The following is a 56,311-nucleotide window of genomic DNA, read 5'->3' as shown; positions in this document are numbered from 1 at the left end:
GGCCACCGCTTCGGAAATATGCGGATGCTGAAGCAGCAGATTTTCGACCTCGGTGGTCGAGACGTTCTCGCCCTTCCAGCGATAGGTGTCGCCGAGGCGGTCGACAAACTGTGCGTGACCGAAACCGATATTGCGCAGCAGATCGCCGGTGTTGAAGAAGCGATCGCCCTTGGTGAACACGTCCTGCAGCACGACCTTGGCGGTTTTCTGCGGATCGGTGTAGCCGTCCAGCGGCGCCTTGTCGTCGATCCGCGCCAGCAACAGGCCTCGCTCGCCCCGGCCGACCTTGCGCATGAACCCGTCAGCGCCGCGAATCGGTTCGCCGCTGTCCTGGTCATAGGCGACCAGCTCCCAGGCCATCAGCGAGAAACCGATAGTGTTGTCGAAATTGAGGATGTTGGTGAAGCCGATATTGCCGTCGCTGGCGGCGTACAGCTCGCAGATGTGATCCACGCCGAAGCGGGTCTTGAACTCGGCCCACGCACCGGGCCGCAAACCATTGCCGATCATCTTGCGCACGTCATGACGACTGTCGTCGGCGCTGAGCGGCTGATCCACCAGATACCGGCACAACTCGCCGACGTAGCCGATGGTGGTTGCGCGGTAGCGGCGCACGTCGCTCCAGAACTGCCGGGCGCTGAACTTGCGGCGTATCGCGAAACCCGACGCGCCATTGACCGCCGAACCCCAGCACACGCAAAGCCCGGTGGCGTGGTACAGCGGCAAGGTGCAATAGACGATGTCGTCGGGGCGCATGTCGAGGGCGATCATGCCGAAGCTCGCCGAACTGCGCATCCAGCGTCCGTGCTTGAACACCCCGGCCTTGGGCAAACCGGTGGTGCCGGAAGTGTAGATATAGAAACAGGGATCATCGAAGAAAATCTGCCGGCTGCTGGCCGGGTTGTCGCCCGAAGCGTCGGCACTGGCGCTGATCAGGTTGATATAGCCCTCAGGCGCGATGCCCGGATGGGTGAAGGTATCCTGATCGGCGACGAACCAGGCGCGCGCTGTCGGGATCGACACTTGCTCGCGTACCGCCGCAAATGCCGGCAGCAATTCTTCACCGACGACAATCGCCGCCGGTGTCACCAGATTGATGCTGTGGATCAGCGTATCGCGGGTCTGCGAGGTATTGAGCAGCGCACTGACGGCGCCCACTTTGGCCAGGGCCAGAATCGTCACCAGCAATTCCGGGCGGTTCTCGATGAACACCGCCACCACATCGCCTTTGCCGATGCCCTGCCCGATCAGATAGTGGGCGATGCGGTTGGCCCACTGGTTGACCTGTGAATAACTCAGCACCACCTCGCCCGACAGCAGCGCGGGGCCCTCGGGATTGCGCAGGGTCGCTTGCTCGAATGTCCAGCCCAGGCCACAGGTTTGGGTCGGATCCTTGACGTTGGCCACCTTCATGCCTTTCACCACCCGGGGGATGGCTTTGGCAATCATCGGTAGTTTGCGGAGCATCATGCCCCAGGTAATTGTGTCGCTCGGCGCGTGGCGCATGGCAGCTCCCGTTCGACCTTGACGTGCAGGCCGGATTTTTATTGTCGGGCAATCGGGTGACGCAACCGGCGCTTCTTGCGCGAGGGTCGAGGCCGAAAATACGTCAGGGCTTCGCGGGCTGTACACGCGGTTTTTGCAATGTTTTGTATCCGCCAGCGTTACTAGACGAAGCGGGATTGCAGCCGGCTCGATTGGTTCCATCGGATCGACAGCGATCCCGCAAAATGCAGGATGCACGATGGCTATTCATGCAGATTGCACGACAGATGAAATAAGCCATGTTTTTAAGTTATTGATTTATAACGATTTTTAAAAAAATAAATACTGGCACAATCGCTGCAACTCCCTACGCATGCTTGCCATTCAAGTGCATACGGAGCTGAAAGACATGAGCCTGATCCAAGAAAAATTTACCTCCCTGTTCTCCAACTTCGCCGTCACCACCGCACCACGTCCCGATGGCGGGATTTTGCTGACGCTGAAGAGTGCCGACGGCAAAGTGTTCAAACGCGCGCTGACCTATCAGCAATTGCACGCCGCCGACCAACTGTCGTGGGCGATCAGCGCGATCCGTCGTGATCTGGCGGAACAAGCCAGCGAACTGCCGCAAATCGGCATGCTGCAAAGTCAGCAGCGTTTTGCCCTGCCGACCTATCACTCGATGTAATTTCATACCCGCACAAACGTGTGGGAGCCAGCCTGCTGGCGATAGCGGTGTACCAGGCAAAATCTATTTGACTGAACTACCGCCATCGCCAGCAGGCTGGCTCCCACATTTGTTTTCCTGAAAAGAAGGTTCAGAACGCTTCCGGTTCGATCCCGGTGAAGCTGTCAACGGTCACATGCCCTGCCAGTTCCCCGCCTTCACGGGCCAGCCCGCAGGTTTGCAGGCCGGCGGCCTGGGCGGCATCGAGTTCCTGCACGATATCGGACAGGAACAGGATCTCCTGCGGTTCGACACCGATGACCTGCTGGATGTTGCTGTACGACTGCGCTTCGCGCTTCGGGCCGGACGTGGTGTCGAAATAACCGCTGAACAGCGGCGTCAAATCCCCTGCTTCCGAGCAACCAAAAATCAGCTTCTGCGCCTGAATCGAACCGGACGAATAAACAAACAGTTGATAACCGGCCTGATGCCAGCGCTGGAGCGCTTCAACAGCGTCCGGATAAACATGGCCTTTCAACTGCCCGGCCTGATAACCCTGTTCCCAGACCATACCCTGCAACGCTTTCAGCGGCGTGGCTTTGCGGTCTTCGGCGATCCAGGCCAGCAGAATGTCCACGACCCGCTCGACGTCAGCCTGCGGTTCGCTGCTGTCGCGGCGCACGGCGTCCAGTTGCTCGGCAACGTCAGCGCGCCGGGCGTTCTGGCGAACGAAGTCCGGCAGATGTTTCGCTGCGTACGGGAACAGCACGTCGAACACAAAACTCACCGCGCTGGTGGTGCCTTCGATGTCGGTGAGAATGACCTTGATCGACATCGGCTCAGTCCTCCAGACGCGGGAAGCGGCCGGCAATGTCTTCGCCGGTGAAATTGGCGACCCAGCCTTCAGGGTTGTTGAACAGACGGATCGCCACAAAATGTGGGTTCTCACCCATGTCGAACCAGTGTTTGGTGCCGGCTGGCACCGAAATCAGGTCGTTCTTTTCGCACAGCACCGCGTATACGTAATCGTCGATGTGCAGGGTAAACAGGCCACGACCGGCGACGAAAAAGCGTACTTCGTCTTCGCCATGGCGATGCTCTTCAAGGAACTTGGCGCGCAATTCGGCTTTTTGCGGGTGATCGCTGTTGAGGCTGATCACATCGACCGTGATGTAACCGCGCTCGGTCATCAGTTTGTCGATCTGTTCTTTATAGGCACCGATCACTTCTTCCTGGCTGGCGCCGGGCTGGATCTTCGCGGCGGCTTGCCAGCGGTCGAAGCGCACGCCCTGCTCAGCCAGGGTCGAGGCGATGTCTTCGAAATGGGTCAGCACCTTGTTCGGAATCTCGGGGCTGGAAACGTGATAGACGGACAGGCTGCTCATGGGGCATTCCTCGGTATCGGCCTTGCCGTCCGGTTCTTTCAGACCGGTCGGGCACTGCATTCATCAGGCAAATGGGCTGGTTCTGGTGAAGTCAGCCTTGGCGGTTCATGACGCTGCGGGTCTTCAACTCGCATTCAAACAGGAATTCAAAGGCCTCGATCTGGCGCAGCGCATCGCTCATCTGCGCGCCCCAGGTGTAGAGGCCGTGGCCGCGAATCAGATAACCGACGCAATCGGGATGGGCGTCGAGCCAAGGCTGCACCTTGGCGGCGAGGCGCGCAATGTTCTGATCGTTGTCGAAGATCGGCACCCGCACCCGGGATTCGTGGGTCGAGATGCCGCTGAAGGCTTTTTGCAGTTCGTAGTCTTCGAACTCGATGAAGTCTTGCGGTGTCAGGCGCGACAGCACCGTGGCGTTCACCGAGTGGGTGTGTAACACGGCGCCGATTTCCGGACGCCAGCTGTAGAGCTGGGTGTGCAACAGGGTTTCGGCGGACGGTTTTTTGCCCGGTTCCAGGCTGTTGCCGGACAGGTCGGTGGCGAGCACGTCGTCCAGGCCCAGCTGGCCCTTGTGCTTGCCGGACACGGTCAGCAGCGCTTCGCTCGGCGACAGGCGCGTCGAGTAATTGCTGCTGGTGGCCGGCGACCAGCCGCGACCATAAAGAAAACGCCCGGCGTCGACAATTTGCTGGGCAAGCTGTTCACGGGTAAGGCTCATGGCCTGTCCTCTGCATTCGAATGGCAATGATAACGGCAGCGGCGAGCGCTGCGAGACTGGCAATACTAAAGGTCAATGTCGCGCCGAGGGCATTCCAGCTGTATCCGGAATACAACGCGCCGAGCGCACCGCCGGTGCCGGCCAGCGCGGCATACAACGCCTGGCCCTGCCCTTGCTGGCGCGCGCCGAAGCTACGTTGCACGAACGCGATGGCAGCCGCATGAAAGCTGCCAAACGTCGCCGCGTGCAGCACCTGGGCAAACAACAGGACCCACAGGAACTCGGCGAACGAACCTAGCAGCAACCAGCGCAGCGCCGCCAGCAGAAAACTCGCCATCAGCACCCGCCGCAGGGAAAAACGCGCGAGGATCCGGCTCATGGCCATGAACATCAGCACTTCCGCCACCACGCCGACCGCCCAGAGCATGCCGATCACGCCACGGCTGTAGCCAAGTAGCTCAAGGTGCAGGGTCAAAAACGTGTAATACGGGCCGTGGCTCATCTGCATCAGCGCCACGCAACCGTAGAACGCCAGCACCCCGGGATTGCGCAATTGCTTTAGAAAGCCATCCCCCGTCGGACGGTTGCCCTGAGGCGGCTGCGCGTTCGGCACCCACAAGCTGCTGAGCACGATGCCGGCCATGATCAACACCAGCGCCGCCGGGTAGATGTCGAGGCTGAGCCATTCGAACAGGCGACCGAGGGCGACCACGGTGATGATGAAACCGATCGAGCCCCAGAGCCGAATCTGACTATAGCGGGAGGTCTGGCCCTGCAAATGCGCCAGGGTGATGACTTCGAACTGCGGCAACACCGCGTGCCAGAAGAACGCATGCAAGGCCATGACCATCGCCAGCCAGGTGTAGGTCTTGCTGACGAAAATCAGCGAGAACGTCAGCAGCGTACACACCGCGCCAAAGCGCACGATGGCCAGGCGTCTGCCGGTGTAATCGCCGAGCCAGCCCCAGATGTTCGGCGCTACACAGCGCATCAGCATCGGAATCGCCACCAGCTCACCGATGCGCGCCGCACTGAATCCGAGATGATCGAAGTACAGCGCCAGAAACGGCGCCGTCGGACCGAGCAAGGCGAAATAGAACAGATAGAAACTGGACAGCCGCCAGTACGGGAGCGCCGCCACGGTCAGACCGCGGCGGCTTTGAGATCACCCATCAAAGCTGACCCAGCACCGGGGTGCTGACGCGCACGTCGGCGTTCTGACCACGGTGACGCAGCAGGTGATCCATCAGCACGATGGCCATCATCGCCTCGGCAATCGGCGTGGCGCGGATGCCGACGCACGGATCGTGACGGCCCTTGGTAATCACTTCGACCGGATTGCCGTCGATGTCGATCGAGCGGCCCGGGGTGGTGATACTCGAGGTCGGTTTCAACGCCAGGTGCGCGACGATCGGCTGACCCGAAGAGATCCCGCCGAGGATGCCGCCGGCGTTGTTGCTGAGGAAACCTTCCGGGGTCAGTTCGTCACGGTGTTCGGTGCCGCGCTGGGCGACGCAGGCGAAACCGGCGCCGATTTCCACGCCTTTGACCGCGTTGATGCTCATCAGCGCGTGGGCCAGTTCAGCGTCGAGACGGTCGAAGATCGGCTCACCCAAGCCCGGCATCACGCCTTCGGCAACCACGGTGATCTTCGCCCCGACGGAGTCTTGATCGCGTCGCAACTGGTCCATGTAGGCTTCCAGCTCCGGCACTTTGTCCGGGTCTGGGCTGAAGAAGGCATTCTTCTCGACCGATTCCCAGGTCTTGAACGGGATTTCGATCGGACCGAGCTGACTCATGTAGCCACGAATGACGATGCCCTGGCTGGCCAGGTACTTCTTGGCGATGGCGCCGGCCGCGACGCGCATGGCGGTTTCCCGCGCGGAGCTGCGACCGCCGCCACGATAATCGCGCTCGCCGTATTTGTGGTGGTAGGTGTAGTCGGCGTGGGCCGGGCGGAACAGGTCCTTGATCGCCGAGTAGTCCTTGGACTTCTGGTCGGTATTGCGGATCAGCAGGCCGATGGAGCAGCCGGTGGTGCGACCTTCAAACACGCCAGAAAGGATTTCGACTTCGTCGGCTTCCTGGCGCTGGGTGGTGTGGCGGCTGGTGCCCGGCTTGCGACGGTCGAGATCGCGTTGCAGGTCCTCAAGGGAAATCTCCAGGCCCGGCGGGCAGCCGTCGACAATGGCGACCAACGCCGGACCATGGCTTTCGCCCGCGGTGGTGACAGTGAACAGCTTGCCGTAGGTATTGCCGGACATGCAGGACGCTCCGTGAAATCGAACCCAAATTCGTGATGCGCGCCAGTATACGCAGGCTAACCGAGTAGTTCATCCTCGAACCTTAGCGGTGTGGGTGAGTCCAACCGGCACCTTGGCAAATGATGGCGTGATGATGCTGCGAGTTTTGATCTTGAGCCTTTCCCTGTTTACCGGCTTCGTCCAGGCGACTGTCCTGCAACGACCGGTCACATTGACCACCGACAACGGCGAACTTTTCGGCTCGCTGTTGCTGCCGAAATCCGACAACCCCGTGCCGGTTGTCCTGATCCTTTCTGGCTCGGGTCCTACGGATCGTGACGGAAACAACCCCGATGGCGGGCGCAATGACAGCCTCAAGCGACTGGCCTGGGTGCTGGCCAAACACAATGTCGCCAGTGTGCGTTTCGACAAGCGCGGTGTGGCTGCCAGCCTGGCGGCAACTCCGGACGAGCGAAACCTGTCGGTGGAAGCCTACGTGGCGGATGCCGTGGCCTGGGGTCAGAAGCTGAAAGCCGATCCGCGCTTCGGCCCGTTGATCCTGCTCGGCCACAGCGAAGGCGCGCTGATTGCCAGCCTGGCGGCGCCAAAGGTCGGCGCGGCGGCGGTCATTTCGCTGTCCGGCACGGCCCGACCGATCGATCAGGTGCTGCGTCGGCAACTGGCCCGCAGCCTCCCTCCTCCGCTGATGCTGCGCAGCAACGAACTGCTCGACAGCCTCAAGGCCGGGCGCACCGACGATAATGTGCCCGCGCCGTTGCAGGTGATTTTCCGCCCAAGTGTGCAGCCGTACCTGATTTCGTTGTTCCGTCAGGATCCGGCAGCGGCCTTCGCCCGGCTGAAAATGCCGGCGCTGATCGTGCAAGGCAGCAACGACATTCAGGTCCAGGTCGATGATGCGAAATTGCTCAAGGCCGCCAAACCAGACGCGCAACTGGCGCTGATCGAGGGCATGAACCACGTGTTGCGCATCGTGCCCAACGACGTGAAGCGGCAACTGGCCTCCTACAAGGACCCGAATTTGCCACTGGCGGCTGAGTTGGGGACACGTGTCCTTGAATTTATTGACGGACTTCGCATCCGTTAAGGTCTTTTTACCCTCTAGTCCTATGAAAAACGGCCGATAAGCCTTTGTCGCCAGCGTACTGGCTGGCGACAAGCAGCTTGGACAGGATCTCGCCGTTATGACTGATACCCAGACTTCACCCGACACCACCGCTGAAAAAGACGCACCGCCAGCGGTCGAGCTGCCATGGGCGGATGTCCACGTCGAGCACCACAAGATGCTCCGCCTGGCGCCGTTGCAGACCGACCGTAACACCGGCGGACGGCCGCTGCGCTTCGTTGAATTCGGTTACGCCGAACGCAACGGCAAAGAACACAGCCTGATGCGCATGGCGATCAAGTTGCCCGCGCAGCGGGTGCGCAAAGAGCAGAATCATCTGGACGTGTGGGTCGATCACACGACCAAACGCGTGCATTTCGGCCCGGACAGCGGTTTGCAGATCGAACCGATGAACCGTGGCATCGGCCGTTTCATGGCCGCCCAAGGCATCAACTGGGCGAAAAAACGCTGGCCCACCTACACCGTCGACGGCATGGACTTGAACAACAAGGACGCGCTGAACGAAGACACTCGCCTGCGCCGCGATCACTTTCTGCGGGTGCATGGCTTTGATGTGGTTTACGCCGATGCTCAGCATTTGAAGGGCAGCGTCAAGGAAGTGAAGGTCGGTGACCTGCTGGGTGACTGGAACAGCGAAAAGCTGCAGATCGTCGAGATTCTCGAAGCCGCGCAGATGTTGCAGCAGGCTGAGCAGAATCTGGCCGAGCAGGAAGTGAAGCTGAAGAAGCAGGAGGACAAGGTCAGCAAGTTCAAGCGGGAAGACGCCGGACTGCGTTTCACCATTACTTGTCTGGTGGCGTTTGCGGTGTTTCAGGCTGGGTTGCTGATCTGGATTGCAACCCACCGGTAAAGACTTCAGACCGAGGCGCCCCCGTCGCGGGCAAGCCACGCTCCCACAGGTTTTGTGTCGTATCCGGGTGTTGCGGTACACACGGAAACTGTGGGAGCGGGCTTGCCCCGGGCGGCGTTCCGACGATGCTTTTGACGGTCAGACGCGGGAAGAGAACAGTGCCTGATGGGCGCGGCACTGTTCGGCGGTCAGCATGAACACGCCGTGCCCGCCGCGCTCGAACTCCAGCCAGGCGAAATCGACTTCCGGGTACAGCGCCTCGACGTGTACCTGGCTGTTGCCCACCTCGACAATCAGCAAACCCTTCTCGGTCAGGTGATCCGCCGCTTCGGCGAGCATCCGGCGAACCAGGTTCAAACCGTCATCGCCGCAGGCCAGGCCCAGCTCTGGCTCGTGCTGGTATTCGTCCGGCATGTCGGCGAAATCTTCCGCATCGACGTAAGGCGGATTCGACACAATCAGGTCGAAACGTTGACCCGGCAAACCATCAAAACCATCGCCCTGCACGGTGAACACACGCTCATCGACACCATGACGCTCGATGTTCTGGTTCGCCACTTCCAGCGCTTCGAACGACAGGTCCGCCAGCACCACTTCGGCGTTCTGGAACTCGTACGCGCACGCGATGCCGATGCAGCCAGAGCCGGTGCACAGGTCGAGAATCCGCGCTGGTTCGTCACCGATCCATGGGGCAAAGCGGTTTTCGATCAGCTCGCCAATCGGCGAGCGCGGGATCAGCACGCGCTCATCGACAATGAACGACATGCCGCAGAACCAGGCTTCGCCCAGCAGGTAAGCGGTCGGAATGCGTTCTTCGATGCGACGCTTGAGCAGGCGCTGAAGATTGACCAGTTCGTCGTCTTCCAGCGCGCAATCCAGATAGCTGTCGGCGATTTCCCATGGCAGGTGCAAGGCACCGAGCACTAGCTGCCGGGCTTCGTCCCAGGCATTGTCGGTGCCATGGCCGAAAAACAGATCCTCCCCATGGAAGCGGCTGACGGCCCAACGAATGTGGTCGCGCAGGGTACGAAGTCGGGAAGTGATCACGGGGCAGAACTCCAGAAAAAACGACTGGCGATTCTACCAGCCAAAACGCGCCACGACGACGCAGGAAAAACTCCGGGCCGACGGTAGGACTCTTCCGATTTTCCCCTCGGCTATTGAACAGATCGTGTAACTTGACAAGGCTGCAGGCCAGCAACGACGGTGCCTACGATGGTAGCGATTCACAGAACCGCTCAGCCAGAGGACAATGTCGCAAAAGCCCCACCCGAAGGAGCCCCAGAATGTCCGTTCCAAAAACGATGTTTCAACTCAGCGGTCGCGGTTACGCAGCGGCCACGTTGAGCCATGCCACCGTGGTCATCATCGATGCCCAGAAAGAGTACCTCAGTGGCCCGCTGGCCCTGAGCGGCATGGACGCAGCTGTTGCGAACATCAAACAACTGGTCACAGCTGCCCGCGCAGCCGGTCGGCCGATCGTGCATGTGCGTCACCTCGGCACCGTCGGCGGTCTGTTCGACCCGCAGGGCGAACGCGGCGAGTTCATCCCCGGCCTGGAACCCCAGGGCGATGAAACCATCATCGGCAAACTGCTGCCGAGCGCCTTTCACGGCACCGAACTCTACGATCGTCTGCAAACCATTGGCTCGCTGGACCTGATCGTCTGCGGTTTCATGAGCCACTCCAGCGTCAGCACCACCGTGCGCGCGGCGAAGAACCTGGGTTTCCGCTGCACCCTGGTCGAAGACGCCTGCGCCACCCGCGATCTGCCGTTCAAGGGCCGCGTGCTTAGCGCCGAACAGGTGCAGGAAGCGGAAATGGCGATCATGGCCGACAACTTCGCCACCCTCGCGCTGACTCAGGATCTGATCTGATCGACCGTAAATGAGCGGCTCAGCCCGCCGCTCATCTGCAAAAACCTCGCATTTGCTTCAATTACCCTAGCCTCAGGAACAACCCGGTCAACTCCCGGTCGAAGGGCCGATACCCATTGAGGAAGGTCGGAATGAAGTTATCCGATGGATTTGACGCACGCCGCTTGCGGCCCAAAGGCCAAAGCAACTGGCGATTTCGATTCGGCGCGGCGATCGCGGCCATACTGGCGACGTTCGGCGTGCTGCTGGCGATGGCCGGGGCCGCCAGCCTGCTGGGGCGCCCGCCGGCGCTCGGCGACCTGAACGCAACACCGCTCGGCTCGGCGATCATTCTCGCGGTCGGCCTGCTGTTCCTGTATTTCGGCGTGGCCCTGTGGCGTCGTTGCCGACGTCGCGCACGGCAATCGCGGGAATTGAACATGTCCCCGCACCTGATGAAAAAACACGATTGATCGACGGCCTGGCTTTTTGCCGGGCCGTTTTGTGTCTGTTTGGGTAAACTGGCCGCCCTTCGCGGAGGCTGACATGCAAGACGACGATTTTTCCCTGTTCAAAAGTGCGATACAAGGCGTCAAGCCGATCAAGCACGACCGCGCCGACACCGGCAAACCCAAGGCTGACCGTGCGCAGATCGCCAAGCTGCGCCAGTCCGCCACCGTGCGCACCGACACCACCACCGTTGACGGCTTGTCCGATCAGTTCGTGATCGACGTCGGTCCTGAAGACGAGTTGATGTGGGCCCGCGACGGGGTGCAGGAAAGCCAGATGCGCAAGCTCAAGGTCGGGCAGATCCCGTTCGAAGGCAGCCTCGATCTGCACGGCATGAGCGTGGAAAAGGCTCGCGAAACCCTTTGGGCCTTTCTCGCCGAAGCGACCAAATTCGAAATCCGCTGCGTGCGCGTCACCCACGGCAAGGCTGTGCGTCTGGACGGCAAGCGGCCGATGATCAAAAGCCACGTCAACACCTGGCTGCGCCAGCATGCGCAAGTGCTGGGTTTTTGCTCGTGCCAGGCGAAACACGGCGGCGCCGGCGCGGTTTACGTGATGCTCAAACGCACCATGATGGAAGGCCGCGACGAATAATCCCGTTACACCGAACTTGCAGGGTCGTGTCCGCCACCGTACCCTTGCCCTTTGCGAAAATCCCCACAGGTAGTTTCATGTCCCTGGAACAGAATTACACCGCCATGTTTAGGGAGTGGGAGTAGGTTCTCAGTGGCAATGAAATCAGGGGCTTAGCACCGAGAAAAACTCAGACTTTCGTGCTAAAACGCAGTCATTGGTACAGAAATTGGTACGGGATTTATATCCCAAATACATCGTAAAAGCCCCGCATCGCTCGAAACGATACGGGGCTTTTTTATTGTTGAATGATGCCTTCGCCGTAAATTAAATAACGGCTGTCGGCCAAAAGCGGGCTATCGTGAAAGGCAACGATTTTACAGACCTGTCGAATTTATAGGCTCACTGCAAAACGTTTCGTTTGATCCCTAGTCGTGCATTGAAAAATTGACTGCCGACACGAACCACAGTACGCGCCGGCGGTGTACATCTCAATTGATGTGGTCGCCCACCACTTCAACAATTCGCTGAGCGATATGTTCGACGTGGGTCTCCAGCGCAAAGTGCCCCGTATCCAGCAACTCCACCACCGCATTCGGGTTATCGCGCTTGTAAGCCTCAGCCCCTGGCGGGATGAAAAATGGGTCACCCTTGCCCCAGATCGCCAGTGTCGGGACCTCCGTATCGCGGAAGAATTGCTGGAACGCCGGATACAGCTTCAGGTTGTTCTGGTAGTCGTAAAACAGGTCCAGTTGAATGTCCTTATTACCCGGCCGCTCCAGCAGCAGCGCATCCAGATAGTAAGCCTCGGGGGCAATGAGATCTGGATTGCTCACCCCTTCCACATACTGCCAGCGAGTGCCTTCCAGATGCAGGATGGCATCGTTAATCACCTGCCGATTTGCCGGCGACGGGTCTGCCCAGTATTGGCGGATCGGCGCCCAAGCTTCCCCCAGACCTTCGAGATAGGCATTGCCGTTCTGCGAAATGATCGCGCTCACCCGCTCCGGATAGGCCAGCGCCAAGCGCAGGCCGGTGGGCGCGCCGTAGTCAAAAAAGTACATTGCATAACGCTTGAGCTCTAGCACATCGACAAACTGGCGAATTGTCTCGCCGATGGCATCGAAGGTGTAACGGTAATTGCGTTGCGCCGGAACCTCGGTGAAGCCGAAACCCGGCAGATCCGGCGCGATCAGCCGGTATTTGTCCGCCAGCAGCGGGATAAGGTCACGGAACTGATGCGACGAGCTGGGGAATCCGTGCAACAGCAACAGCACCGGTGCGTCCGGAGAACCCGCTTCGCGATAGAAAACCTTAACGCCATCAGCTTCGACGGTCTTGAAAGCAACCTGGAAATTTTGAGACGTGGTCATGGCCTAGCCCTCATGTAACTTGTTAAAGTGATTTTTACTGGTTACTGGAATCTATTCTGCACATGATTTGTAACTAGTCAAATCTTTTTTATAGGTTACACTCGACGTATCGACTTCCTGGGAAACTGTAATGACCACCTCCCCCATCGAACTGCCCACACCACTGATACTTGCCGACCACCCGGCGCTGGATCTGTTGAACACTCAAATGATGGTCGACGGCCAGCGCCGTGATCTGTTGACCAGTGATGCCGATGCGGCACAGTGGCTGCAGCAGATCGGATTCGGGCCGGCGGATGAAATGGTGGTGGGTAACGGGAAATTGCTCGTCCAACTGCGCGAGTTGCGCGCATGCATTGAAGACCTTCTCGCCGCTCGCCGGGAGAATCGCGTGGCGGATACGGCGGCACTCAATGGCTTCCTGCTACTAGCTGTGCCGCAACTGGTCTGGAAGGAAGCCGGCGCCCCGCTGCTCGATCGTTTCCACCAGGCTAATGCCACCAACCAGCGCCTTGGCCGCCTGGCCTATATCGCCGCCGAGCTGCTGGCTGAAGGTGATTTCAACCTCGTGCGCAAATGCGAAAGTCCGGACTGCTCACTAATGTTTTTCGACCGCACCAAGTCGCACAAACGACGCTGGTGCAGCATGGCGCTGTGCGGAAACAGACATAAAGTCGCCGAGTTCCGCAAGCGCCGTCAGGGTGCCGCACCCTGACAGCCTAAAAGTTATAGGGTCAAAGCAAATGCTGTTCGATCCACTTTGCAACGGTGGTGGTGTTGATTCCACGTGCGGCGTTGAAGGTGCGCGCCTTATCCCAGGCAACACCTCGGCCCTGGGCAAATACAGCCCGGTATTTAAGAATTTGGTCTGTGGGTGCCGCGGCGAGGTCGGCCATGAGTGAGGGCACTGTCCATTCGATGCGCTCCACGGTTTTTTCGAGCATCCAGTCGACTGTGTCGGCCAACTGCCCGTATGTGAGAGTGTCGCCAGCGGTGTAGACCACCTGATTGATCAGCGTCGGTTCGAACAGTATGGCGGCTGTCAGCCGCCCGATATCTTCTGGGGTTGTGACCGTTACAGCGGTGTCCCAACTACCGAGGGCATGCACGGTGTTGTCGTTCAGGTCGACCACTCCGAACTTCGGATCGAACAGGAAACTTGTGAACATGCCGGTAGAAATAATCAGCCATTGGACACGGGCTTGATTGCGCAACAAATCGCGCACGTCCAATTGCTCGTCGAACAGATCCTGCGGGCTACCCCGACCGATGACGTCATAATCCACTCCGAACTGCCAGGGCACGTAGCGCTTGATGTCGGACTGCAGCGCAGCGCGAGCCAGTTTTAGTTGAGTCCCAGTACCGGCGACGAAGCCCAAGCAACTGACCAGGGTATCGAACCCGTTGAATATTGCGGCAAGCCGCTGCTCCGAGTCATTGACCACATCGCCGACTAACACTTCGATACCCAGGTTTTTCAGCGCTTCCAACGTTGGGTGTTTGATGGTGGATTCAGCGTCGAGGGCTGAGGGACGCAACATCACGCTTACATGGGCGGCCGGTCGTTCAGCCAGTTCGCGCAGGACGGCTAGGCCAAGCTCACCGGCGCCGAGGACGAGAATACGTTCGATTTTTGCGGAGGCATGCGGCTGCATCTGTATTTCCCAAAGAGTGATTGGCATTGAATGTTTTTTTATCCTGCCACCTTTGGCTACCGTTCAATAAGTAGGTACACCCGTGATACCGCATGACGAAATGAGTGAAGATGAGGTGATCCGCCAGTCCCAAGTCGTGTGCGATGCTCTTAGCGACGAGGACGAGGGACTCAAGCGCGAAGTGTTAACCCACGCCGGCAATCGCTGGTCACTGGGGATCGTCCATACGCTGGGCGTATCAGGGAGACTGCGCCATGCCGAAATTGGCCGACGCCTGCATGGTGTGACTCAACGCATGCTGACTCGCAGCCTGCGGCAACTGGAGCGTGACGGATTGATCCGCCGATTCGATCACAACGAGGTACCGCCGCGGGTCGACTACGAGTTGACGGCTTTGGGGAAAAGTTTTCTGGCGCGTATGGTGCCTATGTGGACTTGGCTCATGGAGAACGCCGAGGACTTTCGCAGCGCAAGAGCCCGCTTCGATGCTGAAAACAACTCCAGGTATGCTAACCAAGCCATACACAAGACTTGATGGGGTTCTTAACTCATTTCGTCTATGTATCCGATCGGGCCAAATGCAAAGCTTGGCGGGTAATTCTTTGGGCCAAGAGTGGCCCGAAACGAATAGCTGCTTATGACCGGAACCGGGCATTTGCTTGCTCCAAACCTCGGCTCGTTCAATTTGTACTGGATGCCGTATCTGGCAATGCATCCCATCGACAGCATCACGTCAGTGATGCTGCGCAACGTGGTGGCCAATACCGAATGGCCGACACCGGGCGTGAAGCGTGCGGCGATCCAGCGCCTGACCACAGTGTTCGGTACCGCAGTGAAAGATGGCCTGATCAACCGTAACCCGGTGGAATCCATCGAGCTGCCGGTAAAGGCCAAAAAGCCCATCGATCCGTTCACGGTTGGCGAGGCCAACCAGATCATTGATCACCTATACAAGACGCTGACCCATTCAATGCGGATCTACGCGGCGTACTTCGAGTTCGCCTTCTACACCGGCATGCGCCCCAGCGAGATCGCGGCGCTGCGCTGGGAAGAGGTCGACAAGGAAAAGCGGCTGGTCAACGTGTGTCGGATCGTCGCGGACTACAAGATCGAGGAGCGCACCAAAACCCGGAATGTGCGCCAGGTCATGCTCAATAGCCGAGCGCTGAACGCCATCGAGCAAGCCGAGCGGGTGGCGCAACAACGTGCCTCGCAGAGCCGGCGCAAACGCACCGAATCAGCCTACGTATTCCCACCAACCAAGAACTTCGAGTTCATTCAACAGTCGAGCGTGACCGATAAACACTTCCAGGCTGCACTGACCGAATTGGGGATTCGCGCCCGCCGGCAATACAACTGCCGACACACTTACGCTACCATGTGCCTCATGGCGGGTATGAACCCTGCGTTTATTGCCACTCAGCTCGGTCATAGCGTTCAGATGTTGCTATCGACCTACGCCCGATGGATTAACTCCAGCACCGACTGGGGTGAACTCGGAAAGCTCGAAAACAGCTTGATTGGTACAAAATTGGTACAGACAGAAACAGTACCCCTCTGAAACCCTTATGGAATCAGCCTCTGTGACACTGGAACAGAATTACACCGCGATTCTCGGCCAACTGGGCGAGGACGTCTCCCGCGAGGGCCTACGCGACACGCCAAAGCGTGCCGCCAAAGCCATGCAGTACCTCTGCCGCGGTTATGAACAGACGCTCGAAGAGGTCACCAATGGTGCCCTGTTCAGCTCCGACAACAGCGAAATGGTGCTGGTCAAGGACATCGAGCTGTACTCGTTGTGCGAACACCACCTGCTGCCGTTCATCGGCAAGGCCCACGTCGCGTATATCCCGAGCGGCAAAGTGCTGGGCCTGTCGAAGGTCGCGCGGATCGTCGACATGTACGCCCGCCGCCTGCAGATCCAGGAAAACCTCAGCCGCCAGATCGCCGATGCGGTCCAGCAGGTCACCGGCGCGCTGGGCGTGGCCGTGGTGATCGAGGCCAAGCACATGTGCATGATGATGCGCGGTGTCGAGAAACAGAATTCGTCGATGATCACTTCGGTGATGCTCGGTGAGTTCCGCGAAAACGCAGCGACCCGCAGCGAGTTTCTCAGCCTGATCAAGTAATGCGTGACACAAAAAACCGGCGTTTATCGCCGGTTTTTTTTCGTCCGTGAAAAATCGGGTAAGCTGCGCGCCTTCTTCATTGTCCCTGTGAGGCTTGTAACGTGTTCGTCAAAGCGCTTCGTGTCGGCCTCGGCCAACTGATCATCTTCGTTGATTTCCTCACCCGCCCGGGCAAGAAACAGCGCCCCGCCGCTGCCCAGGCTCAGGTTGACGCCGCCGCGAAAGACCTGACCCTGTATCAGTTCCACGCCTGCCCGTTCTGCGTGAAGACCCGCCGCAGCCTGCGTCGCCTGAACGTTCCGGTGGCCCTGAAGGATGCGAAGAATAACGAGCACGATCGCCAGACCCTGCTGGAACAGGGCGGCAAGATCAAAGTGCCGTGCCTGCGCATCGAAGAGAACGGCCAGACCACCTGGATGTACGAGTCCAACACGATCATCGAATATTTGAACAAGCGGTTCGCCGCGCTCTGACTCAAAAAAAACCGGCCTGATGGCCGGTTTTTTTATGCGGCCTGCGCGGCCTGTGCCTGGCGCACCACCGCCGCCAGACGCTTGAGCCCTTCGTCCAGTCGGGCCGGGTCGATGTGACTGAAGTTCAGGCGCAGATGCCCGGGATTGCGATCCGGCTCGGGGAAGAACGGTTCGCCCGGCATGAACGCCACATCGTTGGCCAGCGCGGTGTTCAACAACGTGCGAGTGTCCAGCGGTTGCTTCAGGGTCAGCCAGAAAAACAGCCCGCCCTGCGGCATGTTCCAGTCCGCAAGATCGGCGAAATGGGTTTCCAGCGCCGCTTGAAAGGCATCGCGGCGCTGACGGTAGAAGCCGCGCAGTTCACTCAAGTGCTGCTGATATTTCTCACTGCCAATCCACTGCAACGCCTGCCACTGGCCAATGCGGTTGGTGTGCAGATCCGCTGACTGCTTGAGTTTGAGCAGATGCGGAAACAGATCCGGGCTGGCGATGAGATAGCCGACACGCAGGCCCGGCAGCAGGGTTTTCGACACGGTGCTGGTGTAGATCCAGCTGGATTTTTTCAGGCGCCCGGCTATTGGTTGGGCGCTGCCGCCGTCGAAGGTCAGCTCGCGATAGGGTTCGTCTTCGATCAGGGTCACGCCGAATTCGTCGAGCAACGCCGCAACTGCTTCGCGCTTGGCTTCGCTGTAGCGTACGGCGGACGGGTTCTGGAAGGTCGGGATCAGGTAGACGAACGCTGGACGATGCTGCTCCAGACGATGACGCAATTGCGCAAGGTTTGGCCCGTCAGCCTCCAGCGGCACGGTCAGGCAATCGGCACCGAACAGCTGAAAGATCTGCAACGCTGCCAGATAAGTCGGCGCTTCGAGCAGGATTTCAGTGCCCTTGTCGATGTACAGCTTGGCCGCCAGGTCGAGGGTTTGTTGGGAACCACTGACTATCAGCACCTGACTCGCCTCACACGGCAACCCCAGCCCTCTCGCCTCTGCCTCCAGTGCTTGGCGCAACGCAGGCTCACCTTCGCTCATGCCGTATTGGCCGAGAGAAACCGGCATGTCGGCCCACTCGACCTTCGGCAACATCGCTTCGGCCGGTAAGCCGCCGGCGAAAGACATCACTTCCGGGCGCTGGGCCGCGGCAAGGATTTCACGGATCAGAGAACTTTTGAGGCGTGAGACACGTTCGGAAAAAGCCATGGAAGTCACCGCTAGCGAGGCATGGGAAATATGAGTCAAACTTGTTGACTGAAATTACGACACCCTCTCTGGAAACGTCAATATGCTTGACCTTAAAAACTGCGCCAGCCAACAACAAGCCATGGAAGCGTTTTTCTTCGGTTATCAGGCGTTCACTGCCAAGGCCGATGAAATGCTCGAACGTCGCGGCTTGTCCCGAGTGCATCAACGCATCGTGTTTTTCATCGCCCGTTATCCGAATCTGAGCGTCAAGGAATTGCTCGCGTTGCTTGGCGTCAGCAAGCAGGCGTTGAACATGCCGTTGCGGCAATTGCAGGAAATGCATCTGGTGAACAGCGTGGCGTCCGAGACCGACAAGCGTAAACGCCTGCTGGAGCTGACCGTTGAAGGCGCGAAATTTGAACAGGCGCTGCGCCGCGAACAGGTGAAATTGCTTGAACGCGTCTTTGCCGAAGCGGGCGAAACGGCGGTAAACGGCTGGCTGGCGGTGAATCTGGCGCTGGGAACCAATCGCCCGAACGAGTGATATAGCTCGATCACCTGTCTTTTCGTCTACAAAACCAAAAACAATATTTGCTTTATTTGTACACAAAAGCATAATCCACAGCGTGCGAGTTCCTGACCGCATGGTCAACAAATTCGCGTATGCCTCAAAGGGCCGCTGCCACCCCTCATGGGTCCGGTCCTGGAAATAACAATAAAACTCTTGAGGAGTACTCGCTGTGGAAAGCCGCAAATCCGAAGCATCGACGCTGGAACTCTCGCCGCCGTTACGCAATGGCCTGCTGGAACGCATCTTCAAACTCAGCTTGCATGGCACCACGGTGAAGACCGAGCTGATCGCCGGTCTGACAACCTTCATCACCATGGCCTACATCATTTTCGTCAACCCGAACATCATGGCCGATGCCGGGATCGATCACGGTGCAGCCTTCGTCGCTACCTGTATCGCCGCCGCGCTGGGCTGCCTGCTGATGGGCCTCTACGCCAACTGGCCGGTGGGCCTGGCGCCGGGCATGGGCCTTAACGCGTTCTTCACTTACACCGTGGTCGGCACCATGGGCTACAACTGGGAAACCGCCCTCGGTGCGGTGTTCGTCTCGGGCGTGCTGTTCATGATCCTGACCTTTTCGCGGATTCGCGAATGGCTGCTCAACAGCATTCCGGTCAGCCTGCGCTATGCGATGGGTGCCGGTGTAGGTCTGTTCCTCGGGCTGATCGGCCTGAAAACCGCCGGCATCGTCGTCGATAGCCCGGCCACCCTGATCAAGCTCGGCTCGCTGCGTGAACCCGGTCCACTGCTTGCCGCCATCTGTTTCCTGATGATCGCGATCCTCAGCTATCACAAGGTGTTCGGTGCGATCCTCATCAGCATCATCACCGTGACCCTGGCCGGCTGGGGGATTGGTCTGGTGCACTACGAGGGCATCATGTCCGCCCCGCCAAGCCTGGCGCCAACCTTCATGGCCATGAACGTCGCGGGCGTATTCAACGTCAGCATGATCAGCGTGGTGCTGGCCTTCCTCTTCGTGCACATGTTCGACACCGCCGGCACCCTGATGGGCGTCGCCCAGCGCGCCAACCTGGTGAACGCTGACGGTCGTATCGAAAACCTTTCCCGCGCCATGAAGGCCGACAGCGCCTCCAGCGTTTTCGGCGCAGTGGTCGGTGTCCCGCCAGTGACAAGTTATGTGGAAAGTGCCGCTGGTGTAGCCGCTGGTGGTCGGACTGGTCTTACCGCAGTCACCGTGGGTGTGCTATTTATAGCCGCGATGTTCTTTGCACCGCTGGCCGGCATGATTCCCGCTTACGCCACCGCCGGTGCGCTGATTTACGTAGCGATGCTGATGATGGGCGGCATGGCGCACATCGAATGGGACGAAGCGACCGACAGCATTCCGGCGATCGTCACCGCGATCATGATGCCGCTGACCTTCTCGGTCGCCGACGGTATCGCGCTGGGCTTCATTACCTATGTCGCGCTGAAGGCCGGCACCGGTAAATACAAAGAGATCTCCGTCAGCCTGTGGGTGCTCTGCGCGATCTTCATCGCCAAGTTCATCTTCCTGTAAGCGCTACGCGGTTCACGCTTCAAAACAGCCTCACCCCACCGGGTGGGGCTTTTGCACATTCTTGATAACGATAAAAAGGAGCGAATGATGAGTCTGGAAACCTGGCTGCTGTTCAGCGGCGCTGCGCTGGTGGTGATCCTGATTCCGGGGCCGCTGTCGTTGCTGATGATCAGCAACAGTCTGAATTACGGTTTGCGCCGGTCGTATCCGGCGTTTCTTGGCGGCGTGTTCGCCTCGATCTGCCTGCTCAGTGCATCGGCGCTGGGGCTCGGCGCCCTGCTGCTGGCGTCCGAGAAACTGTTCACCGCCCTGAAGATCATCGGTGCGATCTACCTGTTCTACCTCGCCTGGCAGAGCTGGCAGCAATCGCGCCAGCCGTCGGTGGGTGCCGAAGTGCCTCAGGCTGCGCCGGTTCCTAAATTCCGCGCACTGTTCAGCAGGGCTTTCGTGCTGGGTGCGAGCAATCCGAAAGACATTTTGTTTTTCGCCGCGTTTCTGCCGCAATTCCTCAGCGCCGAACAACCGTTCCTGCCGCAATTGCTGGTGATGATCGCCACCTGGACGCTGCTCGATCTGCTGTGCAAATTGACCTACGGCCTCGGTGCCCATGGTGCAGCGCGTTACCTGCGTAGCGGCAAGGGTCAGAGCTGGTTCAACCGCATCAGCGCCGGATTGTTCGGTGGCGCAGGTGCAGCTTCCTTGCTGAGCAGCCACTGATCTTCGATGGGCATGTCGCCATTTCCTGTCGAAGTGGCGGCATCGGAAACACCCGGCATCAACTGCGTCAGCCAATAGACATATGTACTGCACGGCGCAGCCCCGGCTTGATGATGATCGAGCGCACCATCAACTGGATGCGCTGAGCATAACGATCAATGAGCCCGAAAAAACCGATCCGTCCGAAAAACCCGCCTGCTTCAAATCAAAGCACCCCGACTGTCCGCGACACGACGCCTGAAATATCCGTCAGGCAGCCGCTGCATGTCGAATATCCGCACCTCGACCAGACCGTCAACTTGCTTACCGGACAAAGCGGTCTACCCTCCTTCGCGCCGCCGACACTCCAGATCGCCGACCTGCCCGCCGAAACTCAGATTGCCCGAGTCGAAAACGACCGCCCGATCGCCGGGTACTTTCTTGCACCCCGACTGGTGGAAAGATTACCCCAGCCCGACTTGCTGACGGGATTTCGCAGGGCCGGGCCGCACACCTACGTCGATCTGACCGATGGCAGAACCGTTCTGCTCGGCACAGATCTGCAAAGCCGGCTCAGAGCCCGGTTGTCGACCGAACTTTGGGCGTCCGGCCCCCAGCTCGAGCAGGTGACAGGCACCCTGCAATGGCGCGCAGTGGCATCGGACCACTCCGTGGACAATGACGCCTCCCGATTGTCTGTCACCCGTATCACCCTATCCGGTGGCGACATACACGAGACACCAACCAAACGTCCTCGGCTTGCCGATGATGAACAACCCACCGTTGAAATGACTGGCGCGGACCGCGTGACTGGCGATGTCGACGCACTGCAGACAACAGTGCTGGACGCCTTGATCGATCCCTGGAAGACCTGGGGCATCGCTGCCCAGCATGCTTCACCCGAGGACATCAACATCAAAGGGGTCAACTACAAGACCTTGCCGCGGGGCACCGAGCCCAATGACCCCATTGTCTACGTCAAACATCCGAACCACCTGATCTACGACTACGCCACGCTGGATCGGACATTGCGGGTCGACTTACTGCAGCAACCTCGCGGCGCCATTCGTGTTCCTCCCGAATTCCATTGGGAAATCGATCCGACCCTTCCATTCCAGAGACCGATGAAGGAAACCGTTGCAACCTACTTCCCCGAGCTGGCAGACGTCACCCTGCACAACGTCACCAAACGACAGTTCATGCTTGCCAATGGCTCCGAGCTGGCGACCGGCACCGGCCTGACCCTGTTGCGCCAAGCGTTCAACGACTGGAAAACCGGCACCGTCAACCCGCGCCCGGAACTGGTAGACCCGCTACTGATGCTAGAACCACTGTCGCGATCCGGAACCGATCTCAACCAGAAGATCGAGCTGCCCGTTGCCGGCGTGAAAAACGGCCTGCGTCGACTGGATTTCGACCCGGCCCGGTTTCGACAGGAATGGAGTTATTTCATGCCGAGCCAATCGGCAGTCGATATAAAGCGCTTCGCAGCGGGGCTTCTGACACGTAATGGTTACAGCGTTTTCGAACCCAGCCCTGCACAAAGCTTCGCGGCGGTGGTCTTCCAACGGACTGGACACGATTTCGTTTTTTTCCTCAGCCTGCATCGCATCAAGGGCAGCCAGATACATCAGCCATTGAAGCTGGACCCGAACGCCTCGAATATCAGGCTGATCGATCAGGTGGGGATGGACGCTGCACAAGCCGTGGAAGCGGCCCATGCGGTGAACAAGGTGATCTGGCTCAGGGGAGGCGTACAAACGTTCTCCCCTCATCCTAATACGTTTTTCATCATCAGGGATGATTACGCCAGGCTTTGAGAGAGCGCAGTCGCGAGAATAAAAAAAAGCCCGCAGTGTGAGCGGGCGAAAGACCAAAGAAGCTATATGCGCAGTCGCTTCCCGGTGGGGGCAGCTGCTTGGGGGTCAGCTGCCCCGATAGGTGGAATAGCTGTAAGGCGAGATCAGCAACGGTACGTGGTAGTGATCCTGTTCGGCAGAGATGCCGAACCGCAGCACAACCACGTCCAGGAATGCCGGCTCCGGCAACTGGACGCCACGGGCGCGGTAGTAATCGCCGGCATGGAACTGAACCTGATAGACACCGGTACGGTAGTCATCGCCTTGCAGCAGCGGCGCATCGACCCGGCCATCGCTGTTGGTAAGCGCACTGGCGACCAATTCCAGGTGCGAACCTTCAACGCGGTACAGCTCGACCTTGATCGAGCTGCCCGGGCAACCGTGTGCAGCGTCCAAAACGTGTGTTGTCAAACGTCCCATTGATTCTGCGCGCCTGCCTGCGTGGAGCAGTCAGACTTCGCGCCTCCCGAAGTCAGTTGAAAAGGAGACCGCACCGTTTCGGAGCACGAAAAGCTGCGGCGAGCGATTTATTAAGACACTTTTCAAAAAAATTGTACACAATAAAAACGACATTTTTCCTCCTACCCCCGCCATCCTTCGATTTCACGGTGATTTGCCGTTTAACCTTGCATCCATTGAACCCCCAATCCATTAGCTGACTGGTCAGGCAGGTTTCTTGCAGGCTCACGCCAATAACAGCAAAAGATGACAGCCGGTGAAAAATGCGAAAAATCAGGCTTACAAATTGAGAATAAAGTTGTATACAATCAGCCCATCGCTGTGACGCCAGCCTGCCATCCAAACTTCAGGGCGCCACACAATCTGTCAACGAATAAGAAGGAAGACTGCAGTGAGCGCTGACTACCCACGCGACCTGATCGGTTACGGCAGTAACCCTCCTCACCCACACTGGCCGGGCAATGCCCGGATCGCCCTGTCGTTCGTACTCAATTACGAAGAAGGCGGCGAGCGCAACATTCTGCACGGCGACAAAGAATCGGAAGCCTTCCTCTCGGAAATGGTCGCGGCCCAGCCTCTGCAAGGCGCGCGCAACATGAGCATGGAATCGCTTTACGAGTATGGCAGCCGTGCCGGCGTCTGGCGGATCCTGAAACTGTTCAAGGAATTCGACATTCCGTTGACCATCTTCGCCGTGGCCATGGCCGCCCAGCGTCACCCGGACGTGATCCGCGCGATGGTCGAGGCCGGTCACGAGATCTGCAGCCACGGCTACCGCTGGATCGACTACCAGTACATGGACGAGGCGCAGGAACGCGAGCACATGCTCGAAGCGATCCGCATCCTCACCGAACTCACCGGCGAGCGTCCGCTGGGCTGGTACACCGGCCGCACCGGTCCGAACACCCGTCGACTGGTGATGGAAGAAGGCGGTTTCCTCTACGACTGCGACACCTACGACGACGACCTGCCCTACTGGGAACCGAACAACCCGACCGGCAAGCCGCACCTGGTTATCCCGTACACCCTGGACACCAACGACATGCGCTTCACCCAGGTCCAGGGTTTCAACAAGGGCGACGATTTCTTCGAATACCTCAAAGACGCGTTCGACGTGCTTTACGCCGAAGGCGCCGAAGCACCGAAGATGCTGTCGATCGGTCTGCACTGCCGTCTGGTGGGCCGTCCGGCGCGTCTGGCTTCGCTCAAGCGCTTTATCGAATACGCTAAAAGTCATGAACAGGTGTGGTTCAGCCGCCGCGTCGACATCGCGCGTCACTGGCACGAAACCCACCCGTACCAAGGGGCTGCCAAATGAGCACCTTTCAAACCCTGAAACCGTCGACCCTGAGCCGCGACGCCTTCGTCAAAGCCTTCGCCGACATCTACGAACATTCGCCATGGGTAGCCGAAAAGGCCTTCGACCTGGGCCAGGACACGTCGATCGACCAGATCGAAACCCTGCACCAGCGCATGAGCGACATTCTGTTGAGCGCCGATCACGCCAGTCAGCTGGCACTGATCAACGCTCACCCGGACCTGGCCGGCAAAGCTGCCGTCCAAGGCGAGTTGACCGAAGCCAGCACCAATGAACAGGCTGGCGCCGGTATTCACCAATGCACGGCCGAAGAGTTCCAGCGCTTCACCGAGCTGAACGACGCCTACAAAGCCAAGTTCAAGTTTCCCTTCATCATGGCGGTAAAAGGCAGCAACCGGCATCAGATCCTCGCGGCGTTCGAAACGCGCATTCACAACCCGGTCAACACCGAGTTCAAATGCGCGCTGGCGGAGATCAACAAGATCGCCCTGTTCCGATTACTGACTCTCTAGCAAGCCTGGCCCGAGAAACCTCTAGAACGCTTGTGTTTCCCAGGGCCTTGCAAGCATCCCAAGCCACTTATTTAAAGGCAGACAAGAAGAATGAAAGCTTACGCCGTACCTTTCGAGAAATTCGTCAACCTGGCCGATGCCCGTCTGGGCACCAAAATCATCTCGGTCACCGATGACTGGTTCGCAGACGCCAACCGTCTGTTTCAGCCGACCCCGGCCGTGTGGAAGGAGGGCGTGTTCGATGACAACGGCAAGTGGATGGACGGCTGGGAATCGCGCCGCAAGCGCTTCGAAGGCTACGACAGCGCGGTGATCCGCCTGGGCGTACCGGGTTCGATCAAAGGCGTGGACATCGACACTTCATTCTTCACCGGCAACTTTCCGCCATCGGCCTCGCTGGAAGCGTGCTTCCTGGCGTCGGGCGAGCCGGACGAAAACACCCAGTGGACTGAAGTGCTGTCGGCCGTCGAACTGCAGGGCAACAGCCACCACTACCACGAAATCAGCAACGACAAGGCGTTCAGCCACCTGCGCTTCAACATCTACCCGGATGGCGGCGTGGCCCGTCTGCGCGTGTACGGCATTCCGTTCCGCGACTGGTCGGCTGTCGGCGACAACGAGCAAGTCGACCTGGCTGCAGCCCTCAACGGTGGCCGCGCCCTCGCCTGCTCCGACGAACACTTCGGCCGCATGAGCAACATCCTCAACCCGGGCCGCGGCATCAACATGGGCGACGGCTGGGAAACCGCACGTCGTCGCACGCCAGGCAATGACTGGGTCATCGTCGCGCTGGGTCACCCGGGCGAGATCGAAAAAATCATCGTCGACACCCTGCACTTCAAGGGCAACTACCCGGACACCTGCTCGATCCAGGGCGCGTTCGTCAAGGGCGGCACCGACAGCCAGATCGAAACCCAGTCGCTGTTCTGGCGCGAACTGCTGCCAAGCCAGAAGCTGGAAATGCACGCCGAACACACCTTCGTCGAGCAGATCAAGGCCCTTGGCCCGATCACCCACATCCGTCTGAACGTGTTCCCGGACGGTGGCGTGAGCCGCCTGCGCGTTCTCGGCAAGGTCGCTAAATAAGCGGTGCGCCCTTCGCGAGCAAGCCCGCTCCCACATTGATCGCAACTCCTGTGGGAGCGAGCTTGCTCGCGAAAGCGTCAGATCAAACAACACAGAATTCGGAAAAGAAGAACAGCATGCGCACACTGACGATTGAACCGCTGACCAAAGAAGCCTTCGCCCCTTTCGGTGACGTGATCGAAACCGACGGCAGCGATCACTTCATGATCAACAACGGTTCGACCATGCGCTTCCACAAACTGGCGACGGTCGAAACCGCAACGCCTGAGGACAACGCGATCATCAGCATCTTCCGCGCCGACGCGCAGGACATGCCGTTGACCGTCAGCATGCTGGAACGCCATCCGCTGGGCAGCCAGGCTTTCATTCCGCTGCTCGGCAACCCCTTTCTGATCGTGGTCGCGCCACTTGGCGATGTACCTGTATCAGGCTTGGTCCGCGCCTTCGTCACCAACGGCAGGCAGGGCATCAATTACCATCGCGGCGTCTGGCACCACCCGGTGCTGACGATCGAAAAGCGGGATGACTTCCTGGTGGTTGATCGCAGTGGCACAGGCAATAACTGCGATGAGCATTTTTTCAAAGAGGATGAGCGTTTGATCCTCGCCCCCCACCAATAAGAGAAGGTCCGATCACTCGACAACAAGAGTGACGGGCGAGAGGTAAAGACTGTGGAAGCACATCTGTTGGAATGGCTGAACCTGAGCGTGCGCTGGGTTCACATGATCACTGGCGTGGCCTGGATCGGCGCGTCGTTCTACTTCGTCTGGCTGGAGAACAACCTCAACCGCGTCAACCCGAAAACCGGTCTTGCCGGTGATCTGTGGGCGATCCACGGCGGCGGTATCTATCACCTGGAAAAATACAAACTGGCCCCTCCGTCGATGCCGGAGAACCTGCACTGGTTCAAATGGGAAGCCTACTTCACCTGGATGTCGGGGATCGCGCTCCTTTGCGTGGTGTTCTACTCCAACCCCGTGCTTTACCTCGTGGCACCCGGCAGCGGCCTGTCCGGCCCTGAAGGCGTGGCCATCGGCATCGGTTCACTGATCGCCGGCTGGTTCATCTACGACTTCCTCTGCGATTCGCCTCTGGGCAAGAAACCTGCCCTGCTCGGCTTCATCCTGTTCGTGCTGATCATCGGCGCGGCGTATGGCTTCAGCAAGGTGTTCAGCGGTCGTGGTGCATACCTGCACGTCGGCGCGATCATCGGCACCATCATGGTCGGCAACGTGTTCCGCATCATCATGCCGGCGCAGCGCGCACTGGTGGCCGCGATCGCCGAGAACCGCACGCCGGATCCGGCCCTGCCGGCCAAAGGCCTGCTGCGTTCGCGTCACAACAACTACTTCACCCTGCCGGTGCTGTTCATCATGATCAGCAACCACTTCCCGAGCACTTACGGCAGCCAGTACAACTGGCTGATCCTGGCCGGGATCGCGGTGTTGGCGGTGTTGGTGCGTCACTACTTCAACACCCGTCACGACAGCCACAAGTTTGCCTGGACCCTGCCGGTTGCAGCGGTGGGCATGATCAGTCTGGCGTACGTCACCGGCCCTGCGCCGATGTCGACCGCGCCGGACGTGGCCAAGGCACCTGCGAAAATCGAGTACCAGCCGCTGCCGGAAACGGCTTTGGGTGGTGGCGCGAAGCCAGCTGAAGCGGCGCAACCAGCAGCCCCTGCTGCACCGGCCGCCGCTCCCGCTCAGGCTTCCAACGCCGGCCCGGGTTTCGACAAGGTGCACACGGTAATCCAGGAACGCTGCGCGGTCTGCCATTCGGCCAAACCGACCAGCCCGCTGTTCAGCGCTGCCCCGGCCGGTGTGATGTTCGACACCCCCGAGCAGATCCGCCAGAACGCGGCACGGATCCAGGCGCAAGCCATCACCACGCAGATCATGCCACTGGGCAACATCACACAGATGACCCAGCAGGAACGTGACCTGATCGGTGCATGGATCGCCCAGGGAGCCCAGACCAACTAAGTAGCAAAAAAGCTTCGCGAGCAAGCTCGCTCCCACACAGGTCATGCAGTACCTGTGGGAGCGAGCCTGCTCGCGAATCGCCGCAACGCGGTTTACCTGATGCAAAGAGGACAGCGGCAAGCAACCCGGCCGCTGTTCATCACAAGAATAAAAAAGATCCGAGGTGTTGCATGTCCGAGCTGTCCAAAGCGCGCATCCCCGACGCACCCGCCATTCAGCGTTTGCCCCTTTTGCAACTGATCCTGGTCGGTTTGCAACATGTACTGCTGATGTACGGCGGCGCCATCGCGGTACCGCTGATCATCGGACAGGCCGCTGGCCTGAGTCGTGAAGAAATCGCCTTCCTGATCAACGCCGACCTGCTGGTCGCCGGCATCGCCACCATCGTGCAATCCCTGGGCATCGGCCCGATGGGTATTCGCATGCCGGTGATGATGGGCGCCAGTTTCGCCGCCGTCGGCAGCATGGTCGCCATGGCCGGCATGCCGGGCATCGGTCTGCAGGGAATCTTCGGCGCCACCATCGCCGCCGGGTTCTTCGGCATGATCATCGCGCCGTTCATGTCCAAGGTCGTACGCTTCTTCCCTCCCCTGGTGACCGGCACGGTCATCACCTCGATCGGTTTGTCGCTGTTTCCCGTGGCCGTGAACTGGGCCGGTGGCGGCGCTGGCGCCGCTCAATTCGGTTCACCGATTTACCTGGCCATCGCCGCACTGGTGCTGGCCACCATTCTGTTGATCCACCGCTTCATGCGCGGTTTCTGGGTCAACATTTCCGTGCTGATCGGCATGTGCCTGGGCTACGTGCTCTGCGGCGCCATCGGCATGGTTGACCTGAGCGGCATGGCCAACGCGCCGTGGGTTCAGTTCGTCACCCCGCTGCATTTCGGCATGCCGAAGTTCGAACTGGCACCGATCCTGTCGATGTGTCTGGTGGTGGTGATCATCTTCGTCGAGTCCACCGGGATGTTCCTTGCGCTGGGCAAGATCACCGGCCAGGAAGTCTGCCCGCGCATGCTGCGTCGCGGCTTGCTGTGTGATGCCGGCGCGTCGTTCTTCGCCGGGTTCTTCAACACCTTCACTCACTCCTCCTTCGCACAGAACATCGGCCTGGTGCAGATGACCGGCGTGCGTTGCCGTTCGGTGACCATCGTCGCCGGCGGTTTGCTGATCGTCCTGAGTCTGCTGCCGAAAGCGGCGTTCCTGGTGGCGTCGATTCCACCGGCGGTGCTCGGCGGCGCGGCGATTGCGATGTTCGGCATGGTGGCCGCCACCGGCATCAAGATCCTGCAAGAGGCCGACATCGGCGACCGTCGCAACCAATTGCTGGTAGCCGTGAGCATCGGCATGGGCCTGATCCCGGTGGTGCGTCCGGAGTTCTTCGCCCACCTGCCATTGTGGATGAGCCCGATCACCCACAGCGGGATCGCCATGGCCACCCTCAGCGCGCTGACGCTGAACCTGTTGTTCAACATTCTCGGTGGCGCCGAACGCGCCGCGATCAACGACTGCCACGCACACCAACATTAACAGCGACATAGAAATCCCCTTGTGGGAGCGGGCTTGCTCGCGAAAGGGCCATGTCAGTCACCATCACTGTTGAATGACCCACCGCTTTCGCGAGCAAGCCCGCTCCCACAGGGGTCAGCAACGCCCTGCCTCAAACAATAAAAACAAGAGGGAGCAACAGATGATCCGGACTCAAACCAACGTATTGTTGAGCGGCGGCCTGCTCGCCGCATCGCAAGCCATGGCCGGCGATTTATTGCTGTGGCAGACCAACAGCCTGAGCTTCCTGTACGGCAGGAACTTCGCGATCAACCCGTCGATTCAGCAGACGGTGACATTCGAGCACGCCGACAAGTGGAAGTACGGCGACAACTTCCTGTTCGTCGACAAGATCTTCTACAACGGCCAGGAAGACCGCAACAAAGGCCCCCACGCGTTCTACGGCGAATTCAGCCCGCGCCTGTCGTTCGGCAAGATCTTCGACAAGAAACTGGAGTTCGGCCCGATCAAGGACGTGCTGCTGGCCATGACCTACGAGTACGGCGAAGGCGACAGCGAGGCCTACCTGATCGGCCCCGGCTTCGACCTCAAGGTGCCGGGCTTCAACTATTTCACCCTGAATTTCTATCGCCGCCAGACCGAAGGCCCGCGCCCCGGCGACGGCGTCTGGCAGATCACTCCCGGCTGGTCCTACAGCATTCCCGTGGGCAATTCCGACCTGCTGATCGACGGCTATCTGGACTGGGTGGTCGACAACGACCAGAACTCACGTGGCACCTATCACGCCAACCTGCACATCAACCCGCAGATCAAATACGACCTGGGCAAAGCCCTCGGCTGGGGTGAAAAGCAGGTGTACGTCGGCACCGAATACAGCTACTGGAAAAACAAATACGGGGTCGAAAGCACCCACAGTTTCGACACCAACCAGAACACCGCCAGCCTGCTGGTGAAGGTGCACTTCTAAGATGACCCGCAACCGTGCCCCCTACCTGTCGTCGGTGCTCTGTTGCGGGGCACTTGAGGCCTGGCCGTTGAGTCAGTATTCTCCGCGGCCTCCTGAATTCGGTCTAAAAAAAAGCCCGAATTTAATTCCTGACCGAAAAGCCAACTTATCCCGGCCGCGGTCAGTACCGAGGCATCCCGAAAACACGCTCAATCGACTGTTTTTCAGCAGCCGACGGGCGTTTTTTTGCTTTTCGAAAAGCCTTGGCTCAGCTCTTGCTAACAGCATGAAAGCTGACCGGATGGATGACTTTTGCTGCAACGAAAAAAGGCGCCACACCAGAGCGCCGACTCAAAAAAATAAACGTGGAACACCTACTTTGGGAGCAACCGAATGAAACGTATGTGCACCAGCCTGATGCTTGCGGGATCACTGCTGGCCGGGGGCCAGGCCATGGCCGACGACGGCCTGCTGCAATGGCAGAACAACAGCCTGACCTACCTCTATGGCAAGGACTTTCAGGTCAACCCGCGCATCCAGCAGACCGTCACCTTCGAGCACGCCGATGCCTGGAAGTACGGGGACAACTTCCTGTTCGTCGACAAGATTTTCTACAACGGCAAGCCTGATGGCGGCGTCGGCAACAACACCTACTACGGTGAATTCAGCCCGCGCCTGTCGCTCGGCAAGATTTTCGACCAGAAGATCGAATTCGGCCCGGTCAAAGACGTGCTGGTAGCCATGACCTACGAATTTGGCGAGGGTGACGTCGAGTCGTACCTGATCGGTCCAGGTTTCGACCTGGCAATCCCCGGCTTCGACTACTTCCAGCTGAACTTCTACCAGCGTCACACTGAAGGCTCCCGTGCCGGTGACAACGTCTGGCAGATCACCCCGGTCTGGTCCTACACCATTCCGGTCGGCGACTCGAATATCCTGATCGACGGCTTCATGGACTGGGTGGTCGACAACGACTCCAACTCCAAGGGTAACTACCACGCCAACCTGCACTTCAACCCGCAGATCAAATATGACTTGGGCAAGGCGCTGAACCTCGGCGAGAAGCAGTTGTATGTGGGTGTCGAGTACGACTACTGGTCGGACAAGTACGGGATCAAGGACAGCCAGTACTTCAAGACCGATCAGAGCAACACCAGCTTCCTGGTGAAGTTCCACTTCTGATCCTGGTGTCAGTGGCGTCTGAAAGGACGCCTTCGCGAGCAAGCCCGCTCCCACACTGGTTTTGTGTCGTTCACAAAACCAGTGTGGGAGCGGGCTTGCTCGCGAATGGCGGCACCACAAATCTCAAGCGGGAGCCAACGCCTCGCCGATCCCGAGAAACCGGCACAACTCATCGCGCTTGGCCAAGGCATCGCGCCGCCCAAGGTCGATCAATTCGCTGCAATACCCCGCCTCGAACAGCAAGTAACTCAACACCCCTGCCCCGCTCGTCTTGGTCGCCCCCGGCCCACGCAAGAACAACCGCAACGCCGCCGGCAGTTCCTGGCGATGCCGCGCCGCGATTTCATCGATCGGCTGACTTGGTGAAATCACCAGCACTTCCACCGGCGCCACACCCAGCGCGCGGGTCGGCGTGCCTTCGGGCATCAGCCGGCTGAACTGGTTGAGACGCTGAAGCAGTTCGATATCGCTTTCCAGGCTATCAATGAAGGTGCTGTTGAGCATGTGCCCGCCGATCTGCGCCAGTGTCGGCTGTTGACCGGTGTAGGTGCGCTCCAGTGGTTGCGCCGGGTCGAATCCGCGCGGGTTGCCGCTGACACCCACCACCAGCACCCGGCTCGCGCCCAGGTGCAGCGCCGGGCTGATCGGCGCCGACTGTCGCACCGCGCCATCACCGAAATACTCCTCGCCGATTTTCACCGGCGCGAACAACAGCGGGATCGCCGAACTGGCCAGCAAGTGCTCCACCGACAACTGCGTCGGCACACCGATGCGCCGGTGACGCAGCCAGGAATCGATGGTGCCGCCGCCCTGATAGAAGGTCACGGCTTGCCCGGACTCGTAGCCGAACGCCGTCACCGCCACTGCGTGCAATTGCTTGCGGGCAATGGATTCGGCGATGCCGGGCATGTGCAGCTTTTCATTGAGAAGATGACGCAGCGGCGAACTGTTGAGCAGCGCCACCGGCATTTGCCGGCCCATGCCCAACAGGCTGTGGCTGACGAAACGACTGGCCTGGCGAATCACCCCCGGCCAGTCGCTGCGCAACACGCGATGGCTGCGAAAGCCTTGCCAGAACAGCGTCAGGCGTTCGATGGCCGCGCGAAAATCGGTCGCACCGCTGGCCAGGCTGACCGCGTTGATCGCCCCGGCTGACGTGCCGACGATCACCGGAAACGGATTGTCCGCCCCCAGCGGCAGCAATTCGGCAATCGCCGCCAGCACCCCCACCTGATACGCCGCCCGAGCCCCGCCGCCGGAAAGAATCAAACCTGTGACCGGTTCAGCTGGGCTCATCGCAACGCTCCGTGGTGCATGTGGGGATGGGTCAATCAACCGCGTTTGGCGTACAGCTTCGGCTCGCCCGGTGGCCGGCTCTTGAAGCGTCGGTGTGCCCACAGGTATTGCTCGGGGCACTCACGCAACACGCCCTCGACCCACTGATTGATGCGGATGCAGTCGGCTTCTTCGGTCTCGCCCGGAAAACCTTCCAGCGGCGGATGAATCATCAGCCGATAACCGCTGCCGTCGGCCAGACGCTCCTGAGTGAACGGCACCACCAATGCCTTGCCCAACCGGGCGAACTTGCTGGTGGCGGTCACGGTTGCGGCCTGAATGCCGAACAGCGGCACGAAGATGCTTTGCTTGGCGCCGTAGTCCTGATCCGGCGCGTACCAGATCGCCCGGCCGGCGCGCAGCAGCTTGAGCATGCCGCGCACGTCGTCGCGCTCCACCGCCAGCGAATCGAGATTGTGCCGCTCGCGGCCCTGACGCTGGATGAAGTCGAACAATGGGTTCTTGTGTTCGCGGTACATGCCGTCGATGGTGTGCTGCTGACCGAGCAGCGCGGCGCCGATTTCCAGGGTGGTGAAATGCACCGCCATCAGAATCACGCCCTTGCCTTCGCGCTGGGCCTTTTGCAGGTGCTCCAGGCCTTCGACGTGGGCCAGTTTCGCCAGACGCTGACGCGACCACCACCAACTCATCGCCATTTCAAAGAAAGCGATGCCGGTGGAAGCGAAGTTTTCCTTGAGCAGGCGCTTGCGTTCGGCGGCGGATTTTTCCGGGAAACACAGTTCCAGATTGCGCTTGGCAATGCGCCGCCGGTCGCCGGCGAAGCGATACATCAGGGCACCGAGAAAGCGACCGATGGCCAGCAAGGCCGGATACGGCAGCTGCACGATCAGCCACAACAGCCCGAGGCCGCACCAGAGCGGCCAGAAGCGTGGGGCAAGAAATGCTTTTCGAAAACGCGGGCGATCCATTAAAGCTTCCGTAAATACAGTGGTCGCGCATTCTACATCGTTCGACCCGGCTTGCGGCCTGCGGGCGTTCTCGTTATAAGTCTCGGCACTTTTAGTGACAAGCCGTTGTATGCCGACATGAGCCAAACCGAACCGAAAGACCAAGATCCCGTGTTCCAGCTGAAGGGCAGCATGCTCGCCATTACAGTGCTGGAGCTGTCCCGCAACGACCTGGACAGCCTCGATCGGCAATTGGCCGCCAAAGTCGCCCAGGCACCGAATTTCTTCAGCAACGCGCCGCTGGTTCTGGCGCTGGACAAACTGCCACCAGGCGAAGGCGCCGTCGACCTGCCGGGCCTGATGCGCGTGTGCCGCCAGCATGGCCTGCGCACCCTGGCGATCCGCGCCAGCCGCATCGAAGACATTGCCGCCGCCATCGCCATCGACATCCCGGTGCTGCCGCCGTCCGGCGCCCGCGAGCGACCGCTGGAAAGCGCCGAACCCGTCGCACCGAAGAAGCCGGAAAAACCGCCGGAGCCAACCGTTAAACCGACCCGCGTCATCACCACGCCAGTACGTGGTGGCCAACAGATATATGCGCAAGGTGGCGATCTGGTCGTGGTTTCCTCGGTCAGTCCGGGGGCGGAACTTCTCGCCGATGGCAACATCCATGTATACGGCCCGATGCGCGGTCGTGCGCTGGCCGGGGTCAAGGGTGACACCAAGGCGCGGATTTTCTGTCAGCAATTGAGCGCTGAACTGATCTCCATCGCAGGCCATTACAAGGTTTCCGAGGACCTGCGTCGCGATCCGATGTGGGGTTCCGGCGTACAGGTCAGCCTGTCGGGCGACGTGTTGAACATCATTCGGCTTTAACGGATACTGCCGCATTTTCCAAGCATCTCTAAAACGTAGCGAAAACGGCTCAAACGAAGTAGGAAAAAGGCCAAAAGCCAAATTCCAGCCAAGGCTGTCCGACTGCAGTAGTTTTCAAGAGATGTTTTTCAGGGGCTGAACAGTCCTTCTTCCTTAGGGGTGAAACACCTTGGCCAAGATTCTCGTGGTTACATCCGGCAAGGGTGGTGTGGGTAAGACCACCACCAGCGCCGCTATCGGTACCGGCCTCGCTCTGCGCGGCCACAAAACAGTGATCGTCGACTTCGACGTGGGCTTGCGTAACCTTGACCTGATCATGGGTTGCGAGCGCCGCGTGGTGTATGACTTCGTCAACGTGGTGAACGGCGAAGCCAACCTGCAACAGGCCCTGATCAAAGACAAGCGCCTGGAAAACCTCTACGTGCTGGCCGCCAGCCAGACCCGCGACAAAGATGCGCTGACCCAGGAAGGCGTGGAAAAAGTCCTGATGGAGCTCAAGGAACAATTCGAGTTCGTCGTCTGCGACTCCCCGGCGGGTATCGAAAAAGGCGCGCACCTGGCCATGTACTTCGCTGACGAAGCGATCGTCGTGACCAACCCTGAAGTGTCCTCGGTACGTGACTCCGACCGCATGCTCGGCCTGCTGGCCAGCAAGTCCCGTCGCGCCGAAAAAGGCGAAGAGCCGATCCAGGAACACCTGCTGATCACCCGCTACCACCCGGAGCGCGTCGAGAAAGGCGAAATGCTGGGCGTCGAAGACGTCAAGGAAATCCTCGCCGTGCGCCTGCTGGGCGTCATTCCGGAATCCCAGGCCGTACTCAAGGCCTCCAACCAGGGCGTACCTGTGATCCTCGATGATCAAAGCGACGCCGGCCAGGCCTACAGCGATACTGTAGATCGTCTGCTGGGCAAGGAAAAAGAACACCGGTTCCTGAATGTCGAGAAGAAGGGATTCTTCGAGCGTCTGTTTGGAGGTAGGTAATGAACCTTTTTGACTTCTTTCGTGCCAACAAAAAGCCAAGTACCGCCTCGGTCGCGAAAGAGCGTCTACAGATCATCGTGGCGCATGAACGCGGCCAGCGCAGCACCCCTGACTACCTGCCATCCTTGCAGAAGGAACTGGTGGAAGTGATCCGCAAGTACGTCAACATCGGCAACGACGACGTGCACGTGGCACTGGAGAGCCAGGGCAGCTGCTCGATTCTGGAACTCAACATCACCCTGCCAGACCGCTGAGTCGATCCGGCAGGAACGACGGCGGCTCAGGGCCCTTCCGACACCGGAGGGGCCCTGAGCCGCCGTTGGCATTTGTTACGAGGCTGTTTTAATGCCGTTGTCCAACGTCCAAATCATTCATCAGGACGCCGCCGTTCTGGTGGTGAACAAACCGACCCTGTTGCTCTCCGTCCCCGGCCGGGCCGACGACAACAAGGACTGCCTGATCACCCGCCTGCAGGAAAACGGCTACCCGGAAGCCCGTATCGTCCACCGCCTGGACTGGGAAACGTCGGGGATCATTCTGCTGGCCCGTGACGCCGACACCCACCGCGAACTGTCGCGCCAGTTTCACGATCGTGAAACAGAGAAATCCTACACTGCGCTCTGCTGGGGTCAGCCGGAACTGGACAGCGGCAGCATTGACCTGCCATTGCGCTACGACCCGCCGACCAAGCCGCGCCACGTGGTCGACCACGAATTCGGCAAACACGCCCTGACCTTCTGGCGTGTGCTGGAGCGTTGTGGCGACTGGTGTCGCGTCGAGCTCACGCCGATCACCGGGCGTTCGCACCAATTGCGCGTGCACATGCTGTCGATTGGTCACCCGTTGCTCGGTGACGGTCTCTACGCCCACGAGCAAGCCCTCGCGGCCTGGCCGCGACTGTGCCTGCACGCGAGCATGCTCAGCTTCACCCACCCACAGTCCGGCGAACGCTTGCGCTTCGAATGCCCGGCACCGTTTTAAGCACTGCCTGACCGGCAGTCGCCCGTTTTAAAGGATTTTGTTCCGGATGAGTTGTACTGATTCCCTGGCAACACCCGTCAAGAAGACCCGTCATCAACTGCTCTACCTGATTTACGGCAATCAGGATGTCTACCGGCGCGAAGCCAAGTTCAGCATCCTCACCGCCCTGTCCCAGGCCAAAAACGGCAAGCGTCCGGCGATCAGGATTCTCACTGACCGGCCGCAGGACTACGAAGGCTGGCCGGTCGACACCGTGCTACTCGACGAAGCGACCCTGACCCGCTGGCAGGGGCAGAACGGCTACCACCACCGGCGCAAGGCCTGTGCGATTGCCGCCGGCATGCAACTGGCCGAGAAAACCCTGTTCGTCGACACCGACACCCTGTTCACCAGCCCCCCGAGCAGCCTGTTCCAATACATCGATGCGAATCAGTCAGTGATGGATCGCTTCGAATACGACTGGAAGGACGTCTTCGAACGGCCTGGCTACTTGAAGCTCGCTCGCGACCTCAGCGTCCACGGTGTTTCCCCGCAGAACGGCTTCAAACTCTATAACAGCGGCCTGTGTGGCATCACCGACCGCGACTCGGCGTTGTTCGAAGAATCGATTCGCCTGATCGATGAGTGGACGGCCGGCGGGTTCGAGATCCACACCATCGAGCAAATCGCCCTGTCCTACGCAATGCGCGAACGGCCGGTGGTGGAAGCCCGCAAACACGTCTACCACTATTTCGCGGAAAAACGCTTCTTCCACGCGATGCAGGCGTTTTTCTTCGCCCAGCACGGCGAGAAATTCAGTCAGCGACTGGTGGACCTGTGCACTGATGTGCCTCGGGTCAAACCCTTCCCTTCCGCCTGGCAGCGCCTGAAGATCAAGTGGAAATTGCGCAATCAAAGCGGTGCCATGCGCAAGGTCGGCCGGGATCTGCTGTACGGCAGCGCCGCGCCAGATCACCCCTACTACAGCGCCTGTCGTCATGAATGGTGGGAATGCGCCTCACGGGAAATCCTGCGCTGGGACGAGAGCCGCCAGAAAAAGCTGCTCAATCAGAGCCGCTGGCCAAAACAACTGCCTCGTCCGGACAAGCCTGAAGACGAAAAAGTGATCATGAATTACCTGAAAAAACGCGTGGCCGCCGCTCGTTGATGCGAGTGGCACATGTCTTGTCCCAAGCATCAGGCCGATGCGTTAAACTCCCGCCCATTGCTGTCTGGAGCTTGTTATGCGCGAAGAGTTGAACCAAGGCCTGATCGACTTCCTCAAGGCCTCCCCTACCCCGTTCCACGCCACCGCCAGCCTTGTTCAACGGCTGGAGGCCGCCGGTTATGTGCGCCTCGACGAGCGCGAAACCTGGCACACCGAAGCCAATGGTCGTTACTACGTCACCCGTAACGACTCCTCGATTGTCGCGATCAAGATGGGCCGCAACTCGCCACTGCACGACGGCATCCGTCTGGTCGGCGCCCACACCGACAGCCCGTGCCTGCGAGTCAAGCCACAACCTGAATTGCAACGCCAGGGCTTCTGGCAGCTCGGCGTCGAAGTCTACGGCGGCGCGCTGCTGGCGCCATGGTTCGACCGCGACCTGTCGCTGGCTGGCCGCGTCACCTTCCGCCGCGACGGCAAAGTCGAGAGTCAACTGATCGACTTCAAGGCCCCGATCGCGATCATTCCCAACCTGGCCATTCACCTCAACCGTGAAGCCAACCAGGGCTGGGCCATCAACGCCCAGACCGAACTGCCACCGATTCTCGCGCAGTTCGCCGGTGACGAGCGCGTGGACTTCCGCGCGGTGCTCACCGATCAACTGGCCCGCGAACACGGTCTTAACGCCGACGTGGTGCTGGATTACGAGCTGAGTTTCTACGACACCCAAAGCGCCGCCGTCATCGGTCTGCATGGCGACTTCATCGCCGGTGCACGCCTCGACAACCTGCTGTCGTGCTACGCCGGCCTGCAAGCCTTGCTGACCGCCGACACCGAAGAGACCTGCGTGCTGGTGTGCAACGACCACGAAGAAGTCGGTTCCTGCTCTGCCTGCGGCGCTGATGGCCCGATGCTGGAACAGACCCTGCGCCGTCTGTTGCCGGAAGGTGACGAGTTCGTGCGCACCATCCAGAAATCCCTGCTGGTCTCGGCCGACAACGCCCACGGCGTACACCCTAACTACGCCGAGAAGCACGACGCCAACCACGGCCCGAAACTCAACGCCGGCCCGGTGATCAAGGTCAACAGCAACCAGCGCTACGCCACCAACAGTGAAACCGCCGGTTTCTTCCGCCATCTGTGCATGGCCGAAGAAGTGCCGGTGCAAAGCTTCGTGGTGCGCAGCGACATGGGTTGCGGTTCGACCATCGGCCCCATCACCGCCAGCCACCTGGGCGTGCGCACCGTCGATATCGGCCTGCCGACGTTCGCCATGCACTCGATCCGCGAATTGTGCGGCAGCCACGACCTGGCTCACCTGGTCAAAGTGCTGAGCGCGTTCTACGCCAGTCGCGAATTGCCATAACAAACAGCCGGGATCGCAGCTTCGAGCTGCGATCCTTTGGCCTGTAAAACCGGCTCACTTCTGATACACATCACCACCGGTCGGCAAAATCCCACCTAGACTTAAATCATTCCCTTCGACAAGGCTGTCGCCATGATCTCGATGTCTGCGTTCCACTCCATGCTCATTCCCATCCTGTGTGGAATGATTCTGCTGGCCATCGGCTTCAACTTCCGTGACAAGAACGCCGGTGTGTTCGCCATGTGGATCGGCATGCTGATGATCCTGGCCACCGTGGTCTACAAGATCCTGGCCAAACTCAACGAATAAATCCGCGCCCGGCTCGCATTGAATCTGGCGGGCTCGTACACTCGCCCGATCCGCCCCTTGCGAGGTTGACCGCCTAGTGTTCGCTCGTCTTTTTGCCCTGCCCTGCCTGTTCCTCGTCTGCCTGATGACCCTGATGTCGCCGGCACCTGCCGACGCTGCCGGTCTGCCGGGACTGCTCACAGGCTCCGGCAATACTCAGCCAGAAGCTCAGGCACCGCTCGGCCAGTCGCTGGACGAAGTCATCAAGTCGCTGGAAAACGACAAGCAACGTGCCCAGTTGCTGACCGATCTGAAAAAGCTGCGCGACGCCACGAAAAAAGCCCAGGCCAGCCCCGAAGAAGGTGTGCTGGGACTGATCGGCGGCACCCTCGCCACTTTCGAAAAACAATTCACCGGCGCCGACAGCCCACTCAATCGCTGGTCTGCCGAATTCGACATGGCCCAGGACGAGCTCAAAGGCCTGATGCTTCCGGCCAGCGAATGGCTGCCGATCATCTTCGCCTTCGCCGTGATCCTCGCGGTCTGGAGCCTGCTCGCCGCCGCGCTGATCTGGCTCGGCCACCGGGTACGCATGCGCTTCGGCCTGACCGAAGAACTGCCGCAAAACCCCCGGGCCCTCGATATGCTGCGCTTCGCCCTGCGCAAGCTCGGGCCATGGCTGATCGCGTTGGTGATCACGGTTTACATGAGCTACGCGCTGCCATCGTCACTGGGCAAAAGCCTGGCGATGGTGCTGGCATACGCGTTGGTGGTCGGCACCTGTTTCTCGGCCATCTGCGTGATCGCCTTCTCCGTACTCGACGGCCCGCACCGCCATCGCGCGTTGTACATCCTGCGTCACCAGGCCTTCCGCCCGTTGTGGCTGATCGGCAGCTTCGCCGCCTTCGGTGAAGCCCTGAGCGATCCGCGACTGGTGGCCGGCCTCGGCGTGCACCTGGCACACACCGCCGCCACGGTCGCCAACGTCCTCGCGGCGCTGTCGACCGGGCTGTTCATCCTGCGTTTCCGCCGGCCGATCGCCCACCTGATCCGCAACCAGCCCCTGTCCCGCCGCCTGACCCGCCGTGCCCTCAGCGACACCATCGAAATCCTCGGCACCTTCTGGTACGTGCCGGCACTGGTGCTGGTGGGCATTTCCCTGTTCGCCACCTTCATCTCCGCCGGCGACACCAGCACCGCCCTGCGCCAGTCGCTGATCTGCACCGTGCTGCTGGTGTTGTGCATGGTCATCAACGGCCTCGTCCGCCGCCACGCCCTCAAACCCCAACGCGGCCCAAAACGTCATGCGCTGTATTCCGAGCGCCTGAAAAGCTTCTTCTACACCCTCGCGCATTTGCTGGTGTGGCTGGCTTTCATCGAACTCGGCCTGCGGGTCTGGGGCATGTCGCTGATCGGCTTCACCGAAGGCGAAGGGCACGACGTCAGCGTAAAAATCTTCAGCCTGATCGGCACGCTGATCTTCGCGTGGCTGATCTGGATCCTGAGCGACACCGCCGTCCACCACGCCCTCACCCGCTCGCGCAAAGGCCTGGCCAACGCCCGCGCACAAACCATGATGCCGCTGATCCGCAACGTACTGTTCGTGGCGATCTTCATCATCGCCCTGATCGTCGCCCTGGCGAACATGGGCATGAACGTCACGCCCCTGCTGGCCGGTGCCGGCGTCATCGGCCTGGCCATCGGCTTCGGCGCCCAGTCACTGGTGGCCGACCTCATCACCGGCCTGTTCATCATCATCGAAGACTCCCTGGCCATCGACGACTACGTCGACGTCGGCGGCCACCTCGGCACCGTCGAAGGCCTGACCATCCGCACCGTACGCCTGCGAGACATCGACGGCATCGTCCACACCATCCCGTTCAGCGAAATCAAAAGCATCAAAAACTACTCCCGCGAATTCGGCTACGCGATCTTCCGCGTGGCCGTGCCGTTCAACATGAGCATCGACGAAGCCATCAAACTGATGCGCGACGTCGGCCAGAAAATGCGCACAGATCCGCTGCAACGACGCAATATCTGGTCGCCTTTGGAATTCCAGGGCGTGGAAAGCTTTGAATCCGGCAACGCAATATTGCGTGCAAGGTTCAAGACCGCACCGATTAAACAGTGGGAAGTTTCACGAGCGTTCAACCTGTCGCTGAAACGGCACCTGGATGAAGCCGGCCTGGACCTGGCGACGCCGAGAATGAATGTGCAAGTGATCACCGCAGGCGGCGGCCAAACCCAGGAATAAACCAGCCCTCACCACTCAAAACGATGAGCGTTAGCTCGAGTAAAGCTTTTGATCTTTTGGCCCCATCGGCCGGCTGAGTGGAGGGATTTATCCGGGGGTGGGAGCGCAGCGACCATGCGGCGAAGCCGCATGCATCGAGAGGAGGTGCAGCGAAGCAAACCGTAGGCGATGCCCCCGGATGAATCCCGTAACGAAGGAACACCGAGCCCAGGCGAGGTGCCGAACGCCGGGGCCCAGCGTTTTTGGTTACTTTTTTGGCGTTTGAAAAAAGTGACCCGCCGTAAGGGCGGAACCATAAGCCGCAACACCCGAAGCAACGGATATTCACACAAAGTGATCAAACCACATCAACCCCAACGTGAATCGCATCATGCCGCCAAAACTCCAGATCACAATCAATCAACCGCCCAAACTGATCATAATTAACCCGAGCGATCCTCAACCCCGGACTCCCCACCGAAACCCGCAACGCCGCCGCCGCATCGACCGATAAAGACGTCGGCACAATCTCGAACCGCACCCGCCCATAGTGCAAATCGTAATGCCGCGCATACAGCTCGGTAATCGACTGATTCAAATCAAACTCCAGAATCCCCGGAAAAAACTGCGGATTCAGATAATGCTCCACATACAGCACCAGTCGCCCATCGATCCGCCGCGACCGGCAAATCTGAATCACGCTCGACAACGCCGGCAACTGCAACCAGGCACACACCGCCGCTGACGCCGGTTGTAACCGCGCCGAAATCACCTCGGTCGACGGCACCCGCCCCTGCGCACTGACCATCGCGTGAAAGTGACTGCGCTGCATCAGGTTGTAAGCCAGACGCGGTGGTGACACGAACCAGCCCCGCCGCTCCTCGCGATAAATCTGCCCTTGCGCCTCCAGCTGCAACAACGCTTCACGCACCGTAATCCGCGTCGTACCGAACAGCTCACTGAGCTTGCGCTCGGCCGGCAACTTGCTCCCCGCCGCCAGCAACCCATGGTCGAGCTGTTCCTGAAGGATCTGGCCAATCGCTGTCACCGCTTTTGTTGCCTCATCGCGCATCAACGTTACCTATCTGGACTAGACCAGCACTGTTTCGGGGCAAAACCGCACAGCAATCGAGCCATCCGGTCGTGCTGCAAGCCTAGGCAGTGCAGATGACCGAGAGATGACAAAACTACCGAACGGTCGTCCTGACAACTTGCAATACATCGGCCAAGTCCCTTGTCTACCGGGCCTTTGAAGCTGGTCTACGCTTAACGGGCAGCCGTCGATACCGGAGAAATAAAAGGCTGACAGGGCAATTGCCGACATCAAAATGTCATCCAGCCGCCTTAGATTGGCTCAGGTATTGCTGACCTAGACCAACACAAACCGCAATCGCAGCGTTGAACACGACCAAGGAGCTTCGGAATGAAACAGCTTTTCCTGGCAACACTGTTAGGCTCGACCATTGCCATGTGCACCGCCGCCATGGCGGCTGATGATCTGAAAACCCTGGAAGCCGCTGCGAAAGCGGAAGGCGCCGTCAACAGCGTCGGCATGCCCGATGACTGGGCCAACTGGAAAGGCACCTGGGAAGACCTGGCCAAGAACTACGGCCTGAAACACATCGACACCGACATGAGTTCGGCCCAGGAAATCGCCAAGTTCGCCGCCGAGAAAGACAACGCCACTGCCGACATCGGCGACGTCGGTGCGGCTTTCGGCCCGATCGCGGTCAAGCAAGGCGTGGTGCAACCGTACAAACCGACCACCTGGGATCAAGTACCGGACTGGGCCAAGGACAAGGACGGCAACTGGGCACTGGCCTACACCGGCACCATCGCTTTCATCGTCAACAAGAAGCTGCTGCACGGCTCCGAAGTGCCGACCAAATGGGCTGACCTCAAGGGCGGCAAATACAAGGTCTCCATCGGTGACGTGAGCACCGCTGCACAAGCTGCCAACGGTGTACTCGCCGCTGCGCTGGCCAACGGCGGCGACGAGAAAAACCTGCAGCCTGCCCTGCTGCTGTTCGCAGACATCGCCAAGCAGGGTCGCCTGTCGATGGCCAACCCGACCATCGCCACCATGGAAAAAGGCGAGATCGAAGTCGGCGTGGTCTGGGACTTCAATGGCCTGAGCTACAAGGCCAAGATGGCCAACCCGGATGACTACGTGGTGCTGATCCCGTCAGACGGTTCGGTGATTTCCGGCTATACCACCATCATCAACAAATACGCGAAGAACCCGAACGCCGCCAAGCTTACCCGCGAATACATCTTCAGTGACGCCGGCCAGACCAACCTCGCCCGCGGCAACGCCCGTCCGATCCGCGCCGAGCACCTGCAACTGCCGGAAGACGTGAAAGCCAAACTGCTGCCGAACGAGCAGTACAAGAAAGTCACGCCGATCAAGGACGCCGATGCGTGGGAAAAAACCTCCAAGGCCCTGCCGCAGAAGTGGAACGAAGAAGTCATCGTAGAAATGAAGTAAGCCCGTAAGTCCCCACAGGGTTTGACGCAAAACCCTGTGGGAGCGGGCTTGCCCGCGATGGCAATTTCACATTCAACAAATGTGTTGAATTGCATGACGCCTTCGCGGGCAAGCCCGCTCCCACAGGATCCGTGTCTATTTCGAGTTTTCCGATTTATTGTTTCGCGGAGTTTTTGCCCCTATGAAGCACACCGTCATCCTTGTCGTGCTCGACGGCCTCAACTACGAGGTCGCGCGTCACGCCATGGGGCATCTGCAGGCTTACGTTGGCGCAGGACGCGCCGCGCTCTATCAGTTGGAGTGCGAGCTGCCGGCCCTGTCCCGACCGCTTTACGAATGCATCCTCACCGGCGTACCGCCGATCGACAGCGGCATCGTCCACAACAATGTCTCGCGCCTGTCCAACCAGCGCAGCATCTATCACTACGCCCGCGATGCCGGTCTGAAAACCGCTGCCGCGGCGTACCACTGGGTCAGCGAGCTCTACAACCGCTCGCCGTTCGTGGCGGCACGGGATCGGCATACCGATGACCCGACGCTACCGATCCAGCACGGCCACTTCTACTGGAACGATCACTACCCGGATTCGCACCTGTTCGCCGACGCCGAAAACCTGCGCCTGCGCCACGCTCCGGATTTTCTGCTGATCCATCCGATGAACATCGACGACGCCGGCCACAAGCACGGCCTCGACACCCCGCAATACCGCAACAGCGCGCGCAGCGCCGACATCATCCTCGCCGACTACCTGCAAGGCTGGCTCGACGCCGGTTGCCAGGTGCTGGTGACCGCCGACCACGGCATGAACAACGACCGCTCGCACAACGGCCTGCTGCCGGAAGAACGCCAGGTGCCATTGTTCGTACTCGGTGATGCCTTCAGCCTGAACGCCGATGCCACGCCGAAGCAGACCGACCTCTGCGGCACCGTCTGCGAACTGCTCGGCGTACCCCACGACAAACCTGTTTGCCGGGAGTTGCTCAAGTGAACTCAATGACTCGCGGCAAATGGCTGGCCGCCCTGTGCCTGGTGCCTTTCGCGCTGTTCTTTATCGCGTTCGAAATCGCCCCGCTGATCTGGGTGATGATCAACAGCCTGCAATCGGAAGAATTCGGTTGGGGCTTAGCCAACTTCAGCAGGATCTTCAGCTCGAAGTTCTACCTGCAGGCGATCCAGTACAGCCTCGAAATCAGTTTCTGGTCGAGTGTGTTCGGGATCATCATCGCGGTGCTGGGTGCGTACTCCCTGCGCCGGGTCGATTCGAAACTGCGCAACTTCGTCAATGCCTTCGCCAACATGACCAGCAACTTCGCCGGCGTGCCGCTGGCCTTCGCGTTCATCATCCTGCTCGGTTTCAACGGCAGCATCACCATCATGTTGAAGCAGGCCGGGATCATCGAAGACTTCAACCTGTACTCGAAAACCGGGTTGATCATCCTCTACACCTACTTCCAGATTCCCCTCGGCGTCTTGCTGCTGTACCCGGCGTTCGATGCCCTGCGCGAAGACTGGCGCGAATCCGCCGCACTGCTCGGCGCTGACGGCTGGCAGTTCTGGCGCCACATCGGCCTGCCGGTACTGACGCCGGCCCTGCTCGGCACCTTTGTGATCCTGCTGGCCAACGCCCTCGGCGCCTACGCCACGGTGTATGCCCTGACCACCGGCAACTTCAACGTACTGCCGATCCGGATTGCGGCGATGGTCTCCGGCGACATTTCGCTCGATCCGAACCTGGCCAGTGCCCTGGCCGTGGTGCTGGTGGCGCTGATGACCCTGGTGACCGTCGTGCATCAACTGCTGCTGAAGAGGAGCTACCATGTCTCGCGCTGAATCCGGCCCGGCCGGCGTCTACCACCGCGTCGTGGTGTATCTGCTGTTCGCCATCCTGCTGCTGCCGCTGCTGGGCACGCTGATCTACTCGATCGCCAGCAGCTGGTCGGCCACAATCCTGCCCAGCGGTTTCACTTTCAAGTGGTACGTCCAGTTGTGGAGCGACCCGCGCTTCCTGCACGCCTTCGGCCAGTCACTGCTGGTGTGCGTCGGCGCGCTGATCCTGTCGGTGGTGCTGATACTGCCGCTGCTGTTCGTGGTGCATTACCACTTCCCCAAACTCGATGCGCTGATGAACATCCTGATCCTGCTGCCCTTCGCGGTGCCGCCGGTGGTGTCGTCGGTGGGCCTGTTGCAGCTCTACGGTTCCGGACCGTTCGCGATGGTCGGCACGCCATGGATTCTGATCGGTTGCTACTTCACCGTAGCGTTGCCGTTCATGTACCGGGCGATCACCAACAACCTGCAAGCGATCAACCTGCGCGACCTGATGGACGCCGCCCAACTGCTCGGCGCCAGCACCTTTCAGGCCGCGTTCCTGGTGGTGCTGCCAAACCTGCGCAAAGGCCTGATGGTCGCGTTGCTGCTGTCGTTCTCGTTCCTGTTCGGTGAGTTCGTGTTCGCCAACATTCTGGTCGGCACCCGCTACGAAACCCTGCAGGTTTATCTGAACAACATGCGCAACAGCAGCGGCCACTTCACCAGTGCGCTGGTGATCTCCTACTTCTTTTTCGTGCTGGTCCTGACCTGGGTCGCCAACATCTTGAACAAGGACAAAAGCGAATGAGCTATGTCAGCGTCCAACACCTGCAAAAAAACTACGCGGGCACCACGGTGTTCAGCGATATCAACTGCGAAATCCAGAAAGGTGAGTTCGTCACCCTGCTCGGCCCGTCCGGTTGCGGCAAATCCACCCTGCTGCGTTGCATCGCCGGCCTGACGCCGGTGGATGGCGGCAAAATTTTGCTGGACGGCGTCGACATCGTGCCGCTCACCCCACAGAAACGCGGGATCGGCATGGTGTTCCAGAGCTACGCGCTGTTCCCCAATATGACCGTGGAGCAGAACGTCGCCTTCGGCCTGCGCATGCAAAAGGTCAACGCCGACGACAGCCACAAGCGGGTTGCCGAAGTGTTGAAACTGGTTGAACTCAACGATTTCGCCAGTCGCTATCCGCATCAGTTGTCCGGCGGTCAATGCCAGCGCGTCGCCCTCGCCCGCTCGTTGGTGACCCGTCCGCGCCTGTTGCTGCTGGATGAACCGCTGTCTGCCCTCGACGCGCGGATTCGCAAACACCTGCGTGAACAGATCCGTCAGATCCAGCGCGAACTCGGCCTGACCACGATTTTCGTCACACACGATCAGGAAGAAGCCCTGACCATGTCTGACCGGATTTTCCTGATGAATCAGGGAAAGATCGTACAAAGCGGCGATGCCGAAACCCTTTACACCGCGCCGGTCGACGTGTTCGCCGCCGGCTTCATCGGCAACTACAACCTGCTGGATGCCGAGAGTGCGTCGAAGCTGTTGCAGCGGCCGATCAACCACCGCATCGCGATTCGCCCGGAGGCCATCGAACTGAGCCTCAACGGCGAACTCGACGCACAAATCCGCAGCCACAGCCTGCTGGGCAACGTGATTCGCTACCGCGTCGAAGCCCGGGGCGTGGAACTGGTGGTGGATGTGCTCAACCGCTCGGCGGCGGATCTGCATCCCGACGGTCAGCGCCTGTCACTTTCCATCGATCCCACCGCCCTGTGTGAGGTAGCCTGATGACTTTGCTGACACCCAAGAGGGAACTGAACTGATGGCCCTGGCAATTTTTGATCTGGACGAAACCCTGATCCACGGCGACTGCGCCACTCTCTGGAGCGAGCAGATGGGGCGCCTGGGCTGGGTCGATCCCGAGTCGTTCATGCGCAAGAACAACGAGCTGATGGACGCCTACAGCCATGGCAAGTTGCGCATGGAAGACTACATGGAGTTCAGCCTCGAACCGCTGATCGGCCGCACTCCGGAAGAGGTCGAGCATCTGGTCGGCCCTTGGGTTGAAGACTTCATCGAGCCGATCATCTTCAGCGACGCCACCAAGACCATCGCCGCCCACCGCAAGGCCGGCGACCGGATTCTGGTGATCTCGGCCTCGGGCACGCACCTGGTCAAACCGATTGCCGATCGACTGGGCATCGACGAGGTGCTGGGGATCGAACTGGAAGTGGCGCATGGCGTGTACAGCGGCCACACCGTGGGCACCCTGACCTACCGCGAAGGCAAGATCACCCGCTTGCTGGAATGGCTGGATGCCGAAGAAGAAAATCTTGAGGGCGCGAGTTTCTATTCCGACTCACGCAATGACCTGCCGCTGCTGCTGAAGGTGGATTACCCGCATGTGGTCAATCCGGATCCGGTGTTGCTGGCAGAGGCCGAGAAATCCGGCTGGCCGATCCACCTCTGGAAGTAGTCGGATACCACTGTGGGAGCGAGCTTGCTCGCGATTGCGATCTGTCAGTCGCTGACTATGCCTCTGACGGACTGCCATCGCGAGCAAGCTCGCTCCCACAGGTTCGGCTTTTTCAGCTCAGGCTGTCGTCGATCACCAGTACCAGCTTCCCGGCGACCGTGTTGCTCGCCAGCTCGGCGAATGCCGCCTCGGCATCCTTGATCGCAAAGGTCTTGGCCAGTTGCGGCTTCAGTCGCCCCTCGGAAAACAGTGGCCACACGTGTTGGCTCAGATCGCTGAACAGATCGGCCTTGAACTGATCGTCACGGCTGCGCAGGGTCGAGCCCAGCAGTTGCACGCGCTTGGCCAATACCTGGGCCAGATCCAGTTTCGCCTCGCGGCCGCCCATCAGGCCGATCAGCACCCAACGGCCGTCCTGCGCCATCAGCTTGAGGTTCAACGCCGAATAGTTGCCGCCCACCGGATCCAGGATCACATCGAACGGCCCGAAATCCCGCAGGCTTTCCAGATCGTCGGTGCGAACCACCCCGCCCTGAGCACCCAGCGATTCGCAATAGGCCAGCCGCTCAGTCGAGCCGACGCTGACCCAGCACGGATTGCCGAAGGCCTTGCACAGTTGAATCGCGGCTGAGCCGATGCCACTGGCCCCGGCGTGCAGAAGAACTTTCTCACCCGGTTTGAGCGCAGCGAGTTGAAACACATTCAGCCAGACGGTCGCGTACACCTCGGGCAACGCCGCTGCCTCGATCAGCGATACACCTTCAGGAACCGGCAGCACATGCCGTCCGTCGACGACCACTTCTTCGGCCATCCCGCCCCCGGCCAGCAAGGCGCAGACCCGATCACCGACCTGCCAGGACGAACCTGCGCCGACCTCGCTGATCACCCCGGAACACTCAAGACCCAGCACCTGGCTGGCACCCGGAGGGGGTGGATAAAGTCCGGCTTTCTGTAATAAATCCGCGCGATTGAGGCCTGCTGCCGCCACGCGGATGCGAACTTGTCCTACATCACATGTAGGACTTGGTTCATCAACCCATGCCACTTGACCTTCAACGCCTTGCAATGCCTTCACAGTGCCTCCATAGTGAGTCTGGACTGAGCCCGAAGCTGTAGCGCCGGGCTTTTTGCATTATGCGACCGGCCCTGGGGTCTGAACGAACGCTGAACAGCAGTTATCGTACAGAGCGTAGAGGTACCGGCGACTTCAAAGACGGCCTAATATGCGTTATCAATTGTCCCCGCGTCGAATCAGCATGAAGCATCTGCTCCCCAGCACCGCCCTCGCTCTTTTCATCGGTATCGGTCTGTTGCCGGTGTCGGGCACCACATTCGCAGCCAACAGCTGGGACAAGTTGCAGCCTGATCGCGACGAAGTGATCGCCAGTCTGAACGTCGTCGAGTTGCTCAAGCGTCACCACTACAGCAAGCCGCCGCTCGACGATGCGCGCTCGGTGATCATCTACGACAGCTACATCAAGCTGCTCGACCCGTCGCGCAGCTACTTCATGGCCAGCGACATTGCCGAATTCGACAAGTGGAAGACCCAGTTCGACGACTTCCTCAAGAGCGGCGATCTCAACGCCGGGTTCACCATCTACAAGCGCTACCTGGACCGCGTGAAGGCGCGTCTGGACTTCGCCCTTGCCGAGCTGAACAAAGGCGTCGACAAGATGGACTTCACCACCAAGGAAACCTTGCTGATAGATCGCAAGGACGCTCCGTGGCTCAAGTCCACCGCGGAACTCGATGACCTGTGGCGCAAACGCGTCAAGGACGAAGTGCTGCGGCAGAAGATCGCCGGCAAAGAGCCGAAGCAGATCCAGGAAACCCTGACCAAGCGCTACAAGAATCAACTGGCGCGTCTGGACCAGACCCGCGCCGAAGACATCTTCCAGGCGTACATCAACACCTTCGCCATGTCTTACGATCCGCACACCAACTATCTGTCGCCGGATAACGCGGAGAACTTCGACATCAACATGAGCCTGTCCCTCGAGGGCATCGGCGCCGTGTTGCAGAGCGACAACGACCAGGTGAAAGTCGTGCGTCTGGTGCCGGCAGGCCCGGCCGACAAGACCAAGCAGGTTGCTCCGGCCGACAAGATCATCGGCGTTGCCCAGGGCAACAAAGAGATGGTCGACGTGGTCGGCTGGCGTCTGGACGAAGTGGTCAAGCTGATCCGCGGTCCGAAAGGCACCGTGGTGCGTCTGGAAGTCATCCCGGCCAGCAATGCGCCGAACGACCAGACCAGCAAGATCGTGCCGATCACCCGTGAAGCGGTGAAACTTGAAGACCAGGCTGTGAAAAAATCCGTGCTCAACCTGAAACAGGACGGCAAGGACTACAAGCTCGGCGTAATCGAGATTCCAGCCTTCTATCTGGACTTCAAGGCCTTCCGTGCCGGCGATCCGGACTACAAGAGCACCACTCGCGACGTCAAAAAGCTGCTGACCGAACTGCAGAAAGAGAAAGTCGACGGCGTGGTCATCGACCTGCGCAACAACGGCGGCGGTTCCCTGCAGGAAGCCACCGAGCTGACCAGCCTGTTCATCGACAAGGGCCCTACCGTGCTCGTGCGTAACGCCGATGGCCGGGTCGATGTACTCGAGGACGAAAACCCGGGCGCGTTCTACAAAGGCCCGATGGCGCTGCTGGTCAACCGCCTGTCCGCCTCGGCTTCGGAGATCTTCGCCGGCGCCATGCAGGACTACCACCGTGCGCTGATCATCGGTGGCCAGACCTTCGGCAAAGGCACCGTGCAGACCATCCAGCCGCTGAACCATGGCGAACTGAAGCTGACCCTGGCCAAGTTCTACCGGGTTTCCGGTCAGAGCACCCAGCATCAGGGCGTACTGCCGGACATCGATTACCCGTCGATCATCGACACCAAGGAAATCGGCGAAAGCGCCCTGCCGGAAGCCATGCCTTGGGACACCATCCGAGCGGCGATCAAACCGGCGAGCGATCCTTTCAAGCCGTACCTGGCCCAGCTCAAGTCAGAGCATGACACCCGTTCCGCCAAGGACGCGGAGTTCGTGTTCATCCGTGACAAGCTGGCCCTGGCGCAGAAGCTGCTGGAAGAAAAAACCGTCAGCCTCAATGAAGCCGAACGCCGTGCCCAGCACGCCGACATCGACGCCAAGCAACTGGCGATGGAGAACATCCGTCGCAAGGCCAAAGGCGAAGAACCGCTCAAAGAGCTGAAGAAAGAAGACGACGACGCCCTGGCAGCCGCCGAGCCGGACAAGGTCAAACCGGAAGACGACGCCTACCTGAGCGAGACCGGGCGCGTGCTGCTGGATTACCTGAAGCTGAGCAACCAGGTCGCAAAGAAGTAAGGTGATGGCAATTTAATGCTGACGATCCGCGGATCGTCATCAAACAGTCATCATTCTGTCGTGCAATAAAGGACTGGGAGCGGTTCTCTTCATCGAGAACGCTCCCAGTCCTTTTTTATCGCCAGAGATTGCCATGACCACGACCGAACAGCTGAGTGCCTTGAGCTCGATCCTGACTCAAAGCGGTTTACACAGCCTGTTCCAGCCGATCATTTGCCTCTCCGAACGGCGCATCCTCGGCTACGAAGCCCTGACTCGCGGCCCGTCCAACAGCCCGCTGCACTCCCCCATCGCCCTGTTCGCCGTGGCCCGCCAGGCCGGACGCTTGAGCGAACTGGAAATCGCCTGCCGCCAAAGCGCCTGTCGTCGTTTCAACGAACAGCAGTTGCCGGGCAAGCTATTTCTTAACGTCTCTCCGGAATCCCTGCTCGAAGCGGCGCACCAGCCGGGGCGCACGCTGCAGCTGCTTCAGGATTTTGGTATTCCACCGAGCCAAGTGGTGATCGAACTCACCGAGCAGACACCGATCGATGATTTCCAGTTGCTGCAGACTGCGCTGCATCACTATCGGGCCATGGGGTTTTCAATTGCCCTCGACGATCTGGGCGCGGGTTATTCGAGTCTGCGCCTGTGGTCGGAACTGCGACCGGATTACGTGAAGATCGACCGGCACTTTATCGACGGCATCCATCAGGACGCGTTGAAACGCGAGTTCGTCGGATCGATCCTGCAAATCGCCAAGGCCTCCCGGGCACAGGTGATTGCCGAGGGCATCGAGTTGCCGGAAGAGTTGGCGGTGCTGACCGAAATGGGGGTGGATCTGGTGCAGGGCTATCTGCTCGGGCGCCCTCAGGAACACCCGCCGCGCGATGCCCGAGCCTTGATGCCCAAGCACGACAGCAGCGCCGTTGCGCTGAATGATGAAGGCAGCGATCTCAGCGCCCTGCTCAACGATCAACCGGCCGTGAATCGCGACACGCCGACCGCCACCGTACTAGAAGCCTTCCGCCGCCAAGCCAACCTGAACTCGCTGGCGGTGCTCGACGAACAGGGTCAGCCATGCGGCATTGTCCACCGTCACTCGTTATCCGATGCGCTGCTCAAACCCTTTGCCACTGACCTGTTCGCCCGCAAACCGATCAGCCGCCTGATGAACGACGACTTCCTCGCCGTGGAAATGAGCCAGTCGCTGCAACAGGTCAGCCGCCTGATCACCAGCCGCGCCCGGCAACGCATCGAAGAAGATTTCATCATCACCCTCAACGGCAGCTACCTGGGCCTGGGCCGGGTGATTGACGTGCTCAAACTGATTACCGAACTGAAAATTCAGCAGGCCCGCTATGCCAATCCGCTGACCTTGTTGCCGGGGAATGTGCCGATACAGCAATGCCTCACCCGGCTACTGCAACAGGGGCGCGAGTCGGTGATCTGCTATGTCGACATCGACAGCTTCAAACCCTTTAACGATATCTATGGGTATGGGCGTGGGGATGAGGTGCTGTTGTGTCTGGCGCAATGTCTTAACGAACGCGTTGACCCGTCTCGCGATTTCGTCGGGCATATTGGTGGTGATGATTTTCTGTTGGTGCTCGGCCCGGAGGATTGGCGCAAACGGCTGAACCAATTGCTTGATGACTTCCAGAGCCAATGCCGCCGTTTCTACCGACCTGAGCACCTTGAAGCTGGGTGTTTTGTGGCGCCGAATCGTCAGGGTATTCGTCAGGAGTTTCCGTTGCTGTCATTGTCCATTGGTGTGGTGCATTTGCATCCTGAAGCGTGTGCGCAACTGGATGCGAGTCAGTTGGCAGAGATGGCTTCGCAGGCGAAGCATCATGCGAAGAATGTTCCTGGGTATAGCGTGCATTTGATTGATAGCCTGTTCGCGCAGCCATCTGCAGAAGCACTTACACTCGGACATCGATGATTCGACATAACCGAATCTCTTGCAACCAGCACCTTCACCCTATAAATGCCCCCAAACCTTCAAAATCGCAGCAAGCATTAAGTTGCGCCTACCAAGTTGATGAGTCTTCTTGAATGGCTTTGTAAAGCTCGTCCATCCATGCTTCGGACAACTGAAAGTACATGCTTTCGAAAAATGCTTTTGGGTCACTCATTTCGTCCCAGCCGTCTGGTAACAAGGAGTGAGAGTATGGATCATGCTCCAGAACCTCTTGAAAGACATCACCACCTTTTTCAAGCGCCTCTCCCAATACGGCAAACAAAACGAATTTATGCCGATAGCTCAGCTTCGAAAACCGCTGGATTACGTACCTGGAGATTAAAATACTTCTGTCTGATGGATCCTCAGGATCGTACGCAGCCAGCGCCTCACCCAAGCTCTCTTCGCGATCATATGTATCAAACCCACCGAGAAGGTGAGACAACCTTGGACGATAAGGAATATCAAGATAAGGATGCATCAACATTATGCTTTCTCTATTGGGTATAGAGCCCAAGGCTCCAGAGTCTCGAAATCAAACCTCATTTCAAAACCATGCATTTCAGGGATGTAGCGTGGATCAGATGGATCTGCAGGATTTGGCTCATATCCTTCACCAATATTTTCAGTCTCCATTCTCACTACCAGATTTCCCATACTATCCTCTCCAGTGAAACGGGGCATTTTTCTGGACTCTCTTGTCATCGCCTCGTTATATGCATTCCTCTGCGCTCTATGACTCAAAAAGCGAGAGCTGTGAACACCCCGACACTTCCTAGGCTTAACAGAAATCGCATCATTAATTTGTAAAAAAACTTCATTACCAACTTGGGCTCCAGGCTTACGTCTGGCACCAAAAAACGACCGGACAAACCGAAAAAAATCTTTAATCACAGCTACTCCACAACTAAAAAATCTAATCAATCTCACAAACTTCATAAAATTTCACGACGATATCTTGAAAGACATTCTAGAAGCACGGTCATAAACTGCCTCTTGTCTTCCACCTCATCATCAAAGTAGGTTGTCATACTTCCAAAAACCCGCTCAAAATCATCGCCTTCATTTAAGAAGTATCTAACAGTCTCAATTAACAAATCCTGTTCACTTGTTGTGTATTCAAAAAACTCAGCGCGCAACAAATCGTCAAACAGCTCGACAAGCTCTAATCGGCTATTCACATCCTTCGAAACTATCAATCTCTCTCTAGCATCATCCGTCGTATTCTCTATATCAAAAACAAAAAGCAAATTTTTAATATCTACAATCTTATACAACCTATTCATTAGTCAAAATCCGCATAAGCTGTCCTGACACGCTGCTGCGGCGTAAGAATCACCACAGCCTTTGATTGCCTACCATATTCAAGACTTCCTTTCTTATACCCTTCACCAATAATTTTACCCATATCAATAGGCCTCTTGGAAACTTGTAAATTCGTATACTTAAAAATCAATTGCGCTCTATAGATCGCATTCAACTGATCCCTATGACTCAAAAAATGTGTTGCTGCAGACGGAATTTTTGGTTGCCCATCCTTACTACCACCGATGTATCTTTCTATTTCACCCGTGGTGGGATTCCTGCCTGAATTCAACCTTTCAAGTTGAGATCCCACTGTAGTTTGAGCACCATGCTTTTCCAAAAAATGCTCTCCATTATCTGCATCTTCCATTTCATATAAACGCCGATAAGCATTCTCCTCCGCCAACTCATCAATCCGCGCCCGTCGTTCTTGCGCGGTCATCTTTGGTAGTGGTGGCTCCCCTTCATTAACGACCGAGCCAGGTGTCCCATGTTTCACTGGTCGACACGGTTTTTTCGGCGGCGGACAATTGGACGTCAACCCCAACGGATCCACCCACCCCGTCGGATTCGGTACGTACCGGTACTGATTCAACCCACCCGCCAGCTTCACCGGATCCGGCGTCAGGTACCGCCCCACGTCTGGGTCGTAATACCGGTGCCGGTTGTAATGCAGTCCGCTTTCGTCGTCGAAGTACTGCCCCTGAAAGCGCAGCGGCTGGTTCAGGTAGTCCTCGGTCGCCAGTTCCAGCGAGGTGACCTTGCCGTAGGCGCTGTATTTGGCCGACCAGACGACCTCGCCGCTGTAATCCGTCAGTTCCTGCGGCGTGCCGAGGTGGTCGAGCTGGTAGTAGAACGGGCAGGCGCGTTTCGGGCCTTTGCCGTCGAGCATCGCCAGCGGGCGGAAGGTGCCGGGTTCGTAGATGAAGCTGCGGTGCTGGGTCG

The 56,311-nt window shown here is 59.2% G+C and carries 58 protein-coding genes (1 of these 58 cut by a window edge); 39 read left to right on the top strand and 19 right to left on the bottom strand.

Annotation, left to right across the window (positions count from 1 at the left end; translation table 11 throughout):
- Positions 1–1,506, bottom strand: the 5' portion of a protein-coding gene (locus CAF63_RS27400) for a long-chain-acyl-CoA synthetase (RefSeq protein ID WP_085690502.1). Its footprint begins 333 nt before the window's first position; only the first 1,506 of its 1,839 coding nucleotides appear in the window; its start codon is at positions 1,504–1,506; its stop codon lies off the left edge, out of view.
- A gap of 388 nt (positions 1,507–1,894) precedes the next feature.
- Between CAF63_RS27400 and CAF63_RS27395 the strand changes: the two genes are divergently transcribed.
- A complete protein-coding gene (locus tag CAF63_RS27395) occupies positions 1,895–2,173 on the top strand; it encodes a DUF3509 domain-containing protein (RefSeq protein WP_085690501.1) in 279 nt (92 codons plus the stop codon).
- Between the two features lie 130 nt (positions 2,174–2,303).
- Here CAF63_RS27395 and mtnC read toward each other — a convergent pair whose 3' ends face one another.
- The 5 genes from mtnC to aroC form a co-directional block, all read right to left on the bottom strand.
- The gene (gene mtnC / locus CAF63_RS27390) at positions 2,304–2,987 is read right to left on the bottom strand and encodes an acireductone synthase (RefSeq protein ID WP_085690500.1); all 684 of its coding nucleotides are present in this window, start codon (positions 2,985–2,987) and stop codon (positions 2,304–2,306) included.
- Between the two features lie 4 nt (positions 2,988–2,991).
- Complete coding sequence (locus CAF63_RS27385; RefSeq protein ID WP_039770173.1) at positions 2,992–3,537, bottom strand: acireductone dioxygenase; 546 nt, start codon at positions 3,535–3,537, stop codon at positions 2,992–2,994.
- Between the two features lie 91 nt (positions 3,538–3,628).
- Complete coding sequence (locus tag CAF63_RS27380) at positions 3,629–4,255, bottom strand: methylthioribulose 1-phosphate dehydratase (protein ID WP_085690499.1); 627 nt, start codon at positions 4,253–4,255, stop codon at positions 3,629–3,631.
- On the bottom strand, positions 4,239–5,396 hold the full coding sequence (locus CAF63_RS27375; protein WP_085690498.1) for an MFS transporter: 1,158 nt from the start codon (positions 5,394–5,396) through the stop codon (positions 4,239–4,241). Before CAF63_RS27375 ends, CAF63_RS27380 begins: the two co-directional genes overlap by 17 nt.
- 31 nt (positions 5,397–5,427) lie before the next feature.
- Entirely contained in the window at positions 5,428–6,519 is a 1,092-nt protein-coding gene (gene aroC / locus CAF63_RS27370; RefSeq protein ID WP_085690497.1) for a chorismate synthase, read from the bottom strand.
- 130 nt (positions 6,520–6,649) lie between these two features.
- Between aroC and CAF63_RS27365 the strand changes: the two genes are divergently transcribed.
- Positions 6,650–7,603, top strand: a complete 954-nt coding sequence (locus tag CAF63_RS27365) for an alpha/beta hydrolase (RefSeq protein WP_085690496.1) — start codon at positions 6,650–6,652, stop codon at positions 7,601–7,603.
- 97 nt (positions 7,604–7,700) lie between these two features.
- Complete coding sequence (locus CAF63_RS27360) at positions 7,701–8,492, top strand: hypothetical protein (protein ID WP_085649374.1); 792 nt, start codon at positions 7,701–7,703, stop codon at positions 8,490–8,492.
- 138 nt (positions 8,493–8,630) lie between these two features.
- Here the strand turns inward: CAF63_RS27360 and prmB are convergent, their stop codons facing one another.
- Positions 8,631–9,539 (bottom strand): 50S ribosomal protein L3 N(5)-glutamine methyltransferase, encoded by a 909-nt coding sequence (gene prmB, locus CAF63_RS27355; protein WP_085690495.1) that lies wholly within the window; start codon positions 9,537–9,539, stop codon positions 8,631–8,633.
- A 239-nt stretch (positions 9,540–9,778) separates the two neighbouring features.
- On the opposite strand from prmB, the gene CAF63_RS27350 reads away from it, so the two are divergent.
- From CAF63_RS27350 to CAF63_RS27340, 3 genes are all read left to right on the top strand, one after another.
- Positions 9,779–10,369 (top strand): cysteine hydrolase family protein, encoded by a 591-nt coding sequence (locus CAF63_RS27350; protein ID WP_085690494.1) that lies wholly within the window; start codon positions 9,779–9,781, stop codon positions 10,367–10,369.
- A gap of 131 nt (positions 10,370–10,500) precedes the next feature.
- Positions 10,501–10,821, top strand: coding sequence for a hypothetical protein (locus tag CAF63_RS27345; RefSeq protein WP_007960009.1), 321 nt, complete (start codon positions 10,501–10,503; stop codon positions 10,819–10,821).
- A gap of 73 nt (positions 10,822–10,894) precedes the next feature.
- Entirely contained in the window at positions 10,895–11,452 is a 558-nt protein-coding gene (locus CAF63_RS27340; protein ID WP_085690493.1) for a Smr/MutS family protein, read from the top strand.
- Positions 11,453–11,922: 470 nt separating this feature from the next.
- Here the strand turns inward: CAF63_RS27340 and CAF63_RS27335 are convergent, their stop codons facing one another.
- Positions 11,923–12,804 (bottom strand): alpha/beta fold hydrolase, encoded by an 882-nt coding sequence (locus tag CAF63_RS27335; protein ID WP_085690492.1) that lies wholly within the window; start codon positions 12,802–12,804, stop codon positions 11,923–11,925.
- Between the two features lie 130 nt (positions 12,805–12,934).
- On the opposite strand from CAF63_RS27335, the gene CAF63_RS27330 reads away from it, so the two are divergent.
- Entirely contained in the window at positions 12,935–13,519 is a 585-nt protein-coding gene (locus CAF63_RS27330) for a CGNR zinc finger domain-containing protein (RefSeq protein WP_085690491.1), read from the top strand.
- A gap of 19 nt (positions 13,520–13,538) precedes the next feature.
- Here the strand turns inward: CAF63_RS27330 and CAF63_RS27325 are convergent, their stop codons facing one another.
- Entirely contained in the window at positions 13,539–14,459 is a 921-nt protein-coding gene (locus CAF63_RS27325) for an aromatic alcohol reductase (protein WP_085690490.1), read from the bottom strand.
- A 100-nt stretch (positions 14,460–14,559) separates the two neighbouring features.
- On the opposite strand from CAF63_RS27325, the gene CAF63_RS27320 reads away from it, so the two are divergent.
- The 4 genes from CAF63_RS27320 to CAF63_RS27305 all read left to right on the top strand — a co-directional run bounded on the left by CAF63_RS27320 (position 14,560) and on the right by CAF63_RS27305 (position 17,061).
- Positions 14,560–14,994 carry a helix-turn-helix domain-containing protein gene (locus CAF63_RS27320; protein WP_085690489.1) on the top strand — a complete coding sequence of 145 codons (435 nt, stop codon included), beginning with the start codon at positions 14,560–14,562 and terminating at the stop codon, positions 14,992–14,994.
- Positions 14,995–15,096: 102 nt separating this feature from the next.
- Positions 15,097–16,020 carry a site-specific integrase gene (locus CAF63_RS27315; RefSeq protein ID WP_085690488.1) on the top strand — a complete coding sequence of 308 codons (924 nt, stop codon included), beginning with the start codon at positions 15,097–15,099 and terminating at the stop codon, positions 16,018–16,020.
- Between the two features lie 22 nt (positions 16,021–16,042).
- Positions 16,043–16,588, top strand: coding sequence for a GTP cyclohydrolase I FolE (gene folE / locus CAF63_RS27310; RefSeq protein ID WP_085701133.1), 546 nt, complete (start codon positions 16,043–16,045; stop codon positions 16,586–16,588).
- 101 nt (positions 16,589–16,689) lie between these two features.
- Positions 16,690–17,061 (top strand): glutathione S-transferase N-terminal domain-containing protein, encoded by a 372-nt coding sequence (locus tag CAF63_RS27305; RefSeq protein WP_085690486.1) that lies wholly within the window; start codon positions 16,690–16,692, stop codon positions 17,059–17,061.
- Positions 17,062–17,093: 32 nt separating this feature from the next.
- Here the strand turns inward: CAF63_RS27305 and CAF63_RS27300 are convergent, their stop codons facing one another.
- The gene (locus tag CAF63_RS27300) at positions 17,094–18,260 is read right to left on the bottom strand and encodes a PLP-dependent aminotransferase family protein (RefSeq protein WP_085690485.1); all 1,167 of its coding nucleotides are present in this window, start codon (positions 18,258–18,260) and stop codon (positions 17,094–17,096) included.
- An 82-nt stretch (positions 18,261–18,342) separates the two neighbouring features.
- On the opposite strand from CAF63_RS27300, the gene CAF63_RS27295 reads away from it, so the two are divergent.
- The 4 genes from CAF63_RS27295 (at position 18,343) to CAF63_RS27280 (ending at position 22,848) form a co-directional block, all read left to right on the top strand.
- On the top strand, positions 18,343–18,786 hold the full coding sequence (locus CAF63_RS27295; RefSeq protein WP_085690484.1) for a MarR family winged helix-turn-helix transcriptional regulator: 444 nt from the start codon (positions 18,343–18,345) through the stop codon (positions 18,784–18,786).
- 196 nt (positions 18,787–18,982) lie between these two features.
- The gene (locus tag CAF63_RS27290; protein WP_007960018.1) at positions 18,983–20,332 is read left to right on the top strand and encodes an NCS2 family permease; all 1,350 of its coding nucleotides are present in this window, start codon (positions 18,983–18,985) and stop codon (positions 20,330–20,332) included.
- 87 nt (positions 20,333–20,419) lie between these two features.
- Positions 20,420–21,049: a LysE family translocator gene (locus CAF63_RS27285; protein WP_085690483.1), complete on the top strand. Its 630-nt coding sequence runs from the start codon at positions 20,420–20,422 to the stop codon at positions 21,047–21,049.
- A gap of 158 nt (positions 21,050–21,207) precedes the next feature.
- Positions 21,208–22,848 carry a hypothetical protein gene (locus tag CAF63_RS27280; RefSeq protein ID WP_085690482.1) on the top strand — a complete coding sequence of 547 codons (1,641 nt, stop codon included), beginning with the start codon at positions 21,208–21,210 and terminating at the stop codon, positions 22,846–22,848.
- A gap of 105 nt (positions 22,849–22,953) precedes the next feature.
- On the opposite strand, the gene uraH is transcribed toward CAF63_RS27280, so the two are convergent.
- Positions 22,954–23,307: a hydroxyisourate hydrolase gene (gene uraH, locus CAF63_RS27275; protein WP_011333195.1), complete on the bottom strand. Its 354-nt coding sequence runs from the start codon at positions 23,305–23,307 to the stop codon at positions 22,954–22,956.
- Between the two features lie 430 nt (positions 23,308–23,737).
- Here uraH and puuE point away from each other — a divergent pair, with 430 nt between their 5' ends.
- From puuE to CAF63_RS27235, 8 genes are all read left to right on the top strand, one after another.
- Positions 23,738–24,664 (top strand): allantoinase PuuE, encoded by a 927-nt coding sequence (gene puuE / locus CAF63_RS27270; protein ID WP_007960032.1) that lies wholly within the window; start codon positions 23,738–23,740, stop codon positions 24,662–24,664.
- Positions 24,661–25,176: a 2-oxo-4-hydroxy-4-carboxy-5-ureidoimidazoline decarboxylase gene (gene uraD, locus CAF63_RS27265; RefSeq protein WP_085690481.1), complete on the top strand. Its 516-nt coding sequence runs from the start codon at positions 24,661–24,663 to the stop codon at positions 25,174–25,176. Before puuE ends, uraD begins: the two co-directional genes overlap by 4 nt.
- Positions 25,177–25,266: 90 nt before the next feature.
- Complete coding sequence (gene alc, locus CAF63_RS27260; RefSeq protein WP_007960036.1) at positions 25,267–26,262, top strand: allantoicase; 996 nt, start codon at positions 25,267–25,269, stop codon at positions 26,260–26,262.
- A gap of 116 nt (positions 26,263–26,378) precedes the next feature.
- Positions 26,379–26,882 (top strand): ureidoglycolate lyase, encoded by a 504-nt coding sequence (locus CAF63_RS27255; RefSeq protein WP_027613342.1) that lies wholly within the window; start codon positions 26,379–26,381, stop codon positions 26,880–26,882.
- Positions 26,883–26,933: 51 nt separating this feature from the next.
- The gene (locus CAF63_RS27250; protein WP_085690480.1) at positions 26,934–28,247 is read left to right on the top strand and encodes a urate hydroxylase PuuD; all 1,314 of its coding nucleotides are present in this window, start codon (positions 26,934–26,936) and stop codon (positions 28,245–28,247) included.
- A 170-nt stretch (positions 28,248–28,417) separates the two neighbouring features.
- Entirely contained in the window at positions 28,418–29,776 is a 1,359-nt protein-coding gene (locus tag CAF63_RS27245) for a nucleobase:cation symporter-2 family protein (RefSeq protein WP_085690479.1), read from the top strand.
- 160 nt (positions 29,777–29,936) lie between these two features.
- On the top strand, positions 29,937–30,722 hold the full coding sequence (locus tag CAF63_RS27240; protein WP_085690478.1) for an outer membrane protein OmpK: 786 nt from the start codon (positions 29,937–29,939) through the stop codon (positions 30,720–30,722).
- A 372-nt stretch (positions 30,723–31,094) separates the two neighbouring features.
- Positions 31,095–31,883, top strand: a complete 789-nt coding sequence (locus CAF63_RS27235; RefSeq protein WP_085690477.1) for an outer membrane protein OmpK — start codon at positions 31,095–31,097, stop codon at positions 31,881–31,883.
- A 123-nt stretch (positions 31,884–32,006) separates the two neighbouring features.
- Here the strand turns inward: CAF63_RS27235 and CAF63_RS27230 are convergent, their stop codons facing one another.
- Together CAF63_RS27230 and CAF63_RS27225 are read right to left on the bottom strand one after the other, a co-directional pair.
- Complete coding sequence (locus CAF63_RS27230) at positions 32,007–33,179, bottom strand: patatin-like phospholipase family protein (protein WP_085690476.1); 1,173 nt, start codon at positions 33,177–33,179, stop codon at positions 32,007–32,009.
- 35 nt (positions 33,180–33,214) lie between these two features.
- Complete coding sequence (locus CAF63_RS27225; protein ID WP_085690475.1) at positions 33,215–34,147, bottom strand: lipid A biosynthesis lauroyl acyltransferase; 933 nt, start codon at positions 34,145–34,147, stop codon at positions 33,215–33,217.
- Positions 34,148–34,264: 117 nt separating this feature from the next.
- Between CAF63_RS27225 and minC the strand changes: the two genes are divergently transcribed.
- The 8 genes from minC to CAF63_RS27190 all read left to right on the top strand — a co-directional run bounded on the left by minC (position 34,265) and on the right by CAF63_RS27190 (position 42,020).
- Positions 34,265–35,002 carry a septum site-determining protein MinC gene (gene minC, locus CAF63_RS27220; protein WP_085690516.1) on the top strand — a complete coding sequence of 246 codons (738 nt, stop codon included), beginning with the start codon at positions 34,265–34,267 and terminating at the stop codon, positions 35,000–35,002.
- A 169-nt stretch (positions 35,003–35,171) separates the two neighbouring features.
- Complete coding sequence (gene minD / locus CAF63_RS27215) at positions 35,172–35,984, top strand: septum site-determining protein MinD (protein WP_085690474.1); 813 nt, start codon at positions 35,172–35,174, stop codon at positions 35,982–35,984.
- Complete coding sequence (gene minE / locus CAF63_RS27210) at positions 35,984–36,238, top strand: cell division topological specificity factor MinE (protein ID WP_007960071.1); 255 nt, start codon at positions 35,984–35,986, stop codon at positions 36,236–36,238. The genes minD and minE overlap by 1 nt, the downstream gene beginning before the upstream one ends.
- A 91-nt stretch (positions 36,239–36,329) precedes the next feature.
- Complete coding sequence (locus CAF63_RS27205) at positions 36,330–36,965, top strand: RluA family pseudouridine synthase (protein WP_085690473.1); 636 nt, start codon at positions 36,330–36,332, stop codon at positions 36,963–36,965.
- 46 nt (positions 36,966–37,011) lie between these two features.
- Positions 37,012–38,112, top strand: a complete 1,101-nt coding sequence (locus tag CAF63_RS27200) for a hypothetical protein (RefSeq protein ID WP_085690472.1) — start codon at positions 37,012–37,014, stop codon at positions 38,110–38,112.
- Positions 38,113–38,188: 76 nt separating this feature from the next.
- Positions 38,189–39,478, top strand: coding sequence for a M18 family aminopeptidase (locus CAF63_RS27195; protein WP_007960074.1), 1,290 nt, complete (start codon positions 38,189–38,191; stop codon positions 39,476–39,478).
- A gap of 132 nt (positions 39,479–39,610) precedes the next feature.
- Positions 39,611–39,787 carry a hypothetical protein gene (locus CAF63_RS28880; RefSeq protein WP_007960078.1) on the top strand — a complete coding sequence of 59 codons (177 nt, stop codon included), beginning with the start codon at positions 39,611–39,613 and terminating at the stop codon, positions 39,785–39,787.
- Between the two features lie 76 nt (positions 39,788–39,863).
- Positions 39,864–42,020 (top strand): mechanosensitive ion channel family protein, encoded by a 2,157-nt coding sequence (locus CAF63_RS27190; RefSeq protein WP_085690471.1) that lies wholly within the window; start codon positions 39,864–39,866, stop codon positions 42,018–42,020.
- Between the two features lie 337 nt (positions 42,021–42,357).
- Here CAF63_RS27190 and CAF63_RS27185 read toward each other — a convergent pair whose 3' ends face one another.
- Entirely contained in the window at positions 42,358–43,071 is a 714-nt protein-coding gene (locus tag CAF63_RS27185) for a UTRA domain-containing protein (protein WP_011333178.1), read from the bottom strand.
- 351 nt (positions 43,072–43,422) lie between these two features.
- Here CAF63_RS27185 and CAF63_RS27180 point away from each other — a divergent pair, with 351 nt between their 5' ends.
- From CAF63_RS27180 to CAF63_RS27155, 6 genes are all read left to right on the top strand, one after another.
- Complete coding sequence (locus tag CAF63_RS27180) at positions 43,423–44,487, top strand: ABC transporter substrate-binding protein (RefSeq protein ID WP_085690470.1); 1,065 nt, start codon at positions 43,423–43,425, stop codon at positions 44,485–44,487.
- 181 nt (positions 44,488–44,668) lie between these two features.
- Positions 44,669–45,475, top strand: a complete 807-nt coding sequence (locus CAF63_RS27175; protein WP_085690469.1) for an alkaline phosphatase family protein — start codon at positions 44,669–44,671, stop codon at positions 45,473–45,475.
- Between the two features lie 5 nt (positions 45,476–45,480).
- Complete coding sequence (locus CAF63_RS27170) at positions 45,481–46,317, top strand: ABC transporter permease subunit (RefSeq protein WP_178081332.1); 837 nt, start codon at positions 45,481–45,483, stop codon at positions 46,315–46,317.
- Positions 46,304–47,104 carry an ABC transporter permease gene (locus CAF63_RS27165; RefSeq protein WP_085690467.1) on the top strand — a complete coding sequence of 267 codons (801 nt, stop codon included), beginning with the start codon at positions 46,304–46,306 and terminating at the stop codon, positions 47,102–47,104. The genes CAF63_RS27170 and CAF63_RS27165 overlap by 14 nt, the downstream gene beginning before the upstream one ends.
- Positions 47,101–48,090: an ABC transporter ATP-binding protein gene (locus CAF63_RS27160; protein ID WP_085690466.1), complete on the top strand. Its 990-nt coding sequence runs from the start codon at positions 47,101–47,103 to the stop codon at positions 48,088–48,090. The genes CAF63_RS27165 and CAF63_RS27160 overlap by 4 nt, the downstream gene beginning before the upstream one ends.
- A 34-nt stretch (positions 48,091–48,124) precedes the next feature.
- Positions 48,125–48,778 (top strand): HAD family phosphatase, encoded by a 654-nt coding sequence (locus CAF63_RS27155; protein ID WP_085690465.1) that lies wholly within the window; start codon positions 48,125–48,127, stop codon positions 48,776–48,778.
- Positions 48,779–48,890: 112 nt separating this feature from the next.
- On the opposite strand, the gene CAF63_RS27150 is transcribed toward CAF63_RS27155, so the two are convergent.
- Positions 48,891–49,853 carry a zinc-binding dehydrogenase gene (locus CAF63_RS27150; RefSeq protein ID WP_085690464.1) on the bottom strand — a complete coding sequence of 321 codons (963 nt, stop codon included), beginning with the start codon at positions 49,851–49,853 and terminating at the stop codon, positions 48,891–48,893.
- 181 nt (positions 49,854–50,034) lie between these two features.
- Here CAF63_RS27150 and CAF63_RS27145 point away from each other — a divergent pair, with 181 nt between their 5' ends.
- Both CAF63_RS27145 and CAF63_RS27140 read left to right on the top strand, forming a co-directional pair.
- Positions 50,035–52,119, top strand: a complete 2,085-nt coding sequence (locus CAF63_RS27145; RefSeq protein WP_170929008.1) for a carboxy terminal-processing peptidase — start codon at positions 50,035–50,037, stop codon at positions 52,117–52,119.
- 133 nt (positions 52,120–52,252) lie between these two features.
- The gene (locus tag CAF63_RS27140; protein WP_085690463.1) at positions 52,253–54,043 is read left to right on the top strand and encodes a bifunctional diguanylate cyclase/phosphodiesterase; all 1,791 of its coding nucleotides are present in this window, start codon (positions 52,253–52,255) and stop codon (positions 54,041–54,043) included.
- Between the two features lie 88 nt (positions 54,044–54,131).
- Here CAF63_RS27140 and CAF63_RS27135 read toward each other — a convergent pair whose 3' ends face one another.
- The 4 genes from CAF63_RS27135 to CAF63_RS27120 all read right to left on the bottom strand — a co-directional run.
- Positions 54,132–54,548 carry a hypothetical protein gene (locus CAF63_RS27135; RefSeq protein WP_085690462.1) on the bottom strand — a complete coding sequence of 139 codons (417 nt, stop codon included), beginning with the start codon at positions 54,546–54,548 and terminating at the stop codon, positions 54,132–54,134.
- Complete coding sequence (locus tag CAF63_RS29100; protein ID WP_256574553.1) at positions 54,548–54,955, bottom strand: hypothetical protein; 408 nt, start codon at positions 54,953–54,955, stop codon at positions 54,548–54,550. Before CAF63_RS29100 ends, CAF63_RS27135 begins: the two co-directional genes overlap by 1 nt.
- A gap of 41 nt (positions 54,956–54,996) precedes the next feature.
- A complete protein-coding gene (locus CAF63_RS27125) occupies positions 54,997–55,347 on the bottom strand; it encodes a hypothetical protein (RefSeq protein WP_085690460.1) in 351 nt (116 codons plus the stop codon).
- The coding region (locus CAF63_RS27120) for an RHS repeat-associated core domain-containing protein (RefSeq protein ID WP_178081862.1) at positions 55,347–56,311 on the bottom strand (965 nt) is incomplete at its 5' end. The genes CAF63_RS27125 and CAF63_RS27120, both read right to left, overlap by 1 nt.

Source organism: Pseudomonas sp. B20(2017), assembly GCF_002113125.1.
Lineage (GTDB): Bacteria > Pseudomonadota > Gammaproteobacteria > Pseudomonadales > Pseudomonadaceae > Aquipseudomonas.
This window is presented reverse-complemented; position numbering and strand designations above follow the sequence as displayed.

What these genes read in the sequence shown, in the direction of transcription:
- CAF63_RS27325 (WP_085690490.1), bottom strand. Translation starts at nt 14,459, where the DNA reads ATGCAGCCGCATGCCTCCGCAAAAATCGAACGTATTCTCGTCCTCGGC.
- CAF63_RS27185 (WP_011333178.1), bottom strand. Translation starts at nt 43,071, where the DNA reads ATGCGCGATGAGGCAACAAAAGCGGTGACAGCGATTGGCCAGATCCTT.
- CAF63_RS27205 (WP_085690473.1), top strand. Translation starts at nt 36,330, where the DNA reads ATGCCGTTGTCCAACGTCCAAATCATTCATCAGGACGCCGCCGTTCTG.
- CAF63_RS27365 (WP_085690496.1), top strand. Translation starts at nt 6,650, where the DNA reads ATGATGCTGCGAGTTTTGATCTTGAGCCTTTCCCTGTTTACCGGCTTC.
- CAF63_RS28880 (WP_007960078.1), top strand. Translation starts at nt 39,611, where the DNA reads ATGATCTCGATGTCTGCGTTCCACTCCATGCTCATTCCCATCCTGTGT.
- CAF63_RS27340 (WP_085690493.1), top strand. Translation starts at nt 10,895, where the DNA reads ATGCAAGACGACGATTTTTCCCTGTTCAAAAGTGCGATACAAGGCGTC.
- uraH (WP_011333195.1), bottom strand. Translation starts at nt 23,307, where the DNA reads ATGGGACGTTTGACAACACACGTTTTGGACGCTGCACACGGTTGCCCG.
- CAF63_RS27280 (WP_085690482.1), top strand. Translation starts at nt 21,208, where the DNA reads ATGAGCCCGAAAAAACCGATCCGTCCGAAAAACCCGCCTGCTTCAAAT.
- CAF63_RS27160 (WP_085690466.1), top strand. Translation starts at nt 47,101, where the DNA reads ATGAGCTATGTCAGCGTCCAACACCTGCAAAAAAACTACGCGGGCACC.
- minE (WP_007960071.1), top strand. Translation starts at nt 35,984, where the DNA reads ATGAACCTTTTTGACTTCTTTCGTGCCAACAAAAAGCCAAGTACCGCC.
- aroC (WP_085690497.1), bottom strand. Translation starts at nt 6,519, where the DNA reads ATGTCCGGCAATACCTACGGCAAGCTGTTCACTGTCACCACCGCGGGC.
- CAF63_RS27345 (WP_007960009.1), top strand. Translation starts at nt 10,501, where the DNA reads ATGAAGTTATCCGATGGATTTGACGCACGCCGCTTGCGGCCCAAAGGC.
- CAF63_RS27335 (WP_085690492.1), bottom strand. Translation starts at nt 12,804, where the DNA reads ATGACCACGTCTCAAAATTTCCAGGTTGCTTTCAAGACCGTCGAAGCT.
- CAF63_RS27225 (WP_085690475.1), bottom strand. Translation starts at nt 34,147, where the DNA reads ATGGATCGCCCGCGTTTTCGAAAAGCATTTCTTGCCCCACGCTTCTGG.
- CAF63_RS27200 (WP_085690472.1), top strand. Translation starts at nt 37,012, where the DNA reads ATGAGTTGTACTGATTCCCTGGCAACACCCGTCAAGAAGACCCGTCAT.
- CAF63_RS27140 (WP_085690463.1), top strand. Translation starts at nt 52,253, where the DNA reads ATGACCACGACCGAACAGCTGAGTGCCTTGAGCTCGATCCTGACTCAA.
- CAF63_RS27170 (WP_178081332.1), top strand. Translation starts at nt 45,481, where the DNA reads ATGACTCGCGGCAAATGGCTGGCCGCCCTGTGCCTGGTGCCTTTCGCG.
- mtnC (WP_085690500.1), bottom strand. Translation starts at nt 2,987, where the DNA reads ATGTCGATCAAGGTCATTCTCACCGACATCGAAGGCACCACCAGCGCG.
- CAF63_RS27240 (WP_085690478.1), top strand. Translation starts at nt 29,937, where the DNA reads ATGATCCGGACTCAAACCAACGTATTGTTGAGCGGCGGCCTGCTCGCC.
- CAF63_RS27165 (WP_085690467.1), top strand. Translation starts at nt 46,304, where the DNA reads ATGTCTCGCGCTGAATCCGGCCCGGCCGGCGTCTACCACCGCGTCGTG.
- CAF63_RS27235 (WP_085690477.1), top strand. Translation starts at nt 31,095, where the DNA reads ATGAAACGTATGTGCACCAGCCTGATGCTTGCGGGATCACTGCTGGCC.
- CAF63_RS27285 (WP_085690483.1), top strand. Translation starts at nt 20,420, where the DNA reads ATGAGTCTGGAAACCTGGCTGCTGTTCAGCGGCGCTGCGCTGGTGGTG.
- alc (WP_007960036.1), top strand. Translation starts at nt 25,267, where the DNA reads ATGAAAGCTTACGCCGTACCTTTCGAGAAATTCGTCAACCTGGCCGAT.
- CAF63_RS27180 (WP_085690470.1), top strand. Translation starts at nt 43,423, where the DNA reads ATGAAACAGCTTTTCCTGGCAACACTGTTAGGCTCGACCATTGCCATG.
- CAF63_RS27330 (WP_085690491.1), top strand. Translation starts at nt 12,935, where the DNA reads ATGACCACCTCCCCCATCGAACTGCCCACACCACTGATACTTGCCGAC.
- CAF63_RS27315 (WP_085690488.1), top strand. Translation starts at nt 15,097, where the DNA reads ATGACCGGAACCGGGCATTTGCTTGCTCCAAACCTCGGCTCGTTCAAT.
- CAF63_RS27230 (WP_085690476.1), bottom strand. Translation starts at nt 33,179, where the DNA reads ATGAGCCCAGCTGAACCGGTCACAGGTTTGATTCTTTCCGGCGGCGGG.
- uraD (WP_085690481.1), top strand. Translation starts at nt 24,661, where the DNA reads ATGAGCACCTTTCAAACCCTGAAACCGTCGACCCTGAGCCGCGACGCC.
- CAF63_RS27300 (WP_085690485.1), bottom strand. Translation starts at nt 18,260, where the DNA reads ATGGCTTTTTCCGAACGTGTCTCACGCCTCAAAAGTTCTCTGATCCGT.
- CAF63_RS27385 (WP_039770173.1), bottom strand. Translation starts at nt 3,537, where the DNA reads ATGAGCAGCCTGTCCGTCTATCACGTTTCCAGCCCCGAGATTCCGAAC.
- CAF63_RS27255 (WP_027613342.1), top strand. Translation starts at nt 26,379, where the DNA reads ATGCGCACACTGACGATTGAACCGCTGACCAAAGAAGCCTTCGCCCCT.
- CAF63_RS27125 (WP_085690460.1), bottom strand. Translation starts at nt 55,347, where the DNA reads ATGAATAGGTTGTATAAGATTGTAGATATTAAAAATTTGCTTTTTGTT.
- CAF63_RS27320 (WP_085690489.1), top strand. Translation starts at nt 14,560, where the DNA reads ATGAGTGAAGATGAGGTGATCCGCCAGTCCCAAGTCGTGTGCGATGCT.
- CAF63_RS27360 (WP_085649374.1), top strand. Translation starts at nt 7,701, where the DNA reads ATGACTGATACCCAGACTTCACCCGACACCACCGCTGAAAAAGACGCA.
- CAF63_RS27380 (WP_085690499.1), bottom strand. Translation starts at nt 4,255, where the DNA reads ATGAGCCTTACCCGTGAACAGCTTGCCCAGCAAATTGTCGACGCCGGG.
- CAF63_RS27145 (WP_170929008.1), top strand. Translation starts at nt 50,035, where the DNA reads ATGAAGCATCTGCTCCCCAGCACCGCCCTCGCTCTTTTCATCGGTATC.
- CAF63_RS27155 (WP_085690465.1), top strand. Translation starts at nt 48,125, where the DNA reads ATGGCCCTGGCAATTTTTGATCTGGACGAAACCCTGATCCACGGCGAC.
- CAF63_RS27395 (WP_085690501.1), top strand. Translation starts at nt 1,895, where the DNA reads ATGAGCCTGATCCAAGAAAAATTTACCTCCCTGTTCTCCAACTTCGCC.
- minC (WP_085690516.1), top strand. Translation starts at nt 34,265, where the DNA reads ATGAGCCAAACCGAACCGAAAGACCAAGATCCCGTGTTCCAGCTGAAG.
- CAF63_RS27175 (WP_085690469.1), top strand. Translation starts at nt 44,669, where the DNA reads ATGAAGCACACCGTCATCCTTGTCGTGCTCGACGGCCTCAACTACGAG.
- CAF63_RS27350 (WP_085690494.1), top strand. Translation starts at nt 9,779, where the DNA reads ATGTCCGTTCCAAAAACGATGTTTCAACTCAGCGGTCGCGGTTACGCA.
- CAF63_RS27135 (WP_085690462.1), bottom strand. Translation starts at nt 54,548, where the DNA reads ATGTTGATGCATCCTTATCTTGATATTCCTTATCGTCCAAGGTTGTCT.
- CAF63_RS27245 (WP_085690479.1), top strand. Translation starts at nt 28,418, where the DNA reads ATGTCCGAGCTGTCCAAAGCGCGCATCCCCGACGCACCCGCCATTCAG.
- CAF63_RS27195 (WP_007960074.1), top strand. Translation starts at nt 38,189, where the DNA reads ATGCGCGAAGAGTTGAACCAAGGCCTGATCGACTTCCTCAAGGCCTCC.
- CAF63_RS27295 (WP_085690484.1), top strand. Translation starts at nt 18,343, where the DNA reads ATGCTTGACCTTAAAAACTGCGCCAGCCAACAACAAGCCATGGAAGCG.